General features: G+C 32.6%; 63 protein-coding genes and 1 pseudogene. 58 read left to right on the top strand and 6 right to left on the bottom strand.

Going from position 1 to position 52152, the window contains the following annotated elements:
• Window positions 1–101: 101 nt before the first annotated feature.
• Window positions 102–623 (bottom strand): hypothetical protein, encoded by a 522-nt coding sequence (locus tag K8M07_RS10445; RefSeq protein WP_223378579.1) that lies wholly within the window; start codon window positions 621–623, stop codon window positions 102–104.
• Between the two features lie 104 nt (window positions 624–727).
• Window positions 728–1765: a M42 family metallopeptidase gene (locus tag K8M07_RS10440; RefSeq protein ID WP_223378577.1), complete on the bottom strand. Its 1038-nt coding sequence runs from the start codon at window positions 1763–1765 to the stop codon at window positions 728–730.
• 141 nt (window positions 1766–1906) lie between these two features.
• Here K8M07_RS10440 and K8M07_RS10435 point away from each other — a divergent pair, with 141 nt between their 5' ends.
• The 3 genes from K8M07_RS10435 to K8M07_RS10425 are packed head-to-tail and all read left to right on the top strand — an operon-like array spanning window position 1907 to window position 3555.
• The gene (locus K8M07_RS10435) at window positions 1907–2308 is read left to right on the top strand and encodes an NUDIX hydrolase (protein WP_223378575.1); all 402 of its coding nucleotides are present in this window, start codon (window positions 1907–1909) and stop codon (window positions 2306–2308) included.
• Window positions 2309–2329: 21 nt separating this feature from the next.
• Window positions 2330–3286, top strand: a complete 957-nt coding sequence (whiA, locus tag K8M07_RS10430; RefSeq protein ID WP_223378573.1) for a DNA-binding protein WhiA — start codon at window positions 2330–2332, stop codon at window positions 3284–3286.
• 2 nt (window positions 3287–3288) lie between these two features.
• A complete protein-coding gene (locus K8M07_RS10425) occupies window positions 3289–3555 on the top strand; it encodes an HPr family phosphocarrier protein (protein ID WP_223378571.1) in 267 nt (88 codons plus the stop codon).
• A gap of 38 nt (window positions 3556–3593) precedes the next feature.
• Here K8M07_RS10425 and K8M07_RS10420 read toward each other — a convergent pair whose 3' ends face one another.
• Entirely contained in the window at window positions 3594–3974 is a 381-nt protein-coding gene (locus K8M07_RS10420) for a GrdX family protein (protein ID WP_223378569.1), read from the bottom strand.
• A 136-nt stretch (window positions 3975–4110) separates the two neighbouring features.
• Here K8M07_RS10420 and K8M07_RS10415 point away from each other — a divergent pair, with 136 nt between their 5' ends.
• From K8M07_RS10415 to K8M07_RS12800, 18 genes and pseudogenes are all read left to right on the top strand, one after another.
• A complete protein-coding gene (locus K8M07_RS10415; protein WP_223378567.1) occupies window positions 4111–7584 on the top strand; it encodes a DNA polymerase III subunit alpha in 3474 nt (1157 codons plus the stop codon).
• Between the two features lie 86 nt (window positions 7585–7670).
• On the top strand, window positions 7671–7865 hold the full coding sequence (locus K8M07_RS10410; RefSeq protein ID WP_223378565.1) for a hypothetical protein: 195 nt from the start codon (window positions 7671–7673) through the stop codon (window positions 7863–7865).
• Between the two features lie 27 nt (window positions 7866–7892).
• The gene (pfkA, locus tag K8M07_RS10405) at window positions 7893–8852 is read left to right on the top strand and encodes a 6-phosphofructokinase (RefSeq protein ID WP_223378563.1); all 960 of its coding nucleotides are present in this window, start codon (window positions 7893–7895) and stop codon (window positions 8850–8852) included.
• 13 nt (window positions 8853–8865) lie between these two features.
• Window positions 8866–10629 carry a pyruvate kinase gene (gene pyk / locus K8M07_RS10400; protein WP_317845498.1) on the top strand — a complete coding sequence of 588 codons (1764 nt, stop codon included), beginning with the start codon at window positions 8866–8868 and terminating at the stop codon, window positions 10627–10629.
• Window positions 10630–10642: 13 nt separating this feature from the next.
• On the top strand, window positions 10643–11053 hold the full coding sequence (locus tag K8M07_RS10395) for an acyl-CoA thioesterase (protein WP_223378561.1): 411 nt from the start codon (window positions 10643–10645) through the stop codon (window positions 11051–11053).
• The gene (locus K8M07_RS10390) at window positions 11050–11442 is read left to right on the top strand and encodes an FxsA family protein (RefSeq protein WP_223378559.1); all 393 of its coding nucleotides are present in this window, start codon (window positions 11050–11052) and stop codon (window positions 11440–11442) included. Before K8M07_RS10395 ends, K8M07_RS10390 begins: the two co-directional genes overlap by 4 nt.
• Window positions 11443–11561: 119 nt before the next feature.
• A complete protein-coding gene (gene rlmD / locus K8M07_RS10385; RefSeq protein ID WP_223378557.1) occupies window positions 11562–12926 on the top strand; it encodes a 23S rRNA (uracil(1939)-C(5))-methyltransferase RlmD in 1365 nt (454 codons plus the stop codon).
• 326 nt (window positions 12927–13252) lie between these two features.
• On the top strand, window positions 13253–14248 hold the full coding sequence (locus K8M07_RS10380; protein WP_223378555.1) for a DUF4180 domain-containing protein: 996 nt from the start codon (window positions 13253–13255) through the stop codon (window positions 14246–14248).
• Window positions 14249–15088 (top strand): alpha/beta fold hydrolase, encoded by an 840-nt coding sequence (locus K8M07_RS10375; RefSeq protein WP_223378553.1) that lies wholly within the window; start codon window positions 14249–14251, stop codon window positions 15086–15088.
• 17 nt (window positions 15089–15105) lie between these two features.
• Entirely contained in the window at window positions 15106–15471 is a 366-nt protein-coding gene (locus K8M07_RS10370) for a DUF4180 domain-containing protein (protein ID WP_223378551.1), read from the top strand.
• 238 nt (window positions 15472–15709) lie between these two features.
• A complete protein-coding gene (locus K8M07_RS10365; RefSeq protein WP_223378549.1) occupies window positions 15710–16399 on the top strand; it encodes a hypothetical protein in 690 nt (229 codons plus the stop codon).
• Window positions 16400–16413: 14 nt separating this feature from the next.
• Complete coding sequence (locus K8M07_RS10360) at window positions 16414–17193, top strand: hypothetical protein (RefSeq protein WP_223378547.1); 780 nt, start codon at window positions 16414–16416, stop codon at window positions 17191–17193.
• A complete protein-coding gene (locus K8M07_RS10355; protein WP_223378546.1) occupies window positions 17190–17414 on the top strand; it encodes a hypothetical protein in 225 nt (74 codons plus the stop codon). Before K8M07_RS10360 ends, K8M07_RS10355 begins: the two co-directional genes overlap by 4 nt.
• Window positions 17415–17504: 90 nt before the next feature.
• Window positions 17505–17651 (top strand): hypothetical protein, encoded by a 147-nt coding sequence (locus K8M07_RS10350; RefSeq protein WP_223378543.1) that lies wholly within the window; start codon window positions 17505–17507, stop codon window positions 17649–17651.
• A gap of 127 nt (window positions 17652–17778) precedes the next feature.
• On the top strand, window positions 17779–17970 hold the full coding sequence (locus K8M07_RS10345; RefSeq protein ID WP_223378542.1) for a hypothetical protein: 192 nt from the start codon (window positions 17779–17781) through the stop codon (window positions 17968–17970).
• 66 nt (window positions 17971–18036) lie between these two features.
• Complete coding sequence (locus K8M07_RS10340; RefSeq protein ID WP_223378540.1) at window positions 18037–18972, top strand: DUF6994 family protein; 936 nt, start codon at window positions 18037–18039, stop codon at window positions 18970–18972.
• A gap of 155 nt (window positions 18973–19127) precedes the next feature.
• A complete protein-coding gene (locus tag K8M07_RS10335) occupies window positions 19128–20309 on the top strand; it encodes a DUF3991 and toprim domain-containing protein (RefSeq protein WP_223378538.1) in 1182 nt (393 codons plus the stop codon).
• A 29-nt stretch (window positions 20310–20338) separates the two neighbouring features.
• Window positions 20339–20470: pseudogene (locus K8M07_RS12800) on the top strand (DUF3852 family protein); the annotation flags it as partial.
• Window positions 20471–20583: 113 nt separating this feature from the next.
• Here the strand turns inward: K8M07_RS12800 and K8M07_RS10325 are convergent.
• On the bottom strand, window positions 20584–20988 hold the full coding sequence (locus tag K8M07_RS10325; protein WP_223378536.1) for a hypothetical protein: 405 nt from the start codon (window positions 20986–20988) through the stop codon (window positions 20584–20586).
• Between the two features lie 4 nt (window positions 20989–20992).
• Window positions 20993–21289 carry a DUF2089 family protein gene (locus K8M07_RS10320; protein WP_223378533.1) on the bottom strand — a complete coding sequence of 99 codons (297 nt, stop codon included), beginning with the start codon at window positions 21287–21289 and terminating at the stop codon, window positions 20993–20995.
• A gap of 279 nt (window positions 21290–21568) precedes the next feature.
• Between K8M07_RS10320 and K8M07_RS12870 the strand changes: the two genes are divergently transcribed.
• From K8M07_RS12870 to K8M07_RS10185, 28 genes are all read left to right on the top strand, one after another.
• The gene (locus K8M07_RS12870; RefSeq protein ID WP_411741970.1) at window positions 21569–21625 is read left to right on the top strand and encodes a hypothetical protein; all 57 of its coding nucleotides are present in this window, start codon (window positions 21569–21571) and stop codon (window positions 21623–21625) included.
• Window positions 21626–21856: 231 nt separating this feature from the next.
• The gene (locus tag K8M07_RS10310) at window positions 21857–22777 is read left to right on the top strand and encodes a helix-turn-helix transcriptional regulator (RefSeq protein WP_223378529.1); all 921 of its coding nucleotides are present in this window, start codon (window positions 21857–21859) and stop codon (window positions 22775–22777) included.
• Window positions 22778–22829: 52 nt separating this feature from the next.
• Complete coding sequence (locus tag K8M07_RS12715) at window positions 22830–23456, top strand: DNA glycosylase AlkZ-like family protein (RefSeq protein WP_263282526.1); 627 nt, start codon at window positions 22830–22832, stop codon at window positions 23454–23456.
• Window positions 23457–23464: 8 nt separating this feature from the next.
• Window positions 23465–24025: a DNA glycosylase AlkZ-like family protein gene (locus K8M07_RS12710; protein ID WP_317845497.1), complete on the top strand. Its 561-nt coding sequence runs from the start codon at window positions 23465–23467 to the stop codon at window positions 24023–24025.
• 21 nt (window positions 24026–24046) lie between these two features.
• Window positions 24047–24412 carry a RidA family protein gene (locus K8M07_RS10300; RefSeq protein ID WP_223378527.1) on the top strand — a complete coding sequence of 122 codons (366 nt, stop codon included), beginning with the start codon at window positions 24047–24049 and terminating at the stop codon, window positions 24410–24412.
• Between the two features lie 799 nt (window positions 24413–25211).
• The gene (locus tag K8M07_RS10295; protein WP_223378524.1) at window positions 25212–25868 is read left to right on the top strand and encodes a hypothetical protein; all 657 of its coding nucleotides are present in this window, start codon (window positions 25212–25214) and stop codon (window positions 25866–25868) included.
• A gap of 16 nt (window positions 25869–25884) precedes the next feature.
• Window positions 25885–27552, top strand: a complete 1668-nt coding sequence (locus tag K8M07_RS10290) for an antirestriction protein ArdA (RefSeq protein WP_223378522.1) — start codon at window positions 25885–25887, stop codon at window positions 27550–27552.
• Complete coding sequence (locus tag K8M07_RS10285; RefSeq protein ID WP_223378520.1) at window positions 27542–27826, top strand: DUF4314 domain-containing protein; 285 nt, start codon at window positions 27542–27544, stop codon at window positions 27824–27826. Before K8M07_RS10290 ends, K8M07_RS10285 begins: the two co-directional genes overlap by 11 nt.
• Entirely contained in the window at window positions 27823–28842 is a 1020-nt protein-coding gene (locus K8M07_RS10280; RefSeq protein ID WP_223378518.1) for a hypothetical protein, read from the top strand. The genes K8M07_RS10285 and K8M07_RS10280 overlap by 4 nt, the downstream gene beginning before the upstream one ends.
• Window positions 28843–28906: 64 nt before the next feature.
• A complete protein-coding gene (locus K8M07_RS10275) occupies window positions 28907–29194 on the top strand; it encodes a hypothetical protein (RefSeq protein WP_223378516.1) in 288 nt (95 codons plus the stop codon).
• 122 nt (window positions 29195–29316) lie between these two features.
• Complete coding sequence (locus K8M07_RS10270) at window positions 29317–29649, top strand: HTH domain-containing protein (protein ID WP_223378514.1); 333 nt, start codon at window positions 29317–29319, stop codon at window positions 29647–29649.
• Between the two features lie 24 nt (window positions 29650–29673).
• The gene (locus K8M07_RS10265; protein ID WP_223378512.1) at window positions 29674–30531 is read left to right on the top strand and encodes a DNA adenine methylase; all 858 of its coding nucleotides are present in this window, start codon (window positions 29674–29676) and stop codon (window positions 30529–30531) included.
• A complete protein-coding gene (locus tag K8M07_RS10260) occupies window positions 30518–31018 on the top strand; it encodes a hypothetical protein (RefSeq protein WP_223378510.1) in 501 nt (166 codons plus the stop codon). Before K8M07_RS10265 ends, K8M07_RS10260 begins: the two co-directional genes overlap by 14 nt.
• A 130-nt stretch (window positions 31019–31148) precedes the next feature.
• Complete coding sequence (locus K8M07_RS10255) at window positions 31149–31703, top strand: YodL domain-containing protein (protein WP_223378508.1); 555 nt, start codon at window positions 31149–31151, stop codon at window positions 31701–31703.
• A 62-nt stretch (window positions 31704–31765) separates the two neighbouring features.
• Entirely contained in the window at window positions 31766–31960 is a 195-nt protein-coding gene (locus tag K8M07_RS10250; protein ID WP_411741969.1) for a DUF6133 family protein, read from the top strand.
• A gap of 17 nt (window positions 31961–31977) precedes the next feature.
• Window positions 31978–35487 (top strand): S-layer homology domain-containing protein, encoded by a 3510-nt coding sequence (locus K8M07_RS10245; RefSeq protein WP_223378504.1) that lies wholly within the window; start codon window positions 31978–31980, stop codon window positions 35485–35487.
• A gap of 17 nt (window positions 35488–35504) precedes the next feature.
• On the top strand, window positions 35505–35735 hold the full coding sequence (locus tag K8M07_RS10240) for a DUF6133 family protein (protein ID WP_223378502.1): 231 nt from the start codon (window positions 35505–35507) through the stop codon (window positions 35733–35735).
• 16 nt (window positions 35736–35751) lie between these two features.
• Window positions 35752–36153 carry a prepilin peptidase gene (locus K8M07_RS10235; protein ID WP_223378500.1) on the top strand — a complete coding sequence of 134 codons (402 nt, stop codon included), beginning with the start codon at window positions 35752–35754 and terminating at the stop codon, window positions 36151–36153.
• A 12-nt stretch (window positions 36154–36165) separates the two neighbouring features.
• Complete coding sequence (locus K8M07_RS10230; RefSeq protein WP_223378498.1) at window positions 36166–36993, top strand: Flp pilus assembly protein CpaB; 828 nt, start codon at window positions 36166–36168, stop codon at window positions 36991–36993.
• A 4-nt stretch (window positions 36994–36997) separates the two neighbouring features.
• A complete protein-coding gene (locus K8M07_RS10225) occupies window positions 36998–37804 on the top strand; it encodes an AAA family ATPase (protein WP_411741968.1) in 807 nt (268 codons plus the stop codon).
• The gene (locus K8M07_RS10220; protein WP_223378493.1) at window positions 37798–39432 is read left to right on the top strand and encodes an ATPase, T2SS/T4P/T4SS family; all 1635 of its coding nucleotides are present in this window, start codon (window positions 37798–37800) and stop codon (window positions 39430–39432) included. The genes K8M07_RS10225 and K8M07_RS10220 overlap by 7 nt, the downstream gene beginning before the upstream one ends.
• Entirely contained in the window at window positions 39429–40358 is a 930-nt protein-coding gene (locus tag K8M07_RS10215; RefSeq protein ID WP_223378491.1) for a type II secretion system F family protein, read from the top strand. The genes K8M07_RS10220 and K8M07_RS10215 overlap by 4 nt, the downstream gene beginning before the upstream one ends.
• Window positions 40359–40363: 5 nt before the next feature.
• On the top strand, window positions 40364–41236 hold the full coding sequence (locus tag K8M07_RS10210) for a hypothetical protein (RefSeq protein WP_223378489.1): 873 nt from the start codon (window positions 40364–40366) through the stop codon (window positions 41234–41236).
• Window positions 41237–41247: 11 nt separating this feature from the next.
• Window positions 41248–41643 (top strand): DUF4320 family protein, encoded by a 396-nt coding sequence (locus tag K8M07_RS10205; protein WP_223378487.1) that lies wholly within the window; start codon window positions 41248–41250, stop codon window positions 41641–41643.
• An 8-nt stretch (window positions 41644–41651) separates the two neighbouring features.
• Window positions 41652–42197: a hypothetical protein gene (locus tag K8M07_RS10200; RefSeq protein ID WP_223378486.1), complete on the top strand. Its 546-nt coding sequence runs from the start codon at window positions 41652–41654 to the stop codon at window positions 42195–42197.
• 83 nt (window positions 42198–42280) lie between these two features.
• The gene (locus K8M07_RS10195) at window positions 42281–42865 is read left to right on the top strand and encodes a DUF6550 family protein (protein WP_223378484.1); all 585 of its coding nucleotides are present in this window, start codon (window positions 42281–42283) and stop codon (window positions 42863–42865) included.
• 65 nt (window positions 42866–42930) lie between these two features.
• Complete coding sequence (locus K8M07_RS10190) at window positions 42931–44622, top strand: hypothetical protein (protein ID WP_223378482.1); 1692 nt, start codon at window positions 42931–42933, stop codon at window positions 44620–44622.
• A 25-nt stretch (window positions 44623–44647) separates the two neighbouring features.
• Window positions 44648–44986 (top strand): DUF3852 domain-containing protein, encoded by a 339-nt coding sequence (locus tag K8M07_RS10185; protein WP_223378480.1) that lies wholly within the window; start codon window positions 44648–44650, stop codon window positions 44984–44986.
• A gap of 108 nt (window positions 44987–45094) precedes the next feature.
• Here K8M07_RS10185 and K8M07_RS10180 read toward each other — a convergent pair whose 3' ends face one another.
• A complete protein-coding gene (locus K8M07_RS10180) occupies window positions 45095–45502 on the bottom strand; it encodes a hypothetical protein (RefSeq protein WP_223378478.1) in 408 nt (135 codons plus the stop codon).
• Window positions 45503–45666: 164 nt separating this feature from the next.
• On the opposite strand from K8M07_RS10180, the gene K8M07_RS10175 reads away from it, so the two are divergent.
• From K8M07_RS10175 to K8M07_RS10135, 9 genes are all read left to right on the top strand, one after another.
• On the top strand, window positions 45667–46569 hold the full coding sequence (locus tag K8M07_RS10175) for a conjugal transfer protein TrbL family protein (protein WP_223378581.1): 903 nt from the start codon (window positions 45667–45669) through the stop codon (window positions 46567–46569).
• A gap of 29 nt (window positions 46570–46598) precedes the next feature.
• Window positions 46599–46949, top strand: coding sequence for a DUF4406 domain-containing protein (locus tag K8M07_RS10170; protein ID WP_223378476.1), 351 nt, complete (start codon window positions 46599–46601; stop codon window positions 46947–46949).
• A gap of 2 nt (window positions 46950–46951) precedes the next feature.
• Complete coding sequence (locus K8M07_RS10165; RefSeq protein ID WP_223378475.1) at window positions 46952–47614, top strand: DNA cytosine methyltransferase; 663 nt, start codon at window positions 46952–46954, stop codon at window positions 47612–47614.
• A complete protein-coding gene (locus K8M07_RS10160) occupies window positions 47601–48689 on the top strand; it encodes a DNA cytosine methyltransferase (protein ID WP_223378473.1) in 1089 nt (362 codons plus the stop codon). Before K8M07_RS10165 ends, K8M07_RS10160 begins: the two co-directional genes overlap by 14 nt.
• Window positions 48690–48692: 3 nt before the next feature.
• Window positions 48693–48950, top strand: coding sequence for a hypothetical protein (locus K8M07_RS10155; RefSeq protein ID WP_223378471.1), 258 nt, complete (start codon window positions 48693–48695; stop codon window positions 48948–48950).
• 1 nt (window position 48951) lies between these two features.
• Entirely contained in the window at window positions 48952–49542 is a 591-nt protein-coding gene (locus tag K8M07_RS10150; protein WP_223378469.1) for a hypothetical protein, read from the top strand.
• Window positions 49543–49638: 96 nt separating this feature from the next.
• Window positions 49639–50082, top strand: a complete 444-nt coding sequence (locus tag K8M07_RS10145) for a VanZ family protein (RefSeq protein WP_223378467.1) — start codon at window positions 49639–49641, stop codon at window positions 50080–50082.
• A 137-nt stretch (window positions 50083–50219) separates the two neighbouring features.
• Window positions 50220–51743 (top strand): DNA methylase, encoded by a 1524-nt coding sequence (locus K8M07_RS10140; RefSeq protein ID WP_223378464.1) that lies wholly within the window; start codon window positions 50220–50222, stop codon window positions 51741–51743.
• Window positions 51740–52105, top strand: coding sequence for a hypothetical protein (locus tag K8M07_RS10135; protein WP_223378462.1), 366 nt, complete (start codon window positions 51740–51742; stop codon window positions 52103–52105). Before K8M07_RS10140 ends, K8M07_RS10135 begins: the two co-directional genes overlap by 4 nt.
• Window positions 52106–52152 lie beyond the last annotated feature (47 nt).

The following is a 52152-nucleotide window of genomic DNA, read 5'->3' as shown; positions in this document are numbered from 1 at the left end:
AGAATATCGAAACCATGCATCCATAAGTGCATAAATTTTTAATTAATTTAGTTGTCTACTTGACATGGGGCAGTTCATTTGATCGCCCTTTTATTAATCTTTTATGTTTTTTTTACTTCTTCTAACATTTTAGATATGAGAGTACCTGCAGATTTTTTTGTTAGCTTATTGTAGTTAACAGTTGCGTTTAGTTCATCTGCCAATTTTTTAATTGTTTCTAATTGTCTTTTAGTAGGAGGATTATCTACATTAGTCATATAGGTTTCTTCCTCACTAACATTATCATCATCAATTGATAGTTCTTCAAAGGCAGTCATTCCAACATTGGTTAAATCTCTAAGAGCCCTTGCTTTAGCACGAGTAGATGCCATTCTAATTAAATGAGGTACTATTCTCGAATTAACGGATCTAGGGCTAGCATCACCTAAGTCAGTGAAAGTTTCGTTATCAGTTGTAGCAGTAGCTTTACAAATTGCTATCATGCCGTTTTCTTCTGTTGGGATTTGTATTAGTTCTACTTCAATTGATTTTAAATTCATTTGATGACCAAGATCTAATAATCCCTCATAGGTGACATAGGATTTGCCTTGTAAATTTATGATAAATTTTTCGTTAATATTCATTAAATCACCTCATCTATATTTTAAAGAAATTACCAGATTTTAAACGTGGTAATATTATGTAATATGATAAAATCATAAGATGATTTAACGATATTTTAATAAATTTATTCTGTTAAATATAAGATACCTAGTTTTACTGTATTTTCTATAGCTTCCTTATGAGTTCTTTCAAATGAATGAGATGCATCGACTCCAGGACCAATTAGTCCAACTTTGATATCATAGCCTGACTTCAATGCTGCTGAACCGTCTGAACCATAATAGGGATAGATATCAATTTTGTAACTTAAATCATTTTTTTCTGCAAGATTAACAAGTTTCTTTTTAAGTTCTAAATCATAAGGACCTGAGCTATCCTTTGCGCAGATTGTTACACTATATTCGTCAGAAGATTGACCTTTTCCAGGAGCCGCCATATCTACTGCAATAAATTCAAAAGTTTTATTAGGAATAGCTGCACTAGCGCCATGTCCGACTTCTTCATAATTGCTTATAAAGAAATTAGTAGTATATTTAGGTTTAATATTATTATCAACTAGATATTTTGCTATACCCAACAGAGAAGCAACTCCAGCCTTATCATCTAAATGTCTAGATTTAATGAAACCGCTATTTGTAATAGTTGTTCTAGGTTCAAAGAATACATAGTCTCCAATATTGATTCCAAGATTTTCAATATCCTTTTTAGAGGACACCTTCTCATCTAGCCTAATTTCCATATTCTCCATGTTTCTTTCTATTTCTTTCGTCTCTTGTCCATGAACATGAGATGAAGCCTTAGTTGTGAGTATAGTACCAGAATATAGGTTGTTATTACTATTTTCTATATAAACATATTCACCTTCTACAGTATTCATAACATAGCCACCAATTTGTGTAAATTTGATTCTTCCACTGGACTTTATTTCTTTTACCATCCCACCAAGAGTGTCAACATGAGCAGAAAGGGTAACTTCCTTATTTTGATTTTTACCTCTGATGGTAGCAATTAATGCTCCCTTATTTGTCATATATGTACGTATACCTAAAGTTTTAAATTCTTCATTTACAAAGTCAATAGCCTTTTTTGTATTCCCTGAAGGACTTGGGATTTTAAGCAAAGATACTAATCTTTCTACTGCATAATCAACATTTAATTCCATAAAAAGCCTCCTTTAACTTTATATATACTATTATAATACTATATTATAGTCGATATTTAAAAATTATTTAGCATAATATTCTTATTTGTAGTATAATAACTTTAATATCCGTATAGTTATTATTAATAGGAGATGGTTTCAGTGTTCGAAGAGGTTAGCGCTGGGGGTGTTGTTATATTTGGCAATGCAATATTGTTATTGAAAAAATTTAATGGAGATTGGGTATTGCCTAAAGGGAGAATAGAAAAAGATGAAGATATTCGCGACACTGCTATAAGAGAAGTATTTGAAGAGAGCGGAGTAAAAGCAGAGATTATTAGATATATAGGTATGGTCCATTTTACCTATAAGAATATTAAAGGAAATGAAACCGTTTACAAGACTGTTCATTGGTACCTTATGGAAACCAATAGTATGGAATCTGTGCCTCAAAAAAGAGAAGGCTTTGTAGAAGCTCGATTTGTCCATAAGGATAAGGTGATAAAACTGGTAAAATATAGGGATGAAAGAAAGATTATAAAAAAAGCTTTAAAATTTTTATAAAATGGAAGTAGGAGAGATAAAATGTCTTTTTCATCAATTACAAAAAATGAAATATCGAGATTATCTATTGACAATAGATGTTGTGCTATAGCTGAAGTTGCAGCTATTGTACGAATGAATAGTACAATACAAATTTCAGGAATGAAGAGAATAAGTTTAAAATTTGTTACTGAAAATGCTGCTGTTGCCAGAAGGATATTTACTCTACTCAAGATGCTATATAAGACAGATGTTGAAGTAATGGTAAGAAGAAATAGACAATTGAAGAAAAATAACAATTATTTAATAGTTGTACCTAATGGGAATATGACAAAGAAAATATTAAAAGATATAGGATTTATAACAGACGAAAAAGATAGTGATTATGTCGTTGCTTATAGAGCTCCGAAGGTTTTAGTGAAGAATAGGTGTTGCAAAAGAGCTTATATAAGGGGAGCATTTTTAGGTGGTGGTTCTATAAGCGACCCAGAAAAGTCCTATCATTTAGAATTTGTTACCAATAATGAAGAACATAGCGATGATTTACTAGAAATAATAAATTCATTCAATTTAAATGCTAAGGTAGTTATAAGAAAGGAAAACCATGTAGTATATTTAAAAGAAGGAGAACAGATAGTAGATGTGCTTAATATAATAGGTGCTCATCAATCACTGCTTAAATTTGAGGATGTGAGGGTTTTCAAGGATGTTAGAAATAATATAAATAGGCTTGTAAACTGTGAAACTGCTAATTTAAGTAAAACTATAGACGCATCTATAAGACAAGTTGAGAATATTGAATATATAGATAATAAGATTGGAATCGATAAACTTTCTGTAAACTTGCAGGAAATAGCACGATTAAGATTAGAAAATAGAGATGCTAGTTTAAAAGAATTAGGAGCTATGCTTAAATCACCTGTAAGTAAATCAGGAGTCAATCATAGATTTAGAAGGATTGAAAAAATTGCTGAGGATTTGAAGAGAAAGGAGAAGTAAAATTGATATCAAAAAATGTAATTTTAAACAATGAAGTAGGACTACATGCAAGACCAGCAGCAGTATTTGTGCAAACTGCAAATAAGTTTTCTTGTAATGTATATATAGAATTCAATGGCAAAAAGGTAAATGGTAAGAGTATTATAGGGGTTATGTCTTTAGGAGCATTTGATGGAGAAGAGATTACTATAATAGCAAATGGCGTAGATGAAAAACAAGCTATTGAAGAGTTGATAGACCTAGTAGAAAATGGTTTAAATGATCTATAAATAATAACCCCTTATATATAAGGGGTTATTATTTATCATTAGATTATTTTATTAATCACGTTTTCTATTAACGATAAGTCTATTACTCTAAAATCAGCAAGTATTTCTTCAGGCCAATTAGGTGTAGGCTTGTTATCTATAAATTTTTTTGTTGTATTAATACTATCTTCAATTATCGTTAAACTATCATAATCCATTTTATTTTTTTCTTTACTTATCATTATTGTTTTATAAGGCGTTTCATTAGGCTTAACACTACCTGATAGGGGATGCGTGGTTAGTTTATGCCCATTATGGATTTGATTTCTTACATATTTTAGTACATCCAAGTAAGTATACTTTTCATTATATACTATTTCAAAATCATCTTTGTATTTTTCATAAACATCTTTGTTGTTTGTAACTATTATATCGTTCATCTTTAGACCTCCAAAACTTTTGATATATTTATTTTATCATAAAAATCACATCAATAACAGATTATCAGATTGTAGTTTTATTTATATCTATTTATGATAAAATATAGGTATAAATAAAATCAGGAAGGGTTTTACTATGGAGTATAATAATAAATTTGTTCATTTACATGTGCATACGGAATATAGTTTATTAGATGGTTCTAGTAGAATAGGGAATCTATTAGATAGGACTAAGGAATTAGGCATGGATACAATAGCTATAACAGATCATGGATCTATGTTTGGAGTGATTGATTTTTATAAGAAGGCTAAAGAAAAAGAAATGAAGCCAATATTAGGTTGTGAAGTCTACGTCGCTATGAATAAATACACTGAAAAGGAGCCTAAGGATAAAAATCAATATCATTTAGTATTATTAGCCGAAAATAATACTGGATATGGGAATTTAATAAAAATAGTTTCAGAAGGATACGTTAATGGATTTTACTATAAACCAAGAGTAGATCATGAAGTATTGAAAAAATATAGTGAAGGAATTATAGCATTAAGTGGATGTCTAGCTGGAGAGGTACAGCAATATTTACTAAATGGAAATTATGAGAAGGCTAAAGAAATATCCCTTAAATATAACCAGATCTTTGGACAGGATAATTTCTTTTTGGAATTACAAGATCATGGCATGGATGAACAAAAAGAAATAAATGATAAACTGATAAAGTTAAGCAAAGAAACTGGTATACCATTAGTAGCAACCAACGATGTTCATTATTTAAAAAAAGAGGATGCAATAGTTCATGATACTCTTTTGTGTATTCAAACTGGGAAGACTATTAATGAAGAAGATAGAATGAAGTTCCCTTCAGATGAATTTTATCTAAAATCTTACTATGAAATGGAAAGCATTTTTAGCAATATAAAGGAAGCTTTAAGAAATACAGTATGGATAGGTGAAAGATGTAATGTTGATATAGATTTTGATACGTTACATTTACCTGAATATGAGGTACCAGAAGGGTATACTAATGTAGAATATTTAAAAAAGCTTTGTATAGAAGGATTACAGAATAGGTATGAAAGGATCACCTCGGAAATAAGGGATAGATTTGATTTTGAATTTAATACTATAGTAGAAATGGGATATGTGGACTATTTTTTAATAGTATGGGATTTTATTAAATTTGCAAAGGACAATGGAATAATGGTAGGACCTGGTAGAGGCTCTGCAGCGGGAAGCATTGTATCCTATGCAATAGGAATCATTGACATAGACCCATTAGAACATGATTTATTATTTGAAAGGTTTTTAAATCCTGAAAGGGTATCAATGCCGGATATAGATATAGATTTTTGTTATGAAAGAAGAGAAGAAGTGATAGATTATGTAGTAGAAAAATATGGAGAAGATAGAGTAGCACAAATAGCTACATTTGGTACTATGGCTGCTCGTGGGGCTATACGAGATATAGGTAGAGCAATAAATATGCCTTATGGGGAAGTTGACTATATAGCCAAACAAATACCTATGGAATTGGGTATTACAATATCAAAAGCGTTAGAAATAAATAAATCTTTAAGAGAAATGTATGAGTCGAGAGATGAGATTAAGCATCTCCTTGACTTAGCTATGGCGGTAGAAGGATTGCCAAGGCATACATCTACTCATGCAGCAGGAGTGGTAATTTCAAAGGAGCCTATTACTAATTATGTACCTTTATCGAGAAATAAAGATGCTATTACTACACAATTTAATATGATAGAATTAGAAGAACTAGGCCTGTTGAAGATGGATTTTTTAGGGTTAAGAACTTTGACAGTTATTAGGGATGCTATAGATTTAGTTGAAAAAGACCATGGAATCAAAATAGACTTTTCTGATTTAAATTACGAGGATTCAAGAGTTTTAGAAATGTTTGCAAGAGGAGATACCCTGGGTATCTTCCAGTTTGAAAGTGCTGGCATGAGACAATTCTTAAAGGAATTAAAACCAAGTAAATTTGAGAACTTAATAGCAGCCAATTCTTTGTTCAGACCAGGACCAATGAATCAAATTCCTCAGTATATTGCAAATAAGAATAATCCTGATAATATAGAGTATTTACATTCCAAACTTAAGCCAATTTTAGATGTAACTTATGGTTGTATTGTATACCAAGAACAGGTAATGCAGATAGTAAGGGACATTGGCGGATTCACCATGGGGAGAGCTGATTTATTAAGGCGTGCCATGGGTAAGAAGAAAATGGGTGTAATGGAGGAAGAAAGAAAGAGATTTATATATGGAGAAACTAATGAAAAAGGCGAAGTAGTGATAAGTGGAGCATTAAGAAATGGGGTAGATGAAAAAACTGCTAATAAAATATATGATCTGATGATTGATTTTGCTAAATATGCCTTTAATAAATCTCACTCAGCAGCTTATGCAGTAGTAGCTTATAGAACTGCTTGGTTGAAATATTACTACCCTGTAGAATTTATGGCCGCTCTAATAAGTAGTGTAATGGGGAATACAAATTCTGTTTCGCTATATATTCAGGAGTGCAAAAGACTAGGAATAGAAGTATTACCTCCAGATATTAATGAAAGCTTTAAAAAATTCACAGTGGTAAACGGGAAGATTAGATTTGGACTAATGGCAGTTAAAAATGTAGGAGAAGGTTTGATAGATGGAATTATAAGAGTAAGAAAGGAATCTCCATTTAGTAGCTTTACAGATTTTTGTGAAAGAATTGAAAATATTAATCCTTCTTTGATGAATAAAAGAGCCATAGAAAGTTTGATAAAATGTGGAGCTATGAATAGTTTAGGCGGAAATAGAGCACAGTTATTGGCTATATTTGAAAAGACTATAGATGGTATTCATTCAGATAGAAAGAGAAATATAAGAGGACAGTTTTCAATATTTGAAACAATAGACACTAAATTGTCAGAAGATAATTTACCAGATTTAAAAGAGTTTTCACAAAAGAATTTATTAACTATGGAGAAAGAGACATTAGGAATATATATAAGTGGGCATCCTCTAAAGCCTTATGAAGAGGAGTTAAAACAAATTTCTACAATGAATACTTCAGAGATATTGCAAGTTCAAGATCATTTAGCAGATGCTATATCTAGAAATATAGATGGAAAAAGAGTGAGGATAGGTGGTATTGTAAATACAAAGAAGAATAAAATAACTAAGAACAATAATATGATGGCATTTATCACTTTAGAAGATTTATATGGTGCAATAGAATGTATTGTATTTCCAGCTACTTATGATAGATATAGTAGATTGATAGAGGAAGATAGTCTTGTAGTAATTGAAGGAAAGATTAGTGCAAGTGAAGAAGATGAACCTAAAATAATATGTGAAAAACTTACTCAATTAGCTAAGTATAAGAAAGGAAAAGTCTATTTAAAGATTTGTAAAGGAAAATCACTAGACACATTCGAATCCATAAAGGAAATACTATCTAAATACAGAGGAGAAACTCCTGTGTATGTATACATGGAAGAGAGTGATAAAACAGTTATGGCTCAAAGAGATTTGTGGGTTGACAAGAAACAAAAATCATTATTTGACGAATTAGCTAAAATGTTAGGAAAGAATAATGTTAGGGTTTCATGAAAAAATTGTAGCAAAATTATAATATAATTATAAATATAAGGATTTAGATGTCATATTTTTTAATATGTAGTTAGGAGAATGTAAAGATGTGGACTGCAGTTTATTTAGCTACAGGATTGGATGCAGCGCAAAAAATTGAGAAAGCATTAAAAGAAGAAGGATTTTTAGTAAAGTTAAAGTTATTTTGTAAAGAAGATGATCAAGATTTATATGAAGTATTGATTCCTGAGTTTGAAGCTGATGAGATACAAGCAGTTCTATTTGATTTAGAAATTATTTAAATATTTATTAATATAGGAGGACAAAGTATGAAAACAATAGGAATTTTAACAAGTGGAGGAGATGCTCCTGGAATGAATGCCGCCATTAGATCCGTTGTGAGAACATCTATTTATAATAAATTAAATATTCTAGGGATAAAAGAAGGATATAATGGACTTATCAATGGAAAGATAGAGGAGATGAATTTATCTTCTGTGGCTGATATAATTCATAGAGGCGGAACTATGTTAAGGAGTGCTAGGTCAGAGGAATTTATGAATGAAAAGGGTTTTAACAAGGCAGTAAACATATTAAGAGTATTTAATATTGATGGATTAGTGGTGTTAGGAGGGGATGGTACATTTAGAGGTGCAAAAAAATTAAATGACTCAGGAGTACCAACTATATGCATTCCCTGTACTATTGATAATGATATGGGATATACTGATCATACTATTGGATTTTATACTGCAGTAGAAACTGTTATAGATGCGATAAGCAAGTTAAGGGATACATCTACATCCCATGGAAGGGCTAATATAGTTGAAGTAATGGGTAGAGAATGTGGTGATATAGCTCTTTATGCAGGACTAGCTGGTGGAGCAGAAAGCATAATTGTTCCAGAAGTTGAATTTGATATAGATGAAGTATGTAAAAGAGTGATCCAAGGTAAAAATAGAGGTAAACTACACCATATAATTGTATTGGCTGAAGGAGTGGGAAATGCATATGAGGTAGCAGAATCAATTCAGGATAAAGCTGATACAGATACTAGAGTTACTATACTTGGACATATTCAAAGAGGTGGTATGCCTACAGCCTATGATAGGATTTTAGCAAGCAAAATGGGAAATAAAGCAGTGGAATTATTGATATCTAATATAAGTGGAAAAGCTTTAGGAATAAAATGTAACGAAATATTCAGTATAGACTTAGAAGAAGCATTGAATACTAAGAAAGATTTTGATACATCTATGTATGAAATAGCAAAAATACTTTCAATTTAAGCTGAGGGGTGATATTGTGAAAAGAACTAAGATTGTTTGTACTTTAGGTCCAGCATCTGAAAAAGAAGAGATTTTAAAAGAATTATTTTTAAACGGATTAAATGTAGCTAGACTTAACTTTTCGCATGGGAATCATAAGGAACATAAGAAGAGAATGGATTTAGTAAAAAAATTAAGGGATGAACTAGAACTTCCTATAGCGATAATGTTAGATACAAAGGGTCCAGAGATTAGGTTGAGAAATTTTAAAGAGGAAGAAACCATATTATCTGATGGAGATTCATTTACTTTAACTACGAGAGATATAGAAGGTGATCAGTCTATAGTCAGTGTTTCATATGAGGGATTAGCAAATGATGTTAAAGAAGGAGATAAAATATTAATTGATGATGGTTTAGTAGAATTTAAAGTTCAGGAAATTGTTAACGGAACAGATATTAAGTGTACTGTTCTCAACGGTGGGACACTAAAAGACCATAAAGGGGTAAATGTACCTAATATCCCTATTAACTTGCCAGCAGTGACAGAAAAAGATATTAGTGATATAAAATTTGGTATAGAAAATGGTGTGGATTTTGTGGCTGCTTCATTTATTAGAAAAGCAGATGATGTGTTACAGATAAGAAAAGTGCTAGAGGAAAATAATGGGGAGCATATAGAAATTATCTCTAAAATTGAAAATCAAGAAGGTGTTGACAATATAGACGAGATAATTGAAGCTTCAGATGGGATAATGGTAGCGCGAGGAGATCTAGGGGTTGAAATAGAAGCTGAAGAGATTCCACTTCTTCAGAAAAAAATCATTAGGAAGTGTAATTTAACTGGTAAACCGGTAATTACAGCTACTCAAATGTTAGATTCTATGATAAGAAATCCTAGACCTACAAGAGCTGAAGTGACTGATGTAGCTAATGCAATACTTGATGGAAGCGATGCAATAATGTTATCAGGAGAAACTGCGGCAGGAAAGTATCCAATAGAAGCCGTGAAGACAATGCATAATATAGCAATTAGAACTGAAACATCTTCTGAATATTTAGATATACTGAAATCTAAGAGGAAGCTAGATGATCATATATCAACAACTAATGCCATTAGTAGAGCTACATGTACTACGGCAGAAGATTTAAAAGCAAGTGCTATAGTAACAGCTACTTCATCAGGATATACATCTAAATCAGTATCCAAGTTTAGACCAAAAGCTCCAATAATAGCAGCTACTACATCTGAAAGGGTTATGAGAAAATTAGCTTTAGTATGGGGAGTTTATCCTGTTTTATCTATTAAGAGTAGTAATACAGATGAAGTTATAGATATGTCAATTCATAGTGCAATGTTAAAAGGATATATAAAAGAAGGAGACTTAATAGTTATAACAGCTGGAATACCTGTAGGTGTTTCAGGAACTACTAATTTATTAAAAGTTCATACTATAGGTAAAGTATTATTAAAGGGAACAGGCATAGGTAAAGAATCTGTTTGTGGAAAGGTTTGTATTGGAAGTCATAAAGAAGATTTGAAAAATAAGTTTAGAAAAGGAGATATATTAGTTTGTGAATACACAGATAAAGATATGGTAGAATATATGGTACAAGCTGAAGCTATAATAGTTGAACAAGGAGGATTAACATCTCATGCAGCAATAGTTGGGTTGAACTTTGAAAAATCAACAATAGTAGGTGCTACAGATGCTACTAGAGTATTAAAAGATGGTGATATAGTAACGGTTGATGCAGTTACTGGATTAGTATATAAAGGAGAAGCTCAAGTTTTATAAAGGTGGTCAGAATATGGAGAATACTACAGTAATAAGAGTAAGATATAAAGAAACCGATCAGATGGGGATTGTATATAATGGCAATTATTTTACATGGTTTGAGATAGGTAGAACAGAATTACTTAGAAGTATGGGTATGACATATGTGGAGTTGGAAGACAGAGGAATACTAATAGCTGTAATAGAAGCAAATTGTAAATATATAAAGCCAGCTAAGTATGATGATGAGATAATAATAAAAACAAAATTGGTGAAACTAACAGGTGTAAGATCAGAATTTGAGTATTCTATATTTGAAAAAGATGAAAATGTATTATTAGCAAAAGGTTATACTATACATGCATTTGTAGATAAGAATATTAGGCCTATAAATATTAAGAAAAAACATAAAGATATCTGGGAGTTGTTAGGAGATAAAATATGAGAAAACTAATTTTGTTAATGCTTATTATTCCTATATTAGAACTATATATATTGATTAGATCATCTCAAACCATAGGATTCGGTAATACTCTAATTATTGTAATTTTAACAGGAGTAGCAGGATATTATCTAGCAAAGACTGAGGGGAAATTAGTGATTCAAGATATAAATAGAGAAATGGCGAGAAGAAATATACCTGGAGATGAAATTTTGGCAGGATTAAGTATATTAATAGGTGGATTTTTGCTATTGTTACCAGGGTTTGTAACAGATATAGTCGGTATAACTATGGTATTACCTGTGACTAGAGATTTTTATAGGGGTTATTTTAAAATAAGGATAGAAAATATGATTATGAAAGGTTATACTAGGTTAAGAATTAGGTGGTAACTATACCATTAAATGTATATATATAAAAATGTTGGGTATAATCAAGAAAGGCAAAAATAGGGGAACTGATTCTATAAAGGCACGTTTCGTGCCTTGTTTTTTTGAAAGGAGTATTTATGATGAATTTTAGAATAGGAGATAGAATAAGATCAGAAATTATCGATATAAATAATAAAGGAATGGGTGTAGGTAGATACCAGGGATTTACCTTTTTTATTGAAGGCTGTACCTTAGGAGATAAGGTATTATTTGAAATAGTAAAGCTTAAAAAACGATTTGGAATAGGTAAAACACTAGAAATATTGGACGAGTCGCCATATAGAGTAGAACCTAAATGTGAATATTCTGCTCAGTGTGATGGTTGTGAACTACATAATTTGAAATACGAAAAGCAATTGGAGTTAAAAAAGGATATTGTAAAAAATAATTTGAAACGGATAGGAAAAATAAAAAATGTACCAGTTAGAGATACAATTGGAATGGATTATCCCTATAGATATAGAAATAAAGGAGAATTTAAAGTAGGTAAAAATTTCGAAATAGGCTATTTTAAAAGAGAAACCCATGACATATATCCAGTAGAGAAGTCTATCATCCAGAAAGAGACTGTAGATGTGATAATAGAGTTAATAAAGGAATATATGAAAAAATACAAGGTGGAAGGCTATGATAGAAAGACTAAAAGAGGAGTTATTAAAAATTTAATCATCAGAACAACTAAAGATAATAATGTAATGGTAATAATCGTAACTAAGGATGAAAAGCTTCCCCACAAAGATGAACTGAGGACGGTTCTTTTTTCATCACATATAAATGTAGTAAGTATATATCAAAATATTAATAATAAAGATACCTCTGTAGTACTAGGGTCAAAGTATATAAAATTATTTGGAGAGAATAAGATTATAGATTATATAGGAGAGTATAAATTTTTAATTTCCCCAAAATCTTTTTTTCAGGTGAATCCTGTTCAAACAGAAGTACTATATGATAAAGTAGTGGAATACTTAGACCCGAAAGGAGAAGAAATAGTAGCAGATTTATATTGTGGGATAGGAACTATATCATTATATATTTCCAGATATGTAAAAAAGGTATATGGAGTGGAAATTGTAAAGGAAGCTATAGAAGATGCTAAGGAGAACACGAAGTTAAATAGAATAAAGAATGTTGAGTTCGTATTAGGAAAAAGTGAAGAGATACTTCCCAAACTAATTGGAAAAGGCATTAAATTAGATTCCATAATAGTAGACCCACCAAGAAAAGGATTGGATAGGTCATTGGTGGATTCAATTATAGAAGCTAACCCACAAAAGATAGTCTACGTATCCTGCAATCCATCAACATTGGCTAGGGATTTAGGATATTTAGTGGAAGAAGGATACAAAGTAGTAGAGGTGCAGCCAGTTGATATGTTTCCTCATACCGCTCACGTTGAGAGTATAATTCTGATGACGTATTGTGGTTCGGAGGAGAAAAAGTAGAGGTTGACCACAACATATAGTAGTCAGAGGACGATTTTGTAGCGAAAAAAGAGCAAAAAAACACCGTTTTTTGACCCCTGTTTTTGGGGTGATTTATAGATGACATAGGGTAAAACGAGATAAATTTTGTAGGGAGACATAGAATATAAACGCACTGAGATGTAAAAGTCTTTGTGCGTTTGTTTTATATAAATCTAAACTAAATATTTAATCCCAAGAAGTGAAGTCTTTACTCAACTTATTATGATAGGCTTTATTTTATTTGTTGACTTATTTAATAACATATGTTACTGTTAACATATGTTATTAAATAAGGAGGTTGAAACATGTCAATCAATTATGCAATTTTGGGGATATTGAGCTATAAGTCAATGACAGGATACGATATAAAAAAAGTTATTCAAAACTCCACTTTTATGTATTGGTCAGGAAATAATAACCAAATATATAAATCGCTAACAGAGCTACTTAATAAAGGGTTGGTAACTAATGTAGTCAAACATCAAGAAAGTTCACCAACAAAAAAAATTTATACAATAACCAATGAAGGGCTGGCTACTCTAAAAGAATGGGTGCTTTCTCCATCTGAACCAAATGAAATAAAGAAGCCTTTTCTTATTCAGCTCGCATGTTTCAATCACATTAATACCTATGAATTGAACATGATTCTTAATGGATATGAAAATCAAATTAAGACACAGTTATTAATGGAAAAAAACAGAAATCAGAAACAGAATACTATTTTTTTATCGGACAGAGCAACTGCCTTGGAAACAACAGTATGGAGTTTTATCAACAATAATATTCTAAAAGAATACGAAAATGAATTGAAATGGATTCAAGACTTGCGAGGAGCTATTGCTAATATTACTAATGAGAATGACGTAATTGAAAATGCAAATATGAAAGTGAGTGGTCGGGAAGAAAAAAACAACGGTATTATGAAGTATACCTTAAACAGCTGTAATGAAATAAGTTATATTTATTTTAGTGATTCAGAAAATAAACTTGATACAGAGAAAAATATATTAGACATAATTGTTGCATTAACTGAAAACAATACGCAATTTGTGTTATTCGATAGTGAAACACTTTCTAAAGATTTACTTGAATTAAAAAAAGGATTGGTTGGAACTTTACTTCAAAAATTCACAATTTATAATATTAAGTCTGCAATTGTTATTAAAGATATGAATAACATAAAAAGTGAATTTAAAGATTCAATTGCTGAAAGCAGTAAAAATGATATTCTTAGAGTATTTAAAAATATAAATGATGCAGAAAAATGGTTTTTAAGCCTAAAACAAAAGGAGGAAATTTAAATGAATTATAATAAAGCATTCAAAACAGAACGAGGCAGAGATGAAGTACTAAAATACTATGATATGCTTCTTGAAGAGCTGACAATACCATTTGAAAAAGTAAATATAAATACTCGACATGGAAATACATTTTTGATAACGGCGGGAGATATTTCCTCACAACCTATGGTTTTGCTACATGGGAGCAGTATGAATTCAAGTATGTGGATAAGTGATATCATGAAATATTCTCAAAGATATCGAGTGTATGCGATTGATATGCCTGGAGAACCAGGGAGAAGTGATGAGAGACAATATCCATTTACAACATCAGATTTGGATGAATGGCTATATGACGTATTTAATGAGCTATCTATAAATAAGGCGGTTGTTATTGGAGCATCTTTAGGTGCATGGTTGGCAACTAAATTTGCCATGCGATATCCAGAAAAAGTTGATAAATTGGTTTTACTATGTCCTGCTGGTATAGGAACACAAAACAAAAAATTTATATTTACAGCATTATTTCATATGTTGTTCGGTGAAAAAGGTATCAGAAGATTGTTTAAGAAAATTAACGGTGATGTTGATATTCCAGAGATTATATTAAACTATCAAAGAGTTATAACACAAAATTTCAATTCAAGGCGTGAACCAATACCTATTTTTAGTGATGATGATATAAGGCACCTGACTATGCCAGTATTCTTATTTGTTGGAGTAAAAGATATAATTCTGAATTCTATAGAGACTGTTGACCGCTTGAAAAAGCTTATTCCAGAAGCAAGGATTAATGTTTTTCCTGATAGAGGACACAGTATAATAAATGTTAATGATACAATACTTGAACAAATAAAATAAGAAGGAGATACGCAATAATGAAATACACTTTTTTAGGTAATAAAGATTCCATTTTATATATTGAGAGTGAAAATATTATAATAATTGACTCGCAATCTGCGCTTGATCTTATGATGACGGTTAAATATGAAAAAGATTGTAGCCGAATTATTTTAGACAAAGATAGTATAAGTGAAAAGTTCTTCACTCTTAGCAGCGGTATAGCAGGTGAAGTATGTCAAAAACTGATTAATTATAAATTTAAAATAGCAATAATCGGTGACTATTCCAAGTATACGAGTAAGCCTTTGCATGATTTTATTTATGAGTGTAATAACGGCAATGACATTTTCTTTGTAGATAATTTAGAAGAAGCTGTAGAAAAATTGGCATTGGCTTACTAAGTGCGATTAGTTTTTAATATAAATTCTAACTGCAGATGAAATAGCAGTTATGAAATTAAAAAATTTTGATGAGGCTTCAAATATAAAAGTAAATACCCAAATATTTAAAGATTTATTTAATCAAGAAAATGATTGATACAACATAATAAAGATATTAAGAGACTAAGTTTTTAGGTCAATGACCTATAGGCTTAGTCTTTTTTTTATACTCAAAAATAGAAAGAAAGGAATGAGAACAATGTCTAGATATTTTATGTATGGTACGTCACTAGGAGGGATAGAGCAGCTAATGATGCTGGCACCTAATTTCCCTCAAAGAAGAAGTGGAATAGTCATTAATAATCATTTTAATTCTGAAGGAGGTATTAAGATTTGTAATGGTTGTGTAGTAAAGGTTAAAAGCAGAGGTAACCCTAATGATTGTTTTTGTTTCAAAGAAAAACTAGAGGCGCATGAAATTGAATATACAGATCTGATAAAAGATTGCTTTGGAAGAATAAGAAATTATTCCCTAAAAGATAGATTGAAATTACTTAGCAGCAGATTTACTGGAGAACTATTTTTAAATCATAACCACAAGAGAAGATTTTACCATTTAATTCAGAAACAAGATATTGGTATAGAGGGTGGATCGCCAAGCTACCTTGCTGTAATATTTCTTCTTACTGCTGATGAAGTATTATGGAAAATCTCGGAGCATGCGGTTTGTTTAAATGGATTTGATTTTTCACAGATACATCTTAGACAAATTAGTACAGAAGGCTATGCCCTTTACCAAACGGCAAAAACTATATCCACAGGAAGAGAATATATAAGAATCAGTGAGATAGCAGATAAAGAACTTATCGATGATACTGCATTTAAGATAATAATCAATGCATCATTAATAGCAAAGTATGGTGCAGATGTATTTTCAATTAAAAAATAGGATGGAGGACAGATATGCTAATTAGATTAAAAAGAATCGACAGAAAAGAAGATGAGTCAATTATGTTTAATTTTCCTTATGAGGAAAATGAAATATCCAATGTATATAATCAACTAGAGATTGAAGTTTCAGCTGCTCCCAACTGTTATATTGATGGAGTGGTCTATGATTCAGATATGAATGAAGTTTTAAAAGGTAAAGAGTGCAATATCGATGAATTAAATTTCCTATATAAGAGGATGGATAGTTTCGATACAAAGGAAAGAAAAGTATTTTTTGCTTCAGCCTTTGTAGAAAATCCTAAAACAATAGCAGAATTAATCAATCTAAGCTTTAATACTCATTGCTATAGCCTTGTAAGTGACTTTAATAATCTAGAAACCGTAGGAAAAGATTTATATCTATCAGAAAAGCAAGCAGTAGATAATAGAGAATTAGAAGAGTTTGATGGTGAATCCATTGCAATGGAGGTAATAAATAACAATCCTAATTTTAGAATTACTCCTTATGGAGTCTTATATAAGAATAGCAATGAACCAGAGCAAATATATAATGGCAAGCAGTTTCCTCAATATCATTGGAAAGAAACTGTGGCAACAATACAGCTAAGCGCAAAAGGTGCAAATGAATTTATCTATCTTCCTTGTTCTGATATTGAAATTGAAAAGGCACTGATGAGATTAGAAACTTCTTACTTACATGATTGTGAAGTTACAATTATAGATGACAATTTTTCAAAAGAAGTATTAGATATTATTTCTGCTGATGCAATAATAAATAGCGGTGCCAGGTGATTAACTTATTATTTTTTTATTATGGCAAGGCAAAGGTAATTCTTAAAGAAGAGAATCCCAAGGAAGAAGATATAAAAAGAGCTGTTAAGTTTCTAGAGATAGCATCTGACAATGGAAACCAGTTTGCGCAATATATGCTAGGGAAATTATATTTGCTGGGAAAGTATATAACGGAATACAAAGAAATAGCTCAAAAGTATTTTGACCTATCTGCTGAATAGGGAAATGAATATGCAACGTTTTTTCTTAAAAATATGGATAAGATCCATAATCCATCTGTTTGTCTTGTAGCATCGAGGATGCTCCACCATATGAGTGAAATATTTGAGGATAATATTCTCTTAAAATCATCAGGGGTGGGACTTAAAATTGATAGTAAGCTTATGAAAAAGTTGAGAGAAAAGAAAGTTGCTCAGGGACATAAGAGAGATGATCATGAGCAGGAAATTATACTTTGATATTTTAAAGCTACATCGTGCTTGTTTATAAGTTTTTATTTTAAAAGATATCTAGCTGCTGTATAATGAGAATGTAAAGATAAACGTAAATGATTAATAAAGAAGAACTTATGCGAGGTAATGACCATTGAACTATTTAGGTGAATTTAAAAAGATAATTGAAGAGGTCTCTGAAATGTTAGGGAAACCCATACATAAAGACAAATATAAAGTAATGGATAGAGGTATACCCCATAGTCCTCAAAGCTTGCCAATTGGAATGATGGGTGTGTATACATTTTGGTATAATGGTAGTTTCTTAAAAATCGGTAAAATATGAACCTATATATGAAGGATTTGTGTCACAACGGTAAATAGGAATTTATTAGAAAGGAATTTGCTTAATATGATTGAAGAATATGTAAGATTTGTATTATTTAAAGATGAGAAACCTATTATATATGATATGAAAGATGAGTATAAATCGTTACTGTATTTAATAGAGAGTGATACTAATATTGAAAAATGGAAAAAGTATAAAAAATATAAGTCTCCACATGATAATGATTCTATAGACTGTGATGTTTGTGAACTGGCATTATATGTGTATTATAAGGTTTGGGGTTTTTTAAAAGGGAAAAAAGTTAATGGTGATAGACCTACTAGACAGTATAATGAAATCCCTTACTATGTGCGAAATCATAAGTATCAATTGGTAATAAACCATGATGAAAAAAAGGAATATTATCGGGGTGATACGATGACATCGTTTACGAATACGTATAATCATTATGAAAAGCACTTTGAAAGTAATGAAAAAATCAAGGAGCAAATAGAAAAAAATGCAAAATTACATCATACAATAGGAAATATGATTCCAGTACCAAGCTATTTCAATTCAGAGCGTAGCGGTAAGTATGCTAGATATGATTTTTGGGATTTAACTATGCAACAAATCAAGAAATGGTATAAGTGTCCTGATGACAACGAACCATTAAAGCAGCTGCTAAATCCAAATAGAGAGAATAAAGAAGAGAAGACTTCAATAGAACTGTGCAAACATTGGCTAAGATATTTTACAGACTGGAATAATTTTGTAGAAAAAAACTATTTGCAAGATTTTATGCAGTTATCTGATGATGGTGAATTAATGAAAGATGAAGATGGGGATTATATCTCAATGGACTTTTGGAGTAATCATTCTTATGAAGATTTCGATTTACCCTTGGAACCTGAGACATTTTATGACTACCTTAGAATTTTAAATCTTATTATAGAAAAAAGAAATGGAAGGATACTGGTAGAATTATATGAGAATTTAAAAATCAAACCTCAGAGATAAAATCTAATAAGTGGGTTTGATATAAATAAGGAAATATTAATTTAAAGCAGGCATCAAGAAAATTAATAATAAATAGTTAAAAAAACTACGGTCTTTCAAATGGAAGGCTGTTTTTTTATGTCTAAAATTATAAGAAAAATATAAGGAGGGTGCCTATGGGTATTTATATTCATTTTACAGAAGAACAAAAGCAAAGAGCCAATACAGTTGATCTTGTGGAATTTTTGCAAAGGCAAGGTGAGAAACTATTGCAATCAGGTAGAGAAAAAAGACTTGCAAGTGACCATAGTATTACAGTAATAGGGAACGAGTGGTATGATCATGCATTAGAGCAGGGAGGTCTTGCTATTGATTTTGTACAAAGCTTTTATGGTTTATCTTTTCCAGAGGAGGTAACGAAGATTCTTGGAGGTGAGCAAGGTGAAGTATACAGTAAGGCAAAAGAAATAAAGCAAACGGAACAAAAACCCTTTGAACTCCCACCAAAGAATTCAGATATGCGAAGAGTTTTTGCATATCTTATTAAAAATCGTTATATTGAACGTAATGTAGTCAGTTTCTTTGCTAAACAAAAATTACTCTATGAAAGCTGTGAACAATCAGCAGATAAGGCAAAAGAATATCATAATGCAGTATTTGTAGGTTATGATGAAAATGGAGTACCTTGCCACGCTCACAAACGTGGAATCTATTCTAATGGTCAAAGTTTTAAAGGTAATGTTGAGAACAGCAATCCTTGTTATAGCTTTCATTACACAGGAACAAGTAATAGGCTTTATGTATTTGAAGCACCTATTGATATGATGTCTTTCATTACAATAAATAAAAATACCAATTGGCAGGAACACAGCTATGTCGCATTGTGTGGAGTATCGGAACAAGCGATGCTTAAAATACTCGAAATTAATCCTAATTTAAATCATGTTCTATTATGTTTAGACCATGATGCAGCCGGGATTGAAGCAAGTGAAAAATTTCAGGATTTGCTTTCTAAGAAAGGAATTAAATGTAGCAGATTGCTTTCTAAATGCAAGGACTGGAATGAAGATATTAAAGAAAGCTTCAACCTCTCAGCAATTCCATCAGAGGAACACCCACAATATATTATTCGTGATGAAGTTTGCTCTGAAATCAAAGAATATATCTTAAAAATAAGAAAGAATGATAATTCTCATTCAAAACTAAATACCTTATTTGAACAATGCAATACTCATGATACAGAGCAGATGGTTGAAAATTTAAAACAACTGTCTGCTCTTTCTTTATGCCTTGCATCCAATGAATACAGACAGATGGGCTATATTTTAGAAAAGGACAAATTGCTTACAAATAAATAGCGGTGCCAGGTGATTAACTTATTAACTTAAAACTGGGTACTGCTTATTTTGACTATAGAAAACATGGACAATTTGAATGGGCGGCTCCTGCAATTTTGTTTGCATGTTTAGTATTTACACTTACTGCACCAGCATATATTTGGACGATTTTGGGGATGTAGTAAAAATAAGAGCCACTACACCGAAAAAAGTGTAGTGGCTCAATTTCATAATTAGTTTGATTAACTTTAGTGGGTTTGCTTTTTCACTTCTCGTGCAATGCTCATAATAGGAACTACTCAAGGTCTTGTATATTCATCTTATCAAGTAATGAACGCTTTTTTAAATTTTCTCTACAAGCGAAATATATGACCAACAATATCGCAGTAGGAATATTGTATAGAAGGAAAACAACAATCACTTGAAAAACGGCTGTGCCAATATTTCCAATAGGTTTGTTATGTTGTTCTGTTATAGTTTCTTCAATTACTGTTCCATCAGGAGCAATTTGTTCTAAGGTCAATTCTCCTTGAGTAAAAAATGCTGGAACACTTAAAACAGCTATTAGTGAAAATAGCAGACATATTATAGGTAATATCAGTCCAAACCATTTGCTTTGCTTTTTAGATAAAAATATTTGCAGAAAAACAACTCCAATTATTACTATGAGAAAAATAATTGTTCTTATTGGGAAAAACATTATACTAAACCCCTTTCACTTTCTTGTATTCATTAATGAGTATTTTTGCTGTATCGAAATCCAACTTATCATCAACAGCAAGTCTTTTAATGAGCGATATATAAGGCTCATTTTTGTTATCTTCAGCAATCTGTATTTTTTGTATCAACTTATCCAATCTAAGCCTTACGGTAGGATAAGTAACACCGTACTGATTTGCAATCTCTTTAAGCGAGCCAGAAGCTAAAAGAAATTTTTTAATGAATGATACATCTTCATCATCAAGACCGTGTATCCATTCTGGTACAATTTCTATTGCCATATTAAAGCCTCCTTTAATAATGTTGAGTATATACCTTAATATTATTAAAGTCAATATTGAATATAATATTTAATAAAAATATTGAAAATTTATATGACAGTAATCACTTAGGAGTTATAAAAGTTTTTAACCAGTCACATCAAAACAAATGCATTTTTCTACGAAAGGAGGTGATAAAAATATTTATCTGGGATTTTCTCTTAGGGGATGTAATGGATCAAATCATTGATTGGTTCTACGGTCAAGCTTATAGGTTTTCTTGCTGATTTCTTTGCCCAAATGGGAAATATGGGAGTAGAACTTTTTGAGATGAGCTGGGTTCAATCAATCGCTTAGATTAATAAATAGCGGTGCCAGGTGATTAACTTATTAAAATAATGTTTAGTGTGTTTTAAAGAAATTTTGATGTAATCCTCTATTCTGGATTTTAACATTCTTATTGGATAGCGTGTATATCAAAACTTAGTGTGGTTTCAGCCTAAAAAGTTGTGATAGAAATTCAAAATAAAGAGTTTCTACCTTGTTTTTTATGATATGATAGAAAAAAGTTAGAATGGATGATAAAGAATGAAAATAGATAGATTGCTTGGAATAACAATATATTTACTGAATCATAAACGAACGTCAGCTCAAATTTTGGCAGATCAATTTGAAGTATCAACCAGAACAATTATAAGAGACATAAACACTTTATGCCTAGCAGGAATACCCGTAGTAGCAATATATGGTTCAGAAGGTGGATATGAAATAACAGACACATTTAAGATGGAAAGACAAATTGCTGAGCAGACAGACTATTCCTATATTGTTACTGCATTACAAGGATTATCATCGGCCTATAGTAGTAAAGAATTGAATGATACATTAGAAAAATTCCAAAATCTTTGTTCTGGTAGACAGTCCAATATATTACTTGATTTAGGAGTAGTGCATGAAAATAGAGATACGAATGAGTTGCTAAATATATTGAATCAGGCTATTCATCAGAGACATACAGTGGAGTTTACATATACAAATGCAGAAAATGGAAATAAAGAATTTGAAGTTGAGCCTGTTGCAACAATGTACAAATGGTATAATTGGTATCTGCTATGTTATTATCCAAAATATGATGATTACTGCATTTTTAAGTTGGTTCGAATGGATAAATTGAAGATTACTGAGTGTGAAAACAAAAGAACACATAATCTTGATGAAGCAAAGAAAAGATGGGAAGAATCTAAAGATAAGCGAAAAACGATTAAAATAAAACTGTTTTGCAAAGCTTCTATAAAGTCAAAGTGTATGGAGTATTTGAATGGGAGGACTCTAGAAGAGTATGAAAATGGTGATTTTATTTATCAGATGATGGTTCCTGAAAATGAGCAGTTTTGGTATGCAACAATACTGTCTTTTGGAGATTATGTTAAAATAGTTGAGCCAGCAGAGCTTATTAACAAGATAAAAGAAAACTGTCAAAAAATATTAAATCAATATAAACAAGTATGACATACTGTTGTCATACTTGTTTTGGTATAGTAGTAGAAAAGGAAGTGTTTATATGAGGGAAATGATTTCAAAAGAAGAGCTAAGACAATTTCTAATAAATTATCATAACTTAAATGAATATGAAAGCTTTGTAGGAACAGATGGAGTGATGGAATATTTTAAAAGAGTAGGAAGTATTCAGTATGACCCTTTGAATGTGGTTGGTCGCAATACAGATCTGGTTTTGCAGTCAAAAGTACAAGGCTATAAGCCGGAAATGTTACAGAGTCTTTTATATAAAGAACACGCACTGATTGATGGTTTTGACAAAGAAATGAGTATTTACAGAGTAGAGGATTATCCTCTCTTCGCGAAGGTACGAGAAGCAAATATGCAAAGCACAAAAAGTACATTGGCTAATCGTGGGCAATTGGATGCACTTGATCTATTAGAAAATATAAGAAGTTTCATAAAGGAAAATGGAATTACGGGAACAAAAGATATTTCGATAGGGGAGAGCAAGAAAAGTCGTTGGGGACACAAAAAATTATCAAGCGCTGCACTGGATTATCTATATAGTACAGGAGAGTTGTGTGTGGCAGAAAAAAGGGGGATACAGAAATATTTTGATTTCACATTAAATGTTTTGCCTAAAGAGTTTTCTTACAATTTTGAGTTTGAAAATGAGAAGAATTTTTAAAATGGTACATAAAAAGAAGAATTAGAAGTGTAGGTGCATTATGGGAAAAAAGTGGTGGTGGATGGTTAGGGCATTATATATCTGACACCTGTAAAAGAAAAACCGTATTGGAAATGCTGTATAAAAAAGGAGAAATACAACGATTTTATGTTTTGGGAATAAATGTTCCGTTCTATATTGCAAAAGAAGATGAAAAGTTCTTGGAACTTAAGGAAAAAAAGAAAAAAGTAAAGTTCCTTGCACCACTTGATAATATGCTATGGGACAGAAATATGATTGCTAAAATATTTGATTTTGAGTATCGATGGGAAGTGTATACGCCAGTTGCTAAGAGAAAGTATGGTTATTATGTTTTACCGGTTATATATGGAAACCAATTTATTGCAAGGTTTGAAGCAGAGAAGGTGATATCTAATGCACCATTTAAAATTAGAAATTGGTGGTGGGAACCTGGAATTAAGACTACTAATGAAATGTTAGATGCAATTAATATTGCAATAGGGGAATTTGCAGAATATCTGGAAGCACCTTGTTTGCAAAATTATTTTGATACGATTATAAAAAAATAAATTATTGGAGGAAAACGAACTGTGACTAATATTAAAAGATATCATGTTAATGAAGAATATGCGTGGTCAGAAATGGTAGAGGCTGGAGATTTTGTGTTTTTAAATTTCTGCGTAGGTAATGTTGGACAATCTATTGAGGCGCAGGTGCATGGTGCGATTGATGATATGGAAAATCATCTAAAACAGATTGGATTGACTTTATCATCTGTAGTTAAGGTAGATGTATTATTAAGAGATGCTTGGAATATACCTATTATGGAAAATGTATTTAAGGAACGTTTCGTTGGTCAGTATCCAGCAAGAAAAACGATACAAACAGATTTTGCACATATTGGTGGTCCAGATGGATTACATGTACAAATTGATGCAATTGCATATAAGAAATAGGCAGTTTTGTTCTAACTCGAATAAAGCAATTCATACTGAAAAACTTTTCCAATAGAAGAACTAAAAAGATATACATTAATATAACATTTTAAATTGTAATGAACAAAGCCTTCAAATAAACATTTGAGGGTTTTGTTGCCTACAATTCTTGATACGAAAGTATTAGCTTATATTAGCAAAAATAAGTGTCAGTTACCAAGATAATACTTGACTAAATATAGCAATGTTATATAGTGGTAGATGAAAAATTCAAAAATTTTGTGGAGCAATTGCTAGAACTTCAGAAGTATACCCTTCCACTAAGGGGGTACTAGATACTTACGACATCATTATTGTACTCTCAAGGCACGTTGGAGGTACAATTCTGATGACATCTTGTACCCTTGGGATGAAAAAGCAGGGTTTAGACACAACATGTAGTGGTTCGAGGATGGTTTTAGGGTCGAAAATGACTGAAAAAGTACCCTGTTTTGACCCCGTTTTTAAGGGCATTTTATAGATGACATATGAGTATTAGGGTGATGATAAGATAAAAACAATAAAAACCGAATTAAAACTAAATGTTATTTAAAAATTTTTATCAAGCTTCAAAGTTAGAAAATCAGAATTAATTAAAATGTTCTTACTAATTTTGCATGTTACAATAATGGTATAAAGGCACTGAGATATAAAAATCTTAGTGCTTTTTCTATATAAATTAAAATAAATAATACAAATAGGTGAAGTCTTCGATTCAACTTATGAATCAATAGGCTTCGCCTTTTTTTATTTTCTGAATAAAAAGAAAGGATTGAGTACAATGTCAAAATTATTTATGTATGGTACATCACTGGAGGGAATAGAACAACTAATGGTTATGGTTCCAAACTTTCATCCAAGGAGAAGTGGCATAATCATTAACAACTATTTTAATTATGAAGGAGGTGATGGCAACTGTCATAGCCGTGGATATGTTCCTTTTAATATAAGACCAAATATATATGAAATGGAATATAAGAATCTTGTTAAATACTGTTTTGGCAGAATAGAAAATTATTATTTAAAGGATAGATTAAAATTCCTAACAGATAAATTTAAGGGGGAAGTATTCTTAGATCCCAAGCATAAAGAAAGATTCTATAATTATCTCCATAAACAAGACCTTGATATCCATGATATATCCTCTAGATATATTGCTATATTATTTCTCCTAACTGCAGATGAAACCCTATGGAATCTATCAAAAGATACTGTAAAACCAAATGGAGTTGACTTTAATAAATCTAACCTTAAACAGATTAGCACCAATGGTTATGCTTTATTCCAAACTGCAAAGACCATATCAACAGGGGAGGAACGCATTAAAATTAGCGAAATAGCAGATAAAGACTTAATTAATGATATGACCTTCAAAGCAATTATTAACTCAGCATTAATTACAAGATATGGTTCAGATATATTTTTAATTACTAAATAGAATGGAGGAATAGAATTTGTATATTACAATCAAAAAATCAAATGATGATAGTAAAATAAAGACCATATGGTTTCCAATGGAAGAAATGGAATTACAAGAGATATGCAATGAAGTAGGAATAGAAACAAGTACAGGGGTAAATTGTTATGTAGAAAATAGTAGGGATGAAAGATTCCTGAATATACTAGAAGATAAAAATGTAAACATAGATGAATTAAATTATCTAATGAAAAGATTTGATAGCTTTAGCCCAAGAGAAATAGAAAAGTTCTATGCTGCAGCCTTTACAGAAGAAGCAAAATCAATGGCAGATTTAATAAACTTAAGTTTTAATTTACACTGTTATAGTCTCATAAACAACTTTAGTGATTTTAATAAGCTAGGAAAAGACCTATACTTAACTGAAAAGATGGCAGTAGCCAGTGATGACTTAGAAAAGATGGATGGAGAAGCCTATGCATTAGATGTTATAAAAAACAATAAGACTGCTAGAGTTACTCCTTACGGTGTCCTATATAGAAACTCAAATGAAATAGAACAAGTATATAATGGGAAACAATTCCCACCATATGGCTGGAAAGAATCTATGGCTACAGTTGAACTAAAAGCAAAGGAAGTGCATGAATTCATATATCTTCCTTGTTCTGATATTGAGATTGAAAAAGCATTAATGCGGTTAGGCGTATCCTATCTACAAGATTGCGAAGTTTATATTGATAGCCATGACTTACCTAATAAAGTATTAGAAATGATTCCAGATAATATAAGAACAATAGAAAAAGTAGACACTTTAAATAAGCTTGCAAGCAAATTTAAAGAAATGGGAAGAGATATGCAATACTTTGAAAGTCTTATGGAATATGTAAATCCTAAAACAATTGATGAAATATTTTCTTTGGCAGAGTCTATGTATGAGTTTGAATTATTTGATGGCATTAAAGATATTGAAAGTTATGGGAGATATATGATTTGTGAATCAGGATATTTTGACTATGATTATAACTTGGAAGAATACATTAATTTTAAAGAATATGGAAGGGAAAAAATGGCACAGGAAAATGGGGGATTTTCAACTAAGGGATATATTATTTACCATGGATATAATCAGAAACTTGCCAATTTGTTATTTGAGAACCTCGACATAGTGATTCCAGAAGAAAAACAATTAAAGACAATGAAATTATATATGCCTTTAACTGTTACAACTTATGAAATTCAAAATGATTATGGTTATAGGGAAACTTTAAACGAACCATTGGAATTAGGAAACTATGAAATAGTAGACTATATTGATGAAATCTTAGATGCAATAGAAAGGGATAAACTGCCTGATGAAGTCCATAGGGGTCTTATGCATTATTATGATGGGAAGGATAGCGTTAATGGTAAGGTGGAGAAGTATGAGTTTTCAGTTGAAATGGTAGGGGATGAATTAATGGGAGTGGCAGTCCTAACTTTAAATGATGATTTAAATAGCCATGAACTGCAAAAGATTAAGGATTATGTAACTGGACAGGCCTCTGACGGCTGGGGAGAAGGTTTTGAGCAAAGGGAGATAGGGACTGATATGGGGGATGTATATATTAGTTTTTGGAACAGCGGTGATAGTTGGTTTATTAAAACAGCTGAAGAAATGGGAATAAATCAAGAACAAATAATGGGAGGGATGAATCTTGAACAATAGGAGACAAATAGAAAGAATAAAGGAAAGGTATCCTATAGGAACAAGAATAGAGTTACTCTCTACCATGGATGATATTCAAGGGGTAGAGAAAGGTGTTAAAGGAACTGTAGTAGGTGTAGATGATATTGGAACCATCCATATGAAGTGGGATAATGGTAGAGGTCTTGGGTTAATACCGGGAGAGGATAATTTTACAGTCCTATCTAGACCAGAAGAAAATATTCAAGAAGAAGAAATATCTAAGAACCAAGGCATGGGAGGTATGACTTTATGAAGAACTTAGAACATCTATTAGAGAATCTTGAAAAGAATAAGGATGAGTTAGAATTCCTTCAGGAAAGATTGGGAGAAATGTCTGTAAAGGAGAGGTATATTCTAGAAGGAGCTCTTGAACTTAATGAAGTAGGGACTGCAGCTGACTTAATTAATCTTACGGAACAACTATATAGATTTGAGTATTATCATAAAACTAAAGATGAAAAGTCTTTAGGAGAGTATGTTGCAAGACATGAAGAAAATGCAAGTGATGAAGTTTTAAAGTTTATCAAAACAGAAAAATTAGGCAGGGAATACCATGAAGATTATCAAGGTGTCTTTACAGATAAGGGCTATGTAATCCAAAGGGGTATCATTAGACAAATCTATGATGGTACAAATATAGATGAATTGTCCCAGGGAGACTGGGCAGTTAAAGTAAAGTTAACCAGTAAAGAAAAGTCTAAAGGGGTCTGGGTCAACCTACCTGATTATGAAATATCAAGTGGTCAACCTGATGAACTAATAATAGCTATGGAAAGGTTGGGAATAGAAGATATAAATGAAGTTATATTAGAAGATGCTAAATGCATACTTCCTAATATTTGTTATCTAAAGGAACAATATACAAGCCTAGAAAACTTAGTTCAAGATGGAAACAATTTAGGCTATATACTAGATGAACCCCATGAGGATAGGGATTTTTTTATGGAACACTTTCATTCTGCTATGGAATTGGAAGAGTGCATAAGATTGGACTATGCACTAGATATCTCTCAAAACCTAGATTGCTATGATTACCTTCCAAAGACTGCTAATCTTGAGAAATATGGAAGGTTTATAGCAGACAGGGATAAAGTTGTTAAAGATGGTACTATACTTGGAGATAATTTTGACTATGTAAAATATGCTAAAGCAAATATTGAAAAGGAAGAATTAAAGCCTTGCACGCATGGATTCATTAAAAGAAATGAAGAGAAGTTTCACTATCAATTTAGCCAGGAACCAGGTGGTATTAAACTATCAATGGAATAGGAAATATTCTATAGATATATTGCATTTTCTGTGGTATGCTTTGGTGCTTAAGGGGGTGAAATCCATGGAAGATATCATGGAAATATTAGAAGATGCAATATATGAAAGGTTAGAGCTGGCATACTTTGAATTAATCAAAGAAGGTGAAGAAGTAAAAGAAAATGTTGAGAAAGTAAAGGAATTGGGGATAAAACTCTGTGATAACAATATTATCCCAAGGGAAGTAAAAAGACAGATTGAAGACTACAAAGATATATCATATTTGATAGAAAGGGAGATGCAAAAATTTGTCTATAAGGCAGGAATAAAAGACTGCCTCAAATTATTAATAAAACTTGGTATGCTAAGATAGCACGGTAAAAACCGTGTTTTTTAATACCTAAAAATGATTAAGGCCGATTGACTGCTGTATTTAACAGCATACAATTGGCCTTTTTTATTGCCTAAAATTATGAGCAAAAGGAGGGTTTGGGGGTGAAACATGATTTTTTAACCTATATAAAAAAATATCATCAGGGAAAAGAAAAGGCAGTATCTAGTGCATATCTGCAAAATAGGTTTTCCATAAGCAGCAGATCTGTAAGAAAAATTGTTAATCAATTAAGAAATGATGGCAATCCCATATGCAGTAATGAAAATGGCTATTATTATGGCACAGATAAAGATGAGGTTCTAAATAGTGTTTACCAAATGAATAGCAGAATCAAAGAAATTGCAAAAGCAAAGAATGGTCTGGTTAAATCCTTAAAAAACTTTCCAGATGAAAGCAGACAACTGAAGCTAGATATTGATGAAGAAAAAGAATAGAGGTGATGAAATATTAATAGTTTTATGAGTTGGATAGGTGGAAAAAAGGCACTTAGAGAATTAATAGTGTCCTCTTTTCCCCTTTATTATGAAAGATATATAGAGGTGTTTGGGGGAGGTGGCTGGGTACTCTTTCATAAAAACCCTGGTAATGATTTCGAAGTATACAACGATTTTAATGGACTTTTGACTAACTTATATTGTTGTGTGAGAGATAAACCAAATGAATTAATCGATGCCTTATATTTTGTATTAAATTCTAGGAAAGATTTTGATAGGGTAAAGGATGCACTTGCAAGGGATAGCCCAGAAAGTGATGTAATAAAGGCAGCCTACTTTTATCAGCTTATCAGGTATAGCTATGCATCAGGACTTACTAGTTTTGGCAGCCAACCCCATGATATGTGGGTTAATTTCCCCCTAATTGAACAGGCCCATAGAAGACTTAGTAAGGTTGTAATTGAAAATAAGGATTTTGAAAAGCTGATAGGCCAATATGATCGCCCTGTTAGCTTTTTCTATTTAGACCCGCCATATTACGAAACAGAGAAATATTATAAAAATATTGGAGAAGATGGGTTCCAAGAAAAGGATCATATAAGGCTAAGGGATACTTTAATGAAGATCCAAGGAAAGTTCTTACTTTCCTATAATGATTGTGACTTTATAAGAAATTTATACGATGATCCAAACATTCAGATTAAAAGCTATAGTCGTATCAATAATATTAAACAACGTTATGATAACGGGGCCCAGTTTCCAGAAATACTTGTGGCAAATTACGATATGAGTGAAAGAAAGAAAAGTACTACACAAATAAACCTATTTGAAATGAAAAATGGAATAAAAAAAGAGGAGGATAATTTTTATGAAGATGATTAAGAAAAATACAGGTACCACTATTGATTTACCCATTGAGATACTTAAAGCTTCAGACCTTATAAGCTCTAGTGAAATTGAACTAAATACTATAGAAAATGCTGTAGTAGCCATGAAAAAGACTATGAATGCAATGGAGCTTATAAGGTTAGCAGAAGGACTTAAGAATCTATCTGAGGATTTAATTGTCCATCTTGCAGAGGTTTGCGGAGGATGTCAGGATTGTTCTTATTGTCAGGGATTAGAGGAATATGATGAGATCTTTCTTCCGGATTATCTTCTAGAAGAAGCAGGTATTCCAAAGGATGCAAAATTATGTGCCTGTACCTTAGAAGATAGTGGTGAAATCTTAGTGATGCAGGCAGATTATAGCTATGATATAGCCGATGTACCGCAGTTTGTAATAGATATTTTTGAAATATCAGGAATCTGCATTAAAGAGTTAGAAGAAAGATTGATAATGGAAGATATTGTCTATGGAGATGAATGATCTTTAAAAGATAGTTTTCCAAAAAGTTATTAGGAAAGGGGTGATAAAACTAAAAATACAAAGGAGGGGGCAGATAGCAAAGAGTAAAGATATTAAACAAGAAAAGCTAGAGAAAGATAGGAGGTGGAGTATGAGTAGTATTAAGCTTAAGAATGATTGTATTTTCTACTATGGAAATCCTGCAGGATATGTAGAAAAGGATATTGCTACAGTAGACTTAATATTTCAAAATGAAGAATTTGAGAATTGGATATATGAAAGAAAGCTTATAGCTAAATGGACAGAAGGAGTATTTGAAAGGCTGGCAGAAGGAGGCACAATGCTTTTTACCGATGAAGCATTAACCCTAAAAGCTTGCCGAATATGGCAGTTAAAAACTGATGTATGCCCTGGTCGTAAATTTATAGGCTATGAAGAACTAAGAAATAATTTTGGAGAGCCTGATAAGGGTAATTATAAAATTGCCTATGAAGGGATAATTGAAACCAATGATTTGGAGGAAATATATACAAAGTTTAATCTAAATCATCCTCAAGGATTTACTGGTCATTCCCTTTCTATATCTGATGTAATAGAGCTTTATGATAGTACAAACAGTGAATTTTACTATGTAGATCGATTTGGATTTAAAGAAATTGATTTTGAACAACAGAATCAAAGACAAGATATGAATATGACTATTTAAAAACTTAAAATATGGAGGAAAATAATATGAGAAATATATTTAAAAAGGTAAATCAATTTACAATGAAAAAGGCTGTAGCTATAAAGACAGCAGTAAGCAATAATCGCGGAGAAGGATATATTGACACAGCAGTAAAAATCTTAATTGCTGTAGTTTTAGGGGCATTGCTTCTAGGAGGACTCTATTTATTATTCGGTGATGTTGTTATGCCAACCTTAAATGAAAGAATAAGAGAAATGTTCAATTATGCAGGTTAAAAAGGGGGAATACAATAATGAAATATAAATCAAAGAGAATAATTAATATTCTTTTATTAGTTTGTATATTAGTAACTAATTTTATAGGGACTGTCTATGCTACGAAACATATATTTTCAGATAGCATAGGGCATTGGGCTGAAGAAACAATTAATATTCTGACTGAAAGAGGAATCATCCAGGGTTACCCTGATGGATTATCTCATCCTGATGATATTATTACAAGGGGAGAGTTTTCAGCACTTTTAGCAAGAACTATGAAATTTGAAACAAAAGATAGGGAGGATGTTGAGCCAGTATTTGAGGATATCATAGGACATTTTGCCCAAAAGGAAATAGAGGCACTTGTTGATGAAGACATTATTTTAGTGGAGGACTACGGTAAGTTATATTTTCCTAATAAGCCTATTAGTCGGATGGAAATAATTAAAATGTTAGTTAGAGCCACGGGAAAAGAAAATCATGATCCAGATTGTTATTGTGATACAGGGTTTATTGATGAGAAAAACCTGACTAAAGAAGAAGTAGAATATATTTGTATTGGAAAACACTATAATATCATTTCTGGTTATCCAGATAGAACGATCCGTCCTAATGGAGAATCTACTCGTGCTGAAGCCTTTACAATGCTGATTAAGCAGGAGAAAGCTAAAGAAAAGATAGAGAAAGATAAAGCCAAAGATAAAAATGAAGAAGAAAAGCCTACTGTACCATCAAAACCAACTAATCCCACAGATAAAAAGCCAGATAAAGATACAGAAAATAACTCATCAACAGGTAATGGTTCCAATTATGTTCCAGCACCAAAATATAGTTTTGAACTTCCCCTTACAGCTTATGTTGATGAGGAAATAAAAATTATTACTAAAGCCTCCAATGTTAAGTCGGTCACATGGGAGATTAGTAAAGATGGTATTCCTGTAGATTTACTTTCAGTTATTGATGGGGAACTAGAGGCAGATGGGGGAACTATTAAAATTAAATCTATTGGTAATTATACCTTTACGGCCACAGCTGTAAATAGCCGTGGAAAAGAGACTAAGTATGAACAAACCATAGATATTTACCCAGTAGCTTCTGCTAATTTTAAACTACCTGAAACAGCCCATACAGATACAACCATAGATGTTGATTTATCCACCCAAAACTTAGGAGATAGTCCTGTATCATGGTTGCTAAAAAAAGACAATGTTGAAATAGAACTTGATACTAATATTACAGGGGAACTTACAAACTCAGGTGGTTTAATAATATTTAATAACACAGGAATATATGAGCTAACAGCTGTTATAACTGATGAATTAGGGAAACAAATCAAAGTAAGTAATGTAATAAGGATATATCCTGTGGGAGAGATTGAGTTAGAACTTGATGAAATAACCCATACTGATAGAAAGATTATATTAAAGACAGAAACAAAAAATCTTGATGATATGGAGCTAACTTGGTCCCTGACTAGAAATGGAGAAGAAGTAGATATATCAGAGTTTATTGAAGGGACTATAGCATTAGAAGATAGCACCATTGGTTTTAAAGAAAAAGGTGTATATAATTTAATTCTTTCAGCTATGGACAAAACTGGCAGAACATTTACAGACAAGGTTTCCATTACCGTATATCCTGTAGGTTCTGCTGGTTTTTATTTGCCTGAAATATTTCATACAGATGATGAAATAAAGATTGAAGTAGCTTTTGAGGAAACTGGAAATCGTGATGCAGAATGGTCACTTATTAAAGATGGAGAAATAGTGGAACTTTCAAATTTTATTAATGGAAAACTTTCAAATGAAGGTGGGACTGTTGCTTTTCCACATAAGGGTGAATATATTCTAAAAGCTTCCTTCACCGATAATGGAGGTAGAGTATATGACTATGAACAAAAATTTAAGGTTTACCCTGTACCAAATGTAAGCTATATAGTACCCAAATACGCACACACAGATAGTGATATTAGAGTAGATGTAGATAGTGTGGAGATAGACAACTTAGAAATTGAATGGCTTGTTGACAATACCTTTGGTTTTCAGGATTGGTCAACTTATGTAGAGGGAAATCTAAATAACTTAGGAGGCAGTATCAGGTTTAAAAGGGCAGGTGTTTATGAACTGGTGGCTAGAATCACCGATGAAACTGGCAGAGTATTCCTCTTTGAAACAGGGGATAAAGTAGAGGTTTTACCAGTATTAGATATAGGGTTTGAACTTCCAAGATTAGCTTACACAGATAGCATTATTAATATCAGAACCTATGGTAATAACAATGTACTTCCAGTAGAATGGAGTATTATCAAAGACGGTAAAGTTATATCTGAAAATCATGCAATCTCTGGTAGTTTAAATGCACAGGGCGGAAAAATCACTTTTCTCGCAGATGGAAATTATATATTAAAAGCAACAATGACGGATTTCCTAGAAAGAAATTTTTCATATAGTCAGGAAATAACTATAAAACCTGTTATAGAATATAGTTTTTCCATGCCTAATTCAATTCACTATGGCAAAGAGTTTGAAGTAAAAGTAGACTCTAAAAACCTTGGAACAAATAAAGTAAAATGGACATTAGAAAAAACAGGTGAAGTAGTAGAGTACCATGGTGAATTAACCAATGAAGGTGGGAAAATTTCCATATCAGACACTGGTGAAATTACTCTCATAGCCACGATTATAGATGGTGAAGGCAGAATGTTCACTCATAAAGAAAAGATTACTATTACCAATACTGCACCAACAGTAACATTAACAGCTAGCCCAACTAGAACTGTAAAGAATGGTAAATTCTTTGTTGATATTAAGGCAACAGCCAGTGATCCAGATGGAGATTCAACAACCTTGGAATATGAAGGTACAACCAGTGATAACTACTATCCAGTAGGAACACATACCATTCGTGTACGTGCCAAGGATGATGCCGGGGCTTATTCGCCTTGGGTAGAAGAAAGCTTTACAATAAAAAACTCGGCACCAACTACACCTGTAATTACTAGGACACCAAATGGAAATAGTGTTGCCCCTGGTACTAAGGTAACTATTACAGCTAAGAGTACTGATGCAGATAATGATCCAATTACCTATGTTTGGGAAGGGCGTAATGCAAAAACACAAGTCTATCCATTAGGGAAAAATACGGTACGGGTAAAAGCTGTAGATTCCACAGGTGCAGAATCTCCATGGGCGGCAATTGTATTCTTTGTTGCTGATTCAAATGGAAGTGGAGGTATGACGTTAACCGGATCTGATTCAGTAATTCTAGAAAATGGATTGGAAGGTGCAACTATTAGTGAGTATACATTTACTGTCCCTCCTGTAGCAGGACATAGTGGAAGTGATTACGGCCGTGTTCGAGGATATAATGTATTAACTAAGGAATGGGATCAACTAGACTATGGAACTACCAGTAATGGCATCACATTCAGCCGAACTCTAAGTAATGGAGTCTATTCAAAACTAGAGTTTTATTATTACACTAACCATAATTGCATGTATAACAAATCAAATATAACCTATTCAGTAAGTTACCATTTTGAATAAACAGGGAGGAAATGAATATGGAAAGAACATTTGAAAAAACAAATAATTTTATAGCAAAGAAAATTATAGCTGTAAAGACAGCAGTAAGCAACAATCGCGGAGAAGGCTATATTGATACAGCTGTGAAAATTCTAATTGCTGTAGTTTTAGGGGCATTGCTTCTAGGGGGACTATATCTATTGTTTGGTGATGTAGTTATGCCAACCCTAAATCAAAGAATTAAAGAAATGTTTAACTATGCAGGTTAATGGCATCCTAGAGGGGATGTTTTTTTCTTTTCTGCTTATGGCAGCATCTTATACAGATATTAAAAAAAGAGAAATACCAGATACAATTTGTGTATTAATAGCCTTAATAGGACTGTTAAGATTTAGCCTTGTAAACCTATTTGGGATAGTTATTGCTATCCCATTTTTATTAGGAGCAGTATTAAAAGAAAATAGTATTGGTGGGGGTGATATCAAATTAACTGCCTCGGCAGGTATGGTCCTTGGATTTTGGAAAGGAATCTATGGATTAATAATAGGGCTTAGTCTATTAATATTATTTTATTTGCGCTTTATATTAATATCTAAGATAGAAAAAAAGCAAGTGGCTAGGAATTTTCCTATGCCACTTGCTCCCTTTTTAGGGATAGGTTTTATGATTATATATTTTATAAATTAGGAGGGAAATTACATGGGTTATTTAAAAAATAGAACTGTAATAGGCGTGATATGTATCTTATTATCACTCCTTATATGCTTTGGACTGACACCATTGTTTAATAAGGGAATGAGCAGGAAAACAGAGATTGTAAGAGTAGTAAAGGAAGTAAAAGCAGGGGATGAAATTACAAAGGACATGGTCCAGTCTGTGGAAGTAGGTGGTTATAATCTACCTGATAATATTATTCGAACAAAAGATAATGTAATTGGAAAGTATGCTACATCAGATTTGGGAATAGGGGATTACATTTTAAATACAAAGCTATCAGATATACCAGCAGCAGAAAATGCCTATCTATACAATCTTAACGGAAGTAAACAAGCTATATCTATTACCATAAAAAACTTTGCCAATGGGCTTTCTGGGAAGCTTCAAAGCGGAGATATAGTCTCAGTTATTGCACCTGATTATAAAAAACAGGGTGAAACAGTAATTCCATTAGAACTTAAATATGTAGAAGTTATATCTGTAACTGCCTCATCAGGATATGATGCAAATACTGGGGAGCAAGGAATGGAAGATGAAAGAGAACTTCCATCAACTGTAACCCTTCTTGTAAGTCCAGAACAAGGAAATATTCTTGCTGAACTAGAATCCGATTCCAAGGCACATCTATCACTGGTCTATAGGGGAACACCAGAAAATACAAGACAGTTTATTGATATGCAGGAAGAGATAATAAAGGAACTATATCCAGAAGAACAAGAAGAAGAGGAAAAAATAGATAAGGAAGTAGCTGAAGAAAATAAAGTTGAGGAAAGTAAGGTTGAGGAAGCAGTAGAGGGTGGGGTGGAATAAATTGCTGAATTTTAAAAAGAAAGGTATATTCACACGAAGGACAGAGGAAAAGGTAGAAGAGGAAATTCTCCATGGAGGGGTTTTGGCAGTTTGGGGAAGTCCCGGAAGCGGAAAGACAATTACAGCCACAAAGATTGCTAAGTACCTAGCAGATAGGAAAAAGAATGTAGTATTGGTTTTATGTGATATGACAGCACCTATGCTTCCTTGTATTTGTCCTCCATCAGATCTTGAGTATGAAAAGTCCTTGGGAAGTGTTTTAGCTGCAGCCCATGTAAGTGAGGCCCTTGTAAAACACAATATGATTATCCATAAAAGATTATCCTATTTAACAATCCTTGGAATGCTTAAAGGGGAAAATGAATATACCTATCCTCCATATACAGAAGTACAAGCAAGAGAATTAATTGAAAACCTTAGAAAAATAGCACCATTTGTAATTATTGATTGTGGCAGTTATATTGCAAATGATATTTTATCTGCAGTTGCCCTAATGGAATCAGATTCAGTATTAAGACTAGCCAATTGTGATTTAAAAAGTATCAGTTATTTATCCAGCCAATTGCCTCTTCTGCAAGATAGTAAATGGGATGCAGATAAGCAATATAAGATAGGATCAAATTTAAAGTCACAGCAAAGCATTGAACATATAAGTGGGGCCCTTGGAAGTGTAGCTTTTAAACTCCCACATTCACAGGAGCTTGAAGAACAGTACCTTGCAGGAAATCTATTTGCAGATTTATCCATGAAGGATAGCAGAGCATTTAGAAAAGAAATAGAAAAGATTGCAGGGGAGGTGTTTGGGTGTTAGGTAAAAAAAGAAATAATTCTGTGTTTCTAAAAGAAGAAAAGCACCAAAATGGAGTAAATAAAAATGAGAGTTCAATAGAAAATGAAGTCAGAGATAATGTAACTAATACCACCAAGGAATTAAATATATTCAATGGAAAAGAGCCAGGGGGGGAAATCATATCCAGTATTTCTGAAAGAGCAATTGAAATATTAGAAAATCCAGAGATAGAAGAAAGAAATAAAATAGTAGAAGTAGAGAAAGAAATAATAAGCCAAAGAGAGTTGGGAACTGATAATAGAACCCACTCTCTATTTTTTACCCCAGAATCAGATGGCAAAGATTTTTCTACAGTCTTAAAAGATGTTCAGGAATATATATCAAATAATTATTCAATCCTGATTACCGATGAAACAATAGAAGGATCTAAGGAGCATCTAAAAAGATATATATCTAAATATGTACAAGACAGCCGAATATCAGTAAAGGGAATGAGTAGGAATGAACTTATAGATGCCTTGTACAGTGAAATGGCTGAGTTTGGATTTCTAACAAAGTATATATATGGGGAAGGAATCGAAGAAATTGACATCAATTCATGGAATGACATAGAGATTCAGTATTCAGACGGTAGATGTGAAAAACTAGATGAACACTTTGATTCCCCGGAACATGCAATCAATGTAATAAGGAGAATGCTCCATATATCTGGAATGATTCTTGATAATGCAAGCCCTGCTGTTCTTGGTCATTTATCAAAAAATATTCGTATAGCAGTCCTAAAGACACCACTTGTGGATGAAGATGTAGGTATTGCAGCCTCTATTCGTATTGTAAATCCTCAGAACATGAAAAAAGAGGATTTTGTAAATGGAGGTACAGCAACAAATCCTATGCTGGATTTTTTATCAGAATGTATCCGTTATGGGATATCTGTATGTATAGCAGGTGCAACCTCTTCAGGTAAAACAACAGTTGCAGGCTGGCTTCTTACCACAATACCAGATAATAAAAGGATATTTACCATTGAAAATGGTTCAAGGGAGTTATCATTGGTTCGTAAGAGGAATGGGAGAGTATCTAACTCTGTTATTCATACTATTACTCGTGACAGTGAAAATGAAAGGCAAAGGATAGATCAGATTACACTTCTTGATATGTCCCTTCGATTTAATCCAGATATTATTGTAGTAGGGGAGATGCGTGGAGCAGAAGCCAATGCAGCACAGGAAGCAGCTCGGACAGGAGTAGCTGTTCTTACAACCATTCACTCAAACTCTTGTGAGGCAACCTACAGAAGAATGGTATCCCTTTGTAAAAGAGCAGTAGATATGACAGATGAAACACTAATGGGATATGTAACTGAAGCTTATCCTATAGTTGTATTCTGTAAGCAACTTGAAAACAAGGAAAGAAAGTTGATGGAGATTATGGAGTGCGAAATTCTATCAGATGGAACAAGAAACTATAGACCATTATTTCAATATATTATTACTGAAAATAGAATGGAAGATGGGGAATTTATAATCAAAGGATACCATGAACAAACAAACAGCATATCAGAAAGTCTATCAAAAAGATTTTTAGAAAACGGGATGCCAATAAGTACCATAGGAAAACTTAAAAAGAAGGAGGTACAAAGTGTATGAGTACCATCTTGTTAATGGCCTGTGTTGGAATGATTACAGGTTCTTTTATTATATTTAATATTTCACCAATAGAATTTACGGATAATATATTTAAAGGCTTAATGAATAAACCTAAAAGTATTAAAGATGAGATTAACGAGACAACTAAGCGAAAGAAATTATCTTTTCTAAGACGCGAGATTACAGAGGTCCAAGAAATCTTAAAGGTAACAGGAAGAGAGAAGAAGTTTCCAATGCTTTGTGCCTTATCTCTTCTACTATTTGCCATAGGAGGATCTATTGCTATTATCCTTGGGAATCTTTTTCTAGTTCCAGTAATGGCAATAGGCTTTATGTTTATCCCCTTTTGGTATATTCGTATTACCCAAACTCATTTTAAAAAGGCTATTTCAGCTGAACTTGAAACAGCACTTAGTATTATTACAACAGCATATTTAAGAAATGAGGATATTTTAACTGCTGTAGAAGAAAATATGAACTATTTAAATCCTCCTGTATTGTCTGTATTCAAAGAATTCGTTTCAAGGATAAAACTTATAAATCCAGATATAACAGCATCCTTACAGGAAATGAGGGAGAAAATTGATAATGGAGTTTTTAGGGAGTGGTGTGATGCATTAATTGCTTGTCAATTTGACAGAAGTTTAAAGACTACATTGACTCCCATTGTAAGTAAATTGTCTGATATGAGGGTTGTAAATGGGGAACTTGAAAATATGGTGTTTGAGCCAAGGAAAGAATTTATTACTATGGAAATATTAGTTATAGGGAATATCCCACTTTTATATTTCCTAAATAAAGATTGGTATCATACCTTGATGCACACCGTGATGGGGCAGATTGTACTTGCAATATGTATTACTGTCATATTTATATCTACAGCTTTTGTAATCAAGTTAACTCAGCCCATAGAGTATAGGAGGTAGATAAGATGACATTTTTAATTATTATCTTTGGAATACTTCTTGCTCTGGGACTGTTTTTTATTTTAGCTGATATTTTTAGACTTCCAAGTCTTGCCACACAAAGAGCTATGCAATCTGCAGGAAAACAAGGAAAAGAAAAGGCAAAAAGTATAGATATATTGCTCTTAGGGTGGGCAACAAGTCTAGCAAAATATATTCCAATTGATGAGTATAAAAGAAATAGGATGAAAAATACACTAAATGCTTCTGGAATTAATATGACTCCAGAAGAGTATATGGCATCAGCTATTGTAAAATCAGGTGTAATTGCATTGGGAGTGGTTCCTTGTTTAATAATACTGCCACTTTTAGCACCAATTATTATATTTTTAAGTATTTTAGTTTATTTTAAAGAGATAAGAAGGGCAGATGAAGAGCTAAAGGAAAAACAAAATAAGATAGAAAGAGAACTGCCAAGATTTGTAGCAACAATTACCCAAGAGTTAAAGGCCAGCAGGGATGTCTTATCTATGCTAGAGAACTTTAAGAAAAATGCAGGAGTAGATTTTGCAAATGAATTGGATATATTAACTGCAGATATGAGGTCCTCATCTTACGAAGCGGCTCTTACAAGATTTGAGGCAAGGATAAACTCACCTATGCTATCAGATATTACTAGAGGATTAATTGGTGTCCTTCGTGGAGATGATGGATCAATGTATTTTCAAATGTTATCCCATGATATGAAGCAATTAGAACTTCAAAGGTTAAAGGCTGAAGCTATGAAGATACCACCAAAGATTAGAGTGTTCTCCTTTATTATGCTTATGTGTTTTATGGGTGTATATATATCTATTATCATCTATGAAATTATCCGCTCATTCAGCGGACTGTTTTAGGAGGTGTTCGTATGCTTAAGGTACTAAAGTCTAATAAGGGAGAAGGATATATTGATGTAGCTGTTCTTGTACTTTGTGTAATGCTTGTTATTGCCCTTGCAGTAAAGGTACTGCCAGTTTATATTGCAAAGCAGCAAATCGATACTTTTGCAACAGAACTTGTAAGAGAGGCGGAAATTGCAGGTAGGGTAGGAGTTGAGACTACAAACAGGGAAATCTTATTAAGGGATAAAATGGGGATTACACCAACAGTAAGATGGTCGAAAACAGGAAGAGTTCAATTAAATGAAGAAGTAAGTCTTACCGTCACTTATGAAACTAATATTGGTTTATTTGGTGGCTTTGGTTCCTTTCCTATAACCTTAAGAGCTGATGCTGCAGGAAAATCAGAAGTATATTGGAAGTAGGTGAAAGGATGAAAAGGATCAAGCAAATACTAAAAGATAAAAAAGGAAGTTCCTTTCCTTTGATAGTGGCTGTGACCTTGTGTCTTGTAATGATTGTTACGGGGATATCTGAATATTTTAGATTGATGATTATAGCACAGGGAGTTCGTGACGCAGTTCAGGATGCAGTAATTTCTACGGTAAATGATAATTATGATGATGTTTATCATGGAGTCCGTGAAGGTTATTCAGGAGGATATCAGCCAGTAGCAGATGATTTTGAAGAATCTCTTGACTATGGAGATATTTACAATCGATTAGATACAATCTTAGGATTAAAACAAAGTGGTGGATATCATGTAAAGACAATATCAGGTGGGAAAATGGAGTTTAGAGTATGGGATTTAGATGTTGATATAAGAAATGCACCCATTGCATCAGGGGATATTGCTAGTTCAAGATTTAAGGTTGATGGCACTATTATGCTTGAAGTACCAGTATCCTTTGGTGGAAGACTTCTCCCGAGTATGAAGATACGAATAAAAACAAGCGGAGGTTATACCCCTAAGTTTTAAGGCTATGGAAAATATGAATAGACATTTTCAAATCATTGTGGTAGGGTTTGACTTATAAGAAGGAAAAAAGGAGGCAGAAATCTATGAAAAATATAAGTGAAAAAACTAAAAAATGGCTTGTAGTTGCTGGAGGTTTAGTAATCTGTGTAATGCTTATAGTTATGATAAGCTCACAGTTTAAAAAAGAACCAATAGATGATATACTGCCAAATCAAAATAAAGAAGTTGATAATGTAACAATAGAAAAACCAAAAGATGAAGGAAAGACAGAAAAAGAAGAAATTATGAATGAAGAAATTATGAATAATGAAGATAAAACAGATAATGAGAAAGAGGATGAAATTATAGTACCACCAATTAAAACTTCAGATACACAGTCTACAAATAAGAATGGTGTAGATAAGGGAACAGAGCAAACTATTCAAAAGGATGTTGAAAAGCCTAAAGAACCTACAAAGGAACAACTTACCGATCCAACTAAAAAACCTAATGGAGAAAAGGTAAAAGAACCACCAGAACAGAAAGATGAACCAAAGGGTGGGGATACAAATAGTAAGGGACAAACTTACCTACCTGGATTTGGATGGATAGAAAATAGTGGAGAGAATCAAGGTACAAAGGTAGATGGAGATGGAGATATCAATAAACAAATAGGTGATATGGATTAAATATAAATAGTAATAAGATACACTGCAGAAATGCAGTGTTTTTTATTTACAGAAGGGAGGATTTAATGAAGAGGACAATCATATTTTTAATATTACTTGTAATGCTAATGAATTCAATAATGCCCATTGCTGTATTTGCAGTTGGAGATGGAAACATAGACTCAGGTGGGGGGAATATGGGAAGTGGCACAAGTGAAAATAAATGGTCACCTGGTTATGATGGGGTGCGTATAACTGTAGTTCGCTCAAGTGACCACTCAATAGTAACAGCACCAATTGATTTTACTAATAGACAACCCCCATCAACAATGTTCCACTTTGGGAAGGTATCCAAGATCCAATATAATAGTGGGAGTAATCTATCACCAATTCAAGGTTCATATTATTATTATAATCCAGCACAAGCAATGCCAAGAATAGTAAGTACAAATGGAAAGAATAACATTGATGCAATAAAGAAATACTTCTGTTCAGAATATACCATTAAAAGAATCGCAGATATAACAGGAATAAACTATGACATACTAATCAACGGAGAGTATAAACTTCTTCTAGAACCAATAGCATATTATACATTTCAAGGAGCAATGATTGCTACAACTGCAACAGAAGCAGCCATGTATGATGAAAAATTAAGTGGAGGACTCAGAAGAAAAATGGTGTCTTTATCCCATAAAAATTTGCCACTTTCAATGTTCTTAGAAGTGGGAGATTTGGGATATCCTGCATGGAGTGGCAGTACATCAAAGCCTGCTTCTAATTCAGATATAAAGTCTTATCTAGGTCTTGGAATTGTTCGATTTAAAGAGAAACCAGATCCACCGATCATTAATACATTTGATTATGAGTATAGAGTAAATACAGAAGTTATCACATCAGTAATGGTAAGTGGTGGACAATCTGATCCTGATAATCCGACCAATGTCAGTTTTGAAATTGGTGGAAGAACATATAATGTGGGAAACATTTATTATCCTAGTGGTGATTCCCAATTGGCTTGGGTAAAATGGACAACACCAGATACAGAGCAGGATATGATAATTAATGTAAGTGTACATGGTTCTGGTATGACAACTAAATCAACAATTAATGTAAAGATAGTTGATCTAGACAAAAATCCGCCACCAAATCCAGTAGCTGATGATAGGAATGATTCCTTCTCTTATGCTTCTGTTCCTAACCGGGAGCAGAAAACAACAGCTAATTGGAGTATATGGAGTCCATGGTGGCAAGGGTATTGGGTATGGCATAGCACTGGGGAGGATTCAGGATACTGGTGTGATCATGGCTGGTGGGAATTTGACCTTGACCAATATAGTGCAAGGCTTTCTGCTGATATGAGAATTACAAATGATAGCAAGAATCCTACTGGAAGTGGAAGCATTTTTAAAAGTGGGTATGGTATCAATCAATTGGTAACAGCTAATTTGAGCAATAATCAAAGTTCTGCCATTACCTATCCTCAAAATGCTATATCATATTTTCCAGAATTTCAATATGAAACCTATTGGAGACTGTTAGAATGTCTTTCGAGTGGTTCAAATACTAGATTTGAGTTTAAGAAAAATATATATTCCACATATAAGAATCGTACACATTTTACTCCTATATGGATGCCAGATGGAGCATATACAGTAAATACATGGGTCATAGATGCATGGACTCCAGTGGGGATGCTATCTATGAATTTAAGAGACACATTAACAATAAGGGGGAACCTATGGCAAGATTGGCATATTGCACCCCTAAAACCATAAATACAGAAAAAGAAAGGTGGATTTTATGAAGAAATATAAGAAAAATTTAGTTATTTGTATGGTATTAATGCTATTTTTAATGTTTACTACTACAACTTTTGCATCAGGTTCAGGAGATGTAGCAGGCGCTATTGAGGGTACTTGGAAGGATGCGTCTGGACAGATAAAAAATGTAGTAAATAAAGTTGTATTTCCCGCCATTGACCTTATTTTAGCAGTGTTTTTCTTTGCTAAACTGGGGATGGCTTATTTTGATTATCGCAAACATGGACAATTTGAATGGGCAGCCCCTGCAATACTGTTTGCATGCTTGGTATTTACCTTAACAGCACCAAAATATATTTGGAAAATTCTTGGATTGTAATAAGAATAGACAGGCTGATTTTATAAAGAAAATCAGCCTGTTTAGTAAGTTGAAATGTATTTGACATTGGATATGATTATTTTATTTAGTGTAAAAATTAGGAGACATTTATTGGTTATCGGAATTGATTTCAATTAATCCCTTATTATTAAGGAAGTAAAAATAAATAAAAACTAGCATGACACCAACTGTTCCGTATATGGCATCAACAATATCTACAGTATTCATAAAGCCCATTAAAGTCTCACAAATAAAATTTGCCGCAATCATAAATATTCCTAAAACAGTAACAAAACGAAATTTTACTCCAGATGTTATCCAAGAAGAACCTATAGCTAAATAGGCTAAAAGACTTAATGAAAAATTTGATATATGAGATGTTATTTCAGAGTTTATCACTACAACATTATTATTAAAAGCATTCGACCATCTGATGATAGTTAGAATAAAACCAATGGAAATCAATAATAACTGTGCGATTTTATATGATTTTTTTATTTTGTATTTTATTTTCAATAGTATACCCCCAAAAAATAAGTAATTTATAATTTGATGCAGTTCAGCAAATTCCTATTTATCGTTATAATACTACATTCACTTGCTACATTCAAATAATCTTATCCAGGGATACCCTTGGGAAACGGTGTGTTTTTTAATTTCTATAAAAGGAGGCGGTAAAAATATTTATATGGGATTTTATCTTAGGCGATATTATGGATCAAATCATTAACTGGGTTTATGGCCAGATTGTAGGTTTTCTCGGTGACTTTTTTGCACATATGGGAAATATGGGAGTAGAACTTTTTGAGATGAGTTGGGTTCAATCGATTGTTTTATTCTTCTCTTATCTTGCCTGGGCATTATATGGAACAGGCCTTATGGTATCAGTATTTGAAACAGGAATAGAATATCAAAGTGGTAGGGGAAGTGTTAAGTATGCAGGCTTAAATGCAATAAAAGGATTTATGGCAGTAGGTCTGTTTACAATTGTACCAATAGAATTATATAAATTATCTGTTAACTTGCAAGCAAGTTTGACAGCAGGAATTACAGGGTATGGTAGAGGGATTAGTGAAATAGCTTCAAATATCATTACAACACTAAATAATGCAGGAGATGTTACTAGTGTAGGAAGTTCGGGAATCTTTGGTGGGCTTTCTGTAATAACAAGTCCCTTTATGGCCCTCTTTATAATTATCCTAATGGGTTATGCAGTTATTAAAGTATTCTTTGCTAACCTTAAAAGAGGTGGAATACTCCTTATACAGATAGCAGTTGGAAGTCTTTATATGTTTTCTGTTCCCCGTGGTTATATAGATGGATTTGTTCAATGGTCTAAGCAGATAATCGGTCTATGCCTTACTACATTCTTGCAGGCTACCATACTTACAGCAGGACTTATGGTAGTAAAGGACCATGCATTATTAGGACTTGGATTAATGTTATCAGCAGGAGAAGTGCCAAGGATTGCTGGGGCATTTGGACTTGATACATCCACAAAGGCTAATATAATGAGTGCTGTTTACACAGCACAGGCAGCAGTTAACACCACGAAAACTATTGTACAAGCAGTGCCAAAATAGAACAAATAAAAAAAGAAAGGATGTGTTTAATGAAACTAATATTTATTGCATCTCCCTATGCAGGAGATATAAAAAAGAATACAGATTATGCAAAAGAGGCTTGCCAGTATGTATTAAATGAGGGCAATGCCTTTTTTTGTCCCCATCTTCTCTACCCTCAAATTTTAAATGATAATAATCCAGAAGAAAGAAAATTAGGAATTAGCTTAGGGAAAGAATTGCTTGTTAGATGTGATGAGCTCTGGGTATTTGGAAACCATATATCAAGTGGTATGTTTGAGGAGATAGAGTTTGCTAAAAGTAAAGGGATACCTATTAAAAGAATAATGGAAATAGATATGGAAACAAATGAATTGGCTCCTTTAGGGTTAGGGATGTAGTAATGATTACCTTGGGGAGTCTTTTTGATGGGATAGGAGGATTTCCCCTTGCTGCTGTTAATAATGGGATTACCCCCATATGGGCAAGTGAGATAGAATCCTTTCCGATTGAAGTGACTAAAATAAGGTTTCCTGACATGATCCATGTTGGTGATATAACAAAATTAAAGGGAGATAAATTGCCTCCTGTTGATATCATCACTGGTGGTTCACCTTGCCAAGATTTAAGTGTAGCTGGTAAAAGAGCAGGCCTTGCAGGTGAGCGTTCAGGATTATTTATGGAACAAATTAGAATCACAAAAGAAATGAGGTATAAAGATGGAAGAGAAGGAAAAGCAAATCACCTTATACGACCTCGATACTTCGTTTGGGAAAATGTCCCCGGAGCATTTTCCAGTACAGAAGGGGAGGACTTCAAGGCGGTCCTCGAAGAAACCGCAAGAATTGCAGACAGCAATGTATCTATACCTAGACCTGCGGGAGGGATATGGAAACCTGCTGGGTCCATACTGGGATATGAATTCACCATTGCTTGGAGAGTTCTCGATGCTCAATACTGGGGTGTCGCCCAAAGGCGTAAAAGAATCTTTCTTGTGGCAGATTTTGGAGGACACACCGCTCCCAAAATATTATTTGAGCAAGAAAGCTTGTTTGGGAATACTTAGAAGGTCAAAGTTAAGAGGTAAGGAACTGCCGAGGCAATTAAAAATTGCTTTGGAAATTCAAGCTGGACTTGAGATAACAGAAAAGGATCTTAATCAGGATATGTCCAATGAATACAAAGCATATCACATTAATCAACGCAATGAAGGAATTGATCTAGACGGAGTATCAGGTGCTTTAATGGCAACCCAAAATATGCAGATGCAAACATTTATTACAGGATCTATGTTATGCCTGAATGATCAAGGTGGTAATCGAATGGATATAACGGAAAATATCACTTCTACTTTACGGGCTAGTATGGGAGGAAATTTACCTATAGTCATGGCAACTCAGCAAGGTAATGCAGAGATTTGTGTTGATCCTTGTCCCACTATTACATCTTCAGAAGGCACAAGTGGTAACAATCAACCAGCTCTATTCGATAACCATGGGAGGGACTGCAGATACAATGGTCCCCTGAAAGTAGCACCTACAATTGCAGCCACCTATGGAACAGGTGGAAATAATGTTCCTTTGGTATCAGAACCTATTGGTCCAGAAAGTTATTGCATTGCAGGAAACATTATAGATAGGCAAGAACACAATGGTGGAAATGGGCGTGGATTCCAAGAAGACATTAGCTACACTCTTACTACAAGCGACATCCATGCTGTTTGTTTTCCACCTAAAACATATCAAGATACAGTAGGTACATTGTGTGTGGGGGATGAAAAAGGTATTGGTAATCAATATGTAAGTCAGGATAAGTGTATTATAGATTATGAAAAGATGATATTTGGGCAATCAACATTTGCTAACTATAAGGAAGGTTGTGCAACTCTAAGAGCAGGAGGGGGAGATAATGGTGGGGGAAGTGAAAATTTAGTAGCTACAAGAAATCTAGTTCGTAGACTTACTCCTTTAGAATGTGAAAGACTTCAAGGATTTCCAGATGGATGGACTAATATTGAAAAGGCATCAGATAGTGCAAGATATAAGGCATTAGGCAATAGTGTAGCAATCCCTTGTGTAAATTTTGTTATGAAAGGGATTGCTTATTTTTTAAGAAAACAAAAGGAGGAAGGAGTTGATTAAATAATGTATATGTACCCTGATAATCTAAAGGCTAAAGCAACTCTATGGCTATGGGAATTAAAAGATATAGGAGTAATTGGGATAGGACTTCTTATTTCTGTATTTGCATTAGTACAGCTAGGTTTTATGCCACCAATTGTAATAACAGCAGTTTATGCCTTTTTAACTATACAATTTGAAGGCACAAGCATACTAAACTTTATTCAATATGCTTGTGCCTTCTTTATTTTAAAACAGCAAGTATTTGAATGGAGGTTGTAAAATGAGTAGGAAGCAGAGAAAAAAGGAAAAACAAAAGCAATCCACAAGGGAACTTATGGGGGTAGATGAAATTACAGATTTTAGTACTAAGACTCCCTATGGAGAATTAGTATACTTTATAATCCACCCAACTAATATATCCGTATTATCAGATGAAAATATAGGAGCTAGAATTTATGCTCTCATGACAGTTCTAAAAGGAATAGCTGAAATAGAAATGCTATGTCTTAATTCAAAGGAAAACTTTGATGATAATAAGCAGTATTTAAAAAGAAGAATGGAGATGGAACAAAATCTTGTTATAAGAAATTTACTAAAACAAGATAGCATTAATCTTGATAGAATGCAGGTACAGATGGCAACTGCTAGGGAATTTTTGATTATAATAAGACTAAAGGATGAAAAGGAATCAAATATATTTCCTTATCTTGCAAGAATAGAAAAAAATTTAAAAGATCAAGGATTTGAATCCAGAAGGGCTGATAATCAAGATATTAAAAGGCTTCTTGGAGTGTATTACGAGCAGAATGTAACTACTGAAAAATATGAAGATTATGATGGGGAAAGATGGGTTGTATTTGGTGATGAGTAAGTGGTAATGGTTGAAAGTTTATTTGATAGAATGTATGTGCTATAATATGTATAAATGGAAATTATACATATATTGTAAAAATATTGGAGGAACAATGTGAAAGATAAGGGTAAAAATATCAAATTGACTAAAGTATTATTTTTTATTTATTTAATCTCTGTGTTTTGGATAATAGTATTTAAATTAAGTCTACCGTTTTCAGAATTAGGTTATATGAGAAGTATAAATCTAATTCCCTTTAGTGAATCTTTAATAATAAATGGAAGACTTGATTTTAGCGAAATCATTATGAATGTAGTAATCTTTATACCAATTGGAATATATTCAGAAATCCTATTTAAGGAATGGACTGTTAGTAAAAAAATATTTTTATTTTTTCTAATTAGTTTGATGTGTGAAGTTTCTCAATTTATCTTGGGTATTGGAGCTTCCGATATTACGGATATTATTAATAATATTTTAGGTGGAACAATTGGACTGTTAATCTATAGGGCCATTGAAAGATATCAAAAGACAGTATTAAGGCACAGAAATTTATAAATACAATTGCATCAATAGGTACCATATTAATGATTTCATTGTTATCGGTGTTAGTAATATACAATCTATAGTGGAATATATAAATAAGTTAAAATTCACTGTAACAAATAGATAATTTTGGAGGTGATTGGAGGGTTATGAAAAATAGAACCTATATAGCCATTGATTTAAAATCATTCTACGCTTCTGTTGAATGTATGGAACGAGGGCTTGATCCCTTAACTACAAACCTTGTTGTTGCAGATGCAAGTAGAACGGAAAAAACTATTTGCCTTGCAGTTTCTCCCACGCTAAAAACCTATGGAATTTCTGGTAGGGCTAGATTATTTGAGGTTGTACAAAAGGTTAGGGAAGTAAATGCTTTAAGATTAAACAAAGCACCGGGACGGACTTTTACTGGTGCTTCTTTCAACCATACTGAATTAAAAGCTTCCCCAAATCTCTCACTAGACTATATCGCAGCTCCACCTAGAATGGCCTATTATATTGAATATAGTACAAGAATATATAATATTTATTTAAAATATATTGCACCTGAAGATATCCATGTTTACTCCATAGATGAGGTTTTTATTGATGTTACAAACTACCTAAATACCTACAGTCTATCAGCTAGAGAGTTTACTACTAAAATACTTTTGGATATATTTAATACCACGGGAATTACGGCAACAGCTGGGATTGGCACAAATCTATATCTAGCTAAAATTGCCATGGATATTCAAGCTAAACGAATTTCCATAGATGAAAATGGTGTGCAAATAGCCGAGCTAGATGAAATGAGTTATCGTAGATTGCTTTGGTCACACAGGCCTTTAACAGATTTTTGGAGAGTGGGAAAAGGATATGCTAGAAGATTAGAAAAAGAAGGATTATACACCATGGGGGATATAGCAAGATGTTCTATTGGAAATCCTACTGATTATTACAGTGAAGATTTGTTATATAAGCTATTTGGTGTTAATGCAGAATTACTAATAGATCATGCATGGGGATGGGAACCATGTACCATAGCTGATATTAAAGAGTATAAACCAAGCACCAAAAGTATCGGATCAGGGCAGGTGCTCCAATGTGGCTACACCTATGAAAAAGCAAAGCTTATTGTAATGGAAATGACTGATTTACTTGTACTTGACCTAGTAGATAAAAGACTTGTAACCAATCAGATTACCTTAACAGTAGGATATGATATAGAAAACTTAACAAATCCAGAAATAAAGAAATTATATAAAGGAAAAATTACCATCGATGGTTATGGGCGTAAAGTTCCAAAATCGGCACATGGTACTGTAAATCTTGAAAGATATTTCTCTTCTACAAAGTTAATTATAGATGCTGTCATGGATTTATTTGAACGAATTGTAGATAAAAATCTTTTAGTTAGAAGGGTCAATATGTCAGCAAATCGTGTTGTAGATGAATCAAGTATCGAAAAGGAAGATGAGGTTGAACAACTTAATCTTTTTACAGATTATAGGATTGCGGAGAATGAAAAAAAGGAAGAAGAATCAGAACTCGTACGAGAAAGAAAAATACAGGAAACCATATTAGAATTAAAGAAGAAATTTGGAAAGAATGCAGTTTTAAAAGGCTTAAATCTAGAGGAAGGGGCTACAACAGTAGATAGAAACAAACAGATTGGAGGGCATAAGGCATGACAGGTAAATATGATGATATTATTAATTTACCAAGACATGTATCTGAAAAACGAAATCCTATGCCAATTATTGACCGAGCAGCACAATTTTCTCCTTTTGCCGCACTAACTGGCTATGATACTGCAATTAAAGAAACTGCAAGAGTTACAGAAGATAGAATAGAACTAGATGTATATATGAAAGAAGCATTAAACAATAAATTGCAAATACTAATAGATCAACTCCATGAATATCCCCAGGTTAAAATAATATATTTTCAACCAGATGAAAAGAAAGACGGTGGCAGCTATGTTACTGCCAGTGGTACAGTTAAAAAGATAGATGAATACCAGGAGGTCACTGAAAAAGTCCTAGCAAAATAGAATTAAAGGCATAACAAATACAACAATAGTTGTAGGAGTTATGCCAT

The organism is Schnuerera sp. xch1, assembly GCF_019931165.1.
Lineage (GTDB): Bacteria > Bacillota > Clostridia > Tissierellales > Tepidimicrobiaceae > JAIOUP01.
This window is presented reverse-complemented; position numbering and strand designations above follow the sequence as displayed.

Excerpts from the sequence above, each read along its gene's own strand:
- K8M07_RS10215 (WP_223378491.1), top strand. The coding sequence starts at position 39,429 with ATGAGTACCATCTTGTTAATGGCCTGTGTTGGAATGATTACAGGTTCT.
- K8M07_RS10135 (WP_223378462.1), top strand. The coding sequence starts at position 51,740 with ATGACAGGTAAATATGATGATATTATTAATTTACCAAGACATGTATCT.
- K8M07_RS10260 (WP_223378510.1), top strand. The coding sequence starts at position 30,518 with ATGAAGATGATTAAGAAAAATACAGGTACCACTATTGATTTACCCATT.
- K8M07_RS10210 (WP_223378489.1), top strand. The coding sequence starts at position 40,364 with ATGACATTTTTAATTATTATCTTTGGAATACTTCTTGCTCTGGGACTG.
- K8M07_RS10440 (WP_223378577.1), bottom strand. The coding sequence starts at position 1,765 with ATGGAATTAAATGTTGATTATGCAGTAGAAAGATTAGTATCTTTGCTT.
- K8M07_RS10335 (WP_223378538.1), top strand. The coding sequence starts at position 19,128 with ATGGGTATTTATATTCATTTTACAGAAGAACAAAAGCAAAGAGCCAAT.
- K8M07_RS10170 (WP_223378476.1), top strand. The coding sequence starts at position 46,599 with ATGAAACTAATATTTATTGCATCTCCCTATGCAGGAGATATAAAAAAG.
- K8M07_RS10235 (WP_223378500.1), top strand. The coding sequence starts at position 35,752 with ATGTTTTTTTCTTTTCTGCTTATGGCAGCATCTTATACAGATATTAAA.
- K8M07_RS10320 (WP_223378533.1), bottom strand. The coding sequence starts at position 21,289 with ATGGCAATAGAAATTGTACCAGAATGGATACACGGTCTTGATGATGAA.
- K8M07_RS10190 (WP_223378482.1), top strand. The coding sequence starts at position 42,931 with ATGAAGAGGACAATCATATTTTTAATATTACTTGTAATGCTAATGAAT.
- K8M07_RS10420 (WP_223378569.1), bottom strand. The coding sequence starts at position 3,974 with ATGAACGATATAATAGTTACAAACAACAAAGATGTTTATGAAAAATAC.
- K8M07_RS10445 (WP_223378579.1), bottom strand. The coding sequence starts at position 623 with ATGAATATTAACGAAAAATTTATCATAAATTTACAAGGCAAATCCTAT.
- K8M07_RS10350 (WP_223378543.1), top strand. The coding sequence starts at position 17,505 with ATGAGTGAAATATTTGAGGATAATATTCTCTTAAAATCATCAGGGGTG.
- K8M07_RS10275 (WP_223378516.1), top strand. The coding sequence starts at position 28,907 with ATGGAAGATATCATGGAAATATTAGAAGATGCAATATATGAAAGGTTA.
- K8M07_RS10310 (WP_223378529.1), top strand. The coding sequence starts at position 21,857 with ATGAAAATAGATAGATTGCTTGGAATAACAATATATTTACTGAATCAT.
- K8M07_RS10165 (WP_223378475.1), top strand. The coding sequence starts at position 46,952 with ATGATTACCTTGGGGAGTCTTTTTGATGGGATAGGAGGATTTCCCCTT.
- K8M07_RS10395 (WP_223378561.1), top strand. The coding sequence starts at position 10,643 with ATGGAGAATACTACAGTAATAAGAGTAAGATATAAAGAAACCGATCAG.
- K8M07_RS10140 (WP_223378464.1), top strand. The coding sequence starts at position 50,220 with ATGAAAAATAGAACCTATATAGCCATTGATTTAAAATCATTCTACGCT.
- whiA (WP_223378573.1), top strand. The coding sequence starts at position 2,330 with ATGTCTTTTTCATCAATTACAAAAAATGAAATATCGAGATTATCTATT.
- K8M07_RS10410 (WP_223378565.1), top strand. The coding sequence starts at position 7,671 with ATGTGGACTGCAGTTTATTTAGCTACAGGATTGGATGCAGCGCAAAAA.
- K8M07_RS10205 (WP_223378487.1), top strand. The coding sequence starts at position 41,248 with ATGCTTAAGGTACTAAAGTCTAATAAGGGAGAAGGATATATTGATGTA.
- K8M07_RS12715 (WP_263282526.1), top strand. The coding sequence starts at position 22,830 with ATGAGGGAAATGATTTCAAAAGAAGAGCTAAGACAATTTCTAATAAAT.
- K8M07_RS10255 (WP_223378508.1), top strand. The coding sequence starts at position 31,149 with ATGAGTAGTATTAAGCTTAAGAATGATTGTATTTTCTACTATGGAAAT.
- K8M07_RS10415 (WP_223378567.1), top strand. The coding sequence starts at position 4,111 with ATGGAGTATAATAATAAATTTGTTCATTTACATGTGCATACGGAATAT.
- K8M07_RS10150 (WP_223378469.1), top strand. The coding sequence starts at position 48,952 with ATGAGTAGGAAGCAGAGAAAAAAGGAAAAACAAAAGCAATCCACAAGG.
- K8M07_RS10390 (WP_223378559.1), top strand. The coding sequence starts at position 11,050 with ATGAGAAAACTAATTTTGTTAATGCTTATTATTCCTATATTAGAACTA.
- pfkA (WP_223378563.1), top strand. The coding sequence starts at position 7,893 with ATGAAAACAATAGGAATTTTAACAAGTGGAGGAGATGCTCCTGGAATG.
- K8M07_RS10250 (WP_411741969.1), top strand. The coding sequence starts at position 31,766 with ATGAAAAAGGCTGTAGCTATAAAGACAGCAGTAAGCAATAATCGCGGA.
- K8M07_RS10295 (WP_223378524.1), top strand. The coding sequence starts at position 25,212 with ATGTCAAAATTATTTATGTATGGTACATCACTGGAGGGAATAGAACAA.
- K8M07_RS10265 (WP_223378512.1), top strand. The coding sequence starts at position 29,674 with ATGAGTTGGATAGGTGGAAAAAAGGCACTTAGAGAATTAATAGTGTCC.
- K8M07_RS10365 (WP_223378549.1), top strand. The coding sequence starts at position 15,710 with ATGTCTAGATATTTTATGTATGGTACGTCACTAGGAGGGATAGAGCAG.
- K8M07_RS10375 (WP_223378553.1), top strand. The coding sequence starts at position 14,249 with ATGAATTATAATAAAGCATTCAAAACAGAACGAGGCAGAGATGAAGTA.
- K8M07_RS10185 (WP_223378480.1), top strand. The coding sequence starts at position 44,648 with ATGAAGAAATATAAGAAAAATTTAGTTATTTGTATGGTATTAATGCTA.
- K8M07_RS10380 (WP_223378555.1), top strand. The coding sequence starts at position 13,253 with ATGTCAATCAATTATGCAATTTTGGGGATATTGAGCTATAAGTCAATG.
- K8M07_RS10240 (WP_223378502.1), top strand. The coding sequence starts at position 35,505 with ATGGAAAGAACATTTGAAAAAACAAATAATTTTATAGCAAAGAAAATT.
- K8M07_RS10200 (WP_223378486.1), top strand. The coding sequence starts at position 41,652 with ATGAAAAGGATCAAGCAAATACTAAAAGATAAAAAAGGAAGTTCCTTT.
- K8M07_RS10245 (WP_223378504.1), top strand. The coding sequence starts at position 31,978 with ATGAAATATAAATCAAAGAGAATAATTAATATTCTTTTATTAGTTTGT.
- rlmD (WP_223378557.1), top strand. The coding sequence starts at position 11,562 with ATGAATTTTAGAATAGGAGATAGAATAAGATCAGAAATTATCGATATA.
- K8M07_RS10195 (WP_223378484.1), top strand. The coding sequence starts at position 42,281 with ATGAAAAATATAAGTGAAAAAACTAAAAAATGGCTTGTAGTTGCTGGA.
- K8M07_RS10340 (WP_223378540.1), top strand. The coding sequence starts at position 18,037 with ATGATTGAAGAATATGTAAGATTTGTATTATTTAAAGATGAGAAACCT.
- K8M07_RS10325 (WP_223378536.1), bottom strand. The coding sequence starts at position 20,988 with ATGTTTTTCCCAATAAGAACAATTATTTTTCTCATAGTAATAATTGGA.
- K8M07_RS10230 (WP_223378498.1), top strand. The coding sequence starts at position 36,166 with ATGGGTTATTTAAAAAATAGAACTGTAATAGGCGTGATATGTATCTTA.
- K8M07_RS10360 (WP_223378547.1), top strand. The coding sequence starts at position 16,414 with ATGCTAATTAGATTAAAAAGAATCGACAGAAAAGAAGATGAGTCAATT.
- K8M07_RS10280 (WP_223378518.1), top strand. The coding sequence starts at position 27,823 with ATGAAGAACTTAGAACATCTATTAGAGAATCTTGAAAAGAATAAGGAT.
- K8M07_RS10370 (WP_223378551.1), top strand. The coding sequence starts at position 15,106 with ATGAAATACACTTTTTTAGGTAATAAAGATTCCATTTTATATATTGAG.
- K8M07_RS10155 (WP_223378471.1), top strand. The coding sequence starts at position 48,693 with ATGTATATGTACCCTGATAATCTAAAGGCTAAAGCAACTCTATGGCTA.